This is a genomic window from Pseudomonas sp. SORT22 (genome assembly GCF_018417635.1).
Taxonomy (GTDB): Bacteria; Pseudomonadota; Gammaproteobacteria; order Pseudomonadales; family Pseudomonadaceae; genus Aquipseudomonas.
Genome location: NZ_CP071007.1, coordinates 5,025,745 through 5,081,076, shown reverse-complemented (window position 1 = coordinate 5,081,076; position 55,332 = coordinate 5,025,745). Strand labels below are relative to the sequence as shown.

The window sequence follows — 55,332 nt, the reverse complement described above, 5'->3', positions numbered from 1 at the left end:
TACAGCTACCTGACCCTCAACGAGCGCATCGCGCGGCTGGCCAATGTGCTCACCGAAGCGGGGGTCAAGGCGGGTGACACCGTGGCGGTGATGGACTGGGACAGCCATCGCTACCTCGAATGCATGTTCGCCATTCCGATGATTGGCGCGGTGGTGCACACCATCAACGTGCGCCTGTCGCCGGAGCAGATCCTTTACACCATGAACCACGCCGATGACCGCTTCGTGCTGGTCAACAGCGACTTTGTCGGCCTCTACCAGGCCATCGCCGGGCAACTGACCACGGTGGAGAAAACCCTGCTGCTGACCGATGGCGAGCAGAAAACCGCCGACCTACCGAACCTGGTCGGCGAGTACGAGCAATTGCTGGCGGCGGCCAGCCCGGTCTATGACTTCCCTGATTTCGACGAGAACTCGGTTGCCACCACGTTCTACACCACCGGTACCACCGGTAACCCCAAGGGGGTGTATTTCACCCACCGGCAACTGGTGCTGCACACTCTGGCGGCCGCGACGGTCACCGGCAGTATCGACAGCGTGCGCCTGCTCGGCAGCAATGATGTGTACATGCCCATCACGCCGATGTTCCATGTCCATGCCTGGGGCATTCCCTACGTGGCGACCATGCTCGGCATCAAGCAGGTCTACCCCGGGCGCTACGAGCCGGAGATGCTTTGCGAACTGTGGCGCAACGAGAAGGTGACCTTCTCGCATTGCGTACCGACCATCTTGCAGATGCTGCTCAATGCCAAGGGTGCCCAGCAACAGGACTTCGGCGGCTGGAAAATCATCATTGGCGGCAGTGCCCTGAACCGCGCCCTGTACGAGGCGGCCAAGGCCCACGGAATTCAGCTGACCGCCGCTTACGGTATGTCCGAGACCTGCCCGCTGGTGTCCTGCGCTCACCTCAACGACGAGCTGCTGGCTGGCAGCGAAGACGAATGCATCACCTACCGGATCAAGGCCGGGGTGCCGGTGCCGTTGGTGGAAACTGCGATTGTCGATGGCAACGGCAACTTCCTGGCGGCCGATGGCGAGACCCAGGGCGAACTGGTGCTGCGCGCGCCGTGGCTGACCATGGGGTACTTCCGCGAGCCCGAGAAGGGCGCCGAACTCTGGCAGGGCGGCTGGCTGCACACCGGTGACGTCGCCACCCTCGACAGCATGGGCGTGATCGATATCCGTGACCGCATCAAGGACGTGATCAAGACCGGCGGCGAGTGGATCTCGTCACTGGAGCTCGAAGACCTGATCAGCCGCCACCCGGCGATCCGCGAAGTGGCGGTGGTCGGTGTCGCCGACCCGCAGTGGGGCGAGCGGCCGTTTGCCCTGCTGGTGATCCACGAAGGCCAGAGCATCGACGCCAAGGTCCTCAAGGAACACCTCAAGCCATTCGTGGAGCTGGGGCACATCAACAAGTGGGCGATCCCCAGCCAGATCGCCCTTGTTACTGAAATTCCCAAGACCAGTGTCGGCAAGCTCGACAAGAAGCGCATTCGCCTGGACATCAGCCAGTGGCAAGCCAGTAACAGCACCTTCCTCTCGACCCTGTAATGCCGGGCGGGTCGCGCCTGAAGCGGCGCGACCCGCACGCCAGACGCATGGGCGCCTTGTCAAATGACGAAATTAAGCCATTCTTCCCCCAGCCAGCGTAGTGGCCGGTCATGCAGACCCTGCCTGAGGGGTTGGGATGCAAATCACACTTTAGAGGGATCAAGCAGTTCAACCTGCTGGCTATAGTCGGTTCAGGGGATTTTCAGGAACGGGGGATCGCACATGCATGTGCCCAGCCACTCGTTCGAGCAAAAAGGTGCGCTCACACCGCTCGAGCGATGCGTTTCTGCAAAGGACTCACTGCCATAAAAATAAAGTACATGGAGTAGCGTCGATGACATCAGCAAATCTGTTCTGGCGCCGGGCGAAACTGCCCCTGGCCGTCAGCCTCGCTTCTACGCTCGCCGGTCCTGCATTCGGCGTCAGTTTCAACATCGGTGAAATCGAAGGCTCGTTCGACTCGTCGCTGTCGGTGGGGGCGAGCTGGTCGACAGCCAGCCCGAACAAGAACCTGATCGGCGTCAACAACGGCGGCAAGGGGTTGTCGCAGACCTCCGATGACGGCCACCTGAACTTCAAGCGCGGTGAGACCTTCTCGAAAATCTTCAAGGGTATCCACGACCTGGAACTCAAGTACGGCGATACCGGAGTATTCGTCCGTGGCAAGTACTGGTACGACTTCGAACTCAAGGATGAGCATCGCGAGTTCAAGGACATCAGCGACACCAACCGCAAAGAGGGCGCCAAGTCGTCCGGCGGGCAGATCCTCGACGCCTTCGTCTACCACAACTACTCGATCGCCGATCAGCCGGGCTCGGTGCGCCTGGGCAAGCAGGTGGTCAGCTGGGGTGAAAGTACCTTCATCGGTAACGGTATCAACTCGATCAACCCGATCGACGTGGCGGCCTTCCGCCGTCCGGGTGCCGAAATCAAGGAAGGCCTGATTCCGGTCAACATGTTCTATGTGTCCCAGAGCCTGACCGACAACCTCTCGGGCGAAGCCTTCTACCAGCTCGAATGGGACCAGACCGTCGTCGACAACTGCGGCACCTTCTTCTCCCAGCCGGACATCATTGCCGACGGCTGTACCGATAACCTGCGCGTACTCAACAGTGCCAACGCGTTGCCAGCGGCCGCCCGCGGCTTCCTCGCAAGCCAGGGTGTGGACGTCAATGGCGAAGGTGTGCGGGTCGCCCGTGGCCCTGACCGCGATGCGCGAGACAGCGGCCAGTTCGGCGTGGCCTTGCGTTACATGTACGACCCGCTGGGCACCGAGTTCGGCGCCTACTTCATGAACTACCACAGCCGTGCGCCGATCTTCAGCGCCCACGGTGCCGATCCGCGGGTCTACGCCGGCCTGGCCGGGCTGCCTGCAGCCTTGCGTCCGTTGGCACCGCTGATCGTCGCCGGCAACTCCAGCTACTTTGTCGAGTACCCGGAAGACATCCGCCTGTACGGCCTGAGCTTCTCCACCACCCTGCCTACCGGCACGGCGTGGAGCGGTGAAATCAGCTACCGGCCAAACGCCCCGGTGCAGCTCAACACCACCGATATCCTGTATGCCGGCGTGCGTCCGATTGGCGGCACCCTGGCCAACGCCTCGCTGCTCAACGGGGTGCCGGGCCAGGACCTGAACGGCTACCGGCGCAAGGAAATCACCCAGTTCCAGACCACCCTGACGCACTTCTTCGACCAGGTCATGGGCGCCAGCCGCCTGACCGTGGTGGGTGAAGTCGGCGTGACCCATGTCGGCGGCCTGGAAAGCGCCCACGATGTGCGTTACGGCCGCGACCCGGTCTACGGCCCAGGCCCGCTGCCGGCAACCCCAGGGGCAGGCAATCTCGATACCTGCTCGGCGATCATCAACACCGGCACCATCAACGGCGCAGGCCCTGGCGCTTCGGACGCCAACCGCAGCCGCAACTGCGAGAACGACGGTTACACCACCAGTACTTCCTGGGGCTACCGCGCGCGCGCCATCTGGGACTACCCGGATGTATTCGCCGGGGTCAACCTCAAGCCGAGCGTGGCCTGGTCCCATGACGTGTCTGGCTACTCGCCAGGCCCTGGCAGCAACTTCGAGGAAGGGCGCAAGGCGATCAGCCTGGGCCTGGATGCCGAGTACCAGAACACCTACACCACCAGCCTGTCGTACACCAACTTCTTCGACGGCAAGTACACCACCGTGGATGACCGCGATTTCATCGCCCTCAGCTTCGGCGTGAACTTCTAAGAATTCGGATTCAGGACGACCATGAAGATGAAAACAACCAAGACTCTGCTGCAAGCCGGTGTACTGGGCCTGTCCCTGTTGGCGACCAGTGTCATGGCGGCGGTTTCCGCCGACGAGGCGGCCAAGCTGGGCGCCAGCCTGACGCCGATGGGTGCTGAAAAGGCCGGTAACGCCGACGGCTCGATCACGGCCTGGAAGCCGCTTGCCAAAAGTGCCGGTAGCGTCGATAGCAAGGGTTTCCTTGCCGACCCTTATGGCAGCGAACAACCGAAGTTCACCATCACCGCGCAGAACGTCGACCAGTACAAGGACAAACTGTCCCCTGGCCAGGTCGCCATGTTCAAGCGCTATCCGGACACCTTCAAGATGCCGGTGTACCCGACCCACCGGGGCGCTACCGTACCGGACGCGGTGTTCGCGGCGATCAAGAAGAACGCCACCAGCACCAACCTGGTTGGCGGCGGCAACGGTCTGGAAAACTTCGACACCGCCGTGCCGTTCCCGATTCCGAAAAGCGGCGTCGAGGTGATCTGGAACCACATCACCCGCTACCGTGGCGGCAGCGTGACTCGCCTGGTGACCCAGGCCACGCCGCAGCAGAACGGCTCGTTCAGCCTGGTGTACTTCCAGGACCAGTTCGTCTTCCGCGACCGGATGAAAGATTACGATCCGGCCAACCCGGGCAACGTGCTGTTCTACTTCAAGCAGAAGGTGACGGCGCCAGCGCGCCTGGCCGGTACCGTACTGCTGGTGCACGAGACCCTCGACCAGGTCAAGGAGCCGCGCAAGGCGTGGGTCTACAACGCCGGCCAGCGCCGGGTACGGGCAGCGCCACAAGTGTCCTACGACGGCCCGGGTACCGCCGCCGACGGCCTGCGCACCTCCGACAACCTGGACATGTACAACGGCGCGCCGGACCGTTACGACTGGAAGCTGGAAGGCAAGAAAGAGCTGTTCATTGCCTCCAACAGCTACAAGCTTGACGATCCCAAGCTCAAGTACGCCGACATCATCAAGGCCGGGCACATCAACCAGGACCTCGCCCGATACGAACTGCGCCGGGTATGGCATGTGGTCGCAACCCTGAAACCGGGCCAGCGCCACATCTACGCCAAGCGTGACTTCTACATCGACGAAGACACCTGGCAAGCGGCGGTGATCGACCAGTACGACGGTCGCAACCAGCTGTGGCGCGTGTCCGAAGCCCACTCCCAGGACTACTACAACGTCCAGGTGCCGTGGTACACCCTGGAAGCCATCTACGACCTGCAGTCCGGTCGCTACCTGGCCCTGGGCATGAAGAACGAGGAAAAGCGAGCCTACGACTTCGGGTTCACTGCCTCCAAGGCTGACTTCCAGCCTGCAGCGCTTCGCCAGGAAGGTGTGCGCTAAGTTTCAAACCTCCGTGTGATCTCCCAGAACGCCCCGGCTTGCCGGGGCGTTTCTGTTTGCGCATGCGTGTCGGCTGAGCCTTGTCGTTTTTTGTTGTAGTCTTTTTTCCGCAAAGCGCGGCAATTGTCTTCAAATGTGCTGTTTAACCCGCTAGTCTGCGCTGATCCGTACTGCCGACGATTCCCTAACTAAAAACGAGCCGGCCATGACTGATCTGTCCCGTACGCAAGGGTTCGCCAGCCAGGCCATGAGCGTCCTGGAGGGCCGTTTCTTTCGCCCGCCGCTGCCCGAAGGCCATGTGCCGCGGGCGCGCTTGTGTCAGCGTTTGCAGGCGGGGCTCGGCGGGCGCTTGCTGCTGGTCAATGCACCGGCGGGTTTCGGTAAAAGTTCGTTGGCGGTGGAGTTCTGCCAGGGCCTGCCCAACCACTGGAGCAGCCTCTGGCTGGGTTTGAGCCGGCGCGACAACGACCCCGGGCGCTTCCTCGAGCGCCTGCTCGAAGGCTTGCAGCAATACTGCCCGGCCCTCGGCGGCCAGGCCCTGGGCCTGCTGAAGATGCGCCAGCGGCACCAGCCGTTTGCCTTCGAAGAATGGCTCGACGGCCTGCTCGATGAACTGGCCCGTCACCTGCAGCCACACAACCCCTTGCTACTGGTGCTGGACGACTACCACCTGGCCCAGGGGCCGGTGCTTGACCGCTGCCTGCAGTTTTTCCTCAATCACCTTCCGCCCGGCCTGGTGTTGCTGGTCACCAGCCGCCAGCGGCCGGACTGGCACCTGGCGCGCCTGCGTCTGTCGCGCCAGTTGCTTGAGCTCAACGAGCAGGACCTGCGCCTGACCACCGATGAGTCCCTCGCCGTGCTGGGCCAGCAACCGACGGTGTTGCGCGGCCAGGCGCTGGACAACCTGATCCAGCGCAGCGATGGCTGGGTCGCCGGCTTGCGTTTCTGGCTGCTGGCGGCCAACGAGGCCGGTGCCGACAGCGCCTTGCCCCAGGCCCTGCACGGTGGCGAGGGGCTGATTCGCGACTACCTGCTCGAAGAAGTCATCGAGATGCTGCCCGCCGAAGTGCAAGGCTTTCTCTACGACACCGCCTGCCAGGAGCGCTTTTGCGCCGAGCTTTGCGATGCCCTGCGCGAAAGCCATGACAGCGCCGAGATTCTCCGTTACCTGCAGGCTCACCAGGTGTTCCTGGTGCCGCTGGACGAACATGGGCGGTGGTTTCGCTATCACCATTTGTTCTCCGACCTGCTGCGCACCCGCCAGGCCAGCCTGCCGCTGTCGAGCCTGCATTTGCGCGCCTGTCGCTGGTTCCATGGCCAGGGCCTGCTCGATGAAGCCGTTGAGCAGGCCTTGCGCGCCGGCCACCTGGACGTGGCCGCCAACCTGGTGCAGAACCTCTCCGAAGAGCAACTGCTGGCCGAGCAGAACGTCGGCATGCTGCTGCGCTGGAAGATGGACCTGCCCGACAGCCTGCTGATCAGCACACCGCGGCTGATCGTGCTGTACAGCTGGGCCCTGGGCCTGGCCGGGCAGCTGGATGCCGCCGAAGAACTGGCCAGCCACCTGAGCCGCTTCTTGCCGGCGCCTTCGGCCACCGCACAGAAATCCATGCTCGCTCAGTGGCTGGCGCTCAGCGGGGTGATCGCCCGTGGTCGCGGCGACCGCCAGCGTACCCTCGAATATTGCTCCGAAGCGCTGCACAGCTTGCCGTTCAAGCGTTACGGGCAGCGCCTGGTGTGCCTCTCGACGTTGTCCAACCTGGCCATCGCCGATGCCGATTTCTGGCGTGCCCGTGGCTGGAATCGCGAAGCACTGGAGCTGGCCCAGCGGGTCGGCAACCCGTTGTTCGAAGCCCTGGCCCATTACGACCGGGCACGGGTGCTGCACGCCCGTGGCGAGGTGTTGCGCGCCCTCGATGAAGTGCGCCAGGGCCTGCAGCGCCTGCAGGGTTTGTCGGCGCAACGGTTGTACGCGGCGCGGGCACGCCTGACCCTGTACGAAGGCTACCTGCTGGCGGCCCGGCTGCAACCGGAGGCCGGCCGCAGTCGCCTGCGGGCCGGGTTGATCGAGGCGCGCGCCTGTCGCGATATCAGCGTACTGATCGGCCACTGCGTGATCGCTTCGCTCGATGGCCGTGAAGGGCGCTTTGCCGAAGCCTTTGCCGAGCTCGCCGAAGCCGAACGGCTGATGCACATCTGGGACGTGCCGCCGATTTTCTATCTGGCGATGATCACCCTGGTCAAATGCGAGCTGTGGCTGGCCCAGGGGCGCACCGACCTGGCCGAGTCCTGGCTGCTGCGCCTGGGCCAGACCTACGGGGGCGAGCAGGCGGCGGCCGCCCCGGAGTTCCACCCGTTGCTGCCGCTGCATATCGAATTGCAGCAGGCCTTGCTCGAACGCACCCAGGGCCGCCTGGAACAGGCCGCAAGGCGCTTGCAGGCACTGGTGGAGCGCGGCCAGGCCAGTGGCGGGCAGATGCTTTGCGTTACTGCGCTGTGCCAGTGGACGTTGCTGCTGCTGGCCAACAACAACGAAGCCCAGGCGCGCGGCCTGCTGGCGCTGGCGCTCGATTCCGCGCGCGGCGGCGTCCTGCAGCCGTTCCAGCGGCTGTTGCAGGATCACCCGCAATGGCTGCGCGAGCAGTTGCTGCTGCAACCCCAGGGGCCTGCGCAAAGCAGCTTGCTGGCGCTGTTGCCCGCGCTTGAATCGACTGAAGCGGGCGGTAGCGGCGAGGCCTTGAGCGCCCGGGAAATGGCTGTGCTCGAACTGATCGCCCAGGGCTGCTCGAACCAGGAAATCAGCGAGCGCCTGTTCATCTCCCTGCACACGGTGAAAACCCACGCCAGCCATATCAACAGCAAGCTCGGCGTCGAGCGACGCACCCAGGCGGTGGCCCGGGCCAAGGCATTAGGCATGCTGCACTAGTTTTGACTCGGCGGTGAACATCCTCGATGATGGCGCAATGCCATTATTTGTTCCGTTGCTGGTACTTGCGTCCAGCAAATATGCGCTCTGTACGCCTCAAGCTATCGCCCTGTGTGGCCGATACTCTGCGAGTGCGGCCCGATTAAGCGCCGCAGCGAATCTACCCGCGAAGCCGAGCCTGTCCGTGAAGGTGTCTCTGCGTCTATTTTTTTATTTGCCATGACAGGTTTCGTGGATGCAGGTCTACAGCCAAAAAAGCTTTCTGATCGTCGATGATTTCTCCGATTTTCGCAGTTCGGCCCGCTCGATGCTGCGCGAGCTTGGCGTGCGTGATGTCGATACCGCCGACAGCGGCGAACAGGCGCTGCGCATGTGTGCGCAAAAACGCTATGACTTCATTCTTCAGGATTTCCACCTGGGTGATGGCAAGAAGAATGGCCAGCAGGTGCTCGAAGACCTGATCCTCGACAAGCTGATCAGCCATGAGTGCGTGTTCCTCATGGTCACCGCCGAAAGCAGCCAGGCGATTGTCCTCAGTGCCCTGGAGCATGAGCCCGACGCTTACCTGACCAAGCCGTTCAACCGCATCGGCCTGGCCCAGCGCCTGGAAAAACTGGTGCAGCGCAAGACCCTGCTCAAGCCGATCCTCCAGGCCCTGGACCGCGGCCGCCCGGCCGAGGTGCTGGCGGCCTGCGCCGAGCTGTGCAAGAAGGACCCGCGCTTCGCCCCGCTGTGCCTGCGCTACCGCGCCGATGCTCTGCGCGACCTGAACCGCTTCGATGAGCTGGAAAAATTCCTCACCACCATCATCGCCAGCCGGGCCACGCCCTGGGCCTATGCCGCCCTTGGCGGCCTGCTGTACAAGCGCAACCAGCTGGCCCAGGCCCAGGGTGTGTACGAGCAGGCGCTCAAGGCCTTCCCGATGATGCCCGGCCTGTACGACGGCCTGGCCGAAGTGCTGGTGGCCCAGGGCGAAAGCAAGCGTGCCCAGGGTGTGCTGGAAGAGGCCGTGCGCCTCTCGCCCCTGGCCGTGCGCCGGCAGATGATGCTGGGCAAGCTGGCCCTGAGCAACGATGACTACGACACTTCGTCCAAGGCCTATCGGCATGCGGTCAACCAGGGCCAGAGCTCGCGCTACAAAGACCCGGAAAGCAACCTCGGGCTGGTCCAGGCATTGATGAACAAGAACGCCGGCAACGGCCTGGATGCGCGCACCCGGGTCGAGATCAACACGGTGCTCAGCGAAGTGGCCAAGGAGAACGTCGAAGACCAGGGCCTGCAGGTGCGTGCGCGGCTGATGAAAGCCGCCAGCCTGCAGCAGGCCGGCGACGCCGAAACGGCTGCCAAGCTGACCGAGCAGGCCATGGCCCGGCTGGAGAAGATGGATCAGTTTTTCTCGGTCGAGGCGGCGCTGGTGGTGGCTACGCAATTGCAGAAACTCGGCCAGGAATCTGCCGGTACCGCGATTCTCAAGGGCTGCGTGGAAACCTACGGTGACGACCCTAAAGTCATGCAGAGCGTGGCGCAACTGACCGATGACCCGAGCGTGCTCGGCGCGGTGACCGAAGCGGTCGACCTCAACCGCCAGGGCGTGCGCAGCTACCAGGCCGGCCAGCTCAGCGAAGCCCTGGCGCAGTTCCGCCGGGCACTGACGCTGCAGCCTAAGAACATCAGTATCGCCCTCAACACCGCCCAGGCGCTGTTGCGCATCGGTGGCGAGACACCGCCACCGGCGATCATGGACGAATGCCGCGCGTGCCTGGGCAGCGTCACCGGCATCCCGAAAAGCGATAACCGTTATGATCGCTACCGCAAACTGCACATCCGGGCTTTCGGCGCATGAACCAGGACAATCAGGGGCTGGATTTCTCGACGGTGATCGCCTCCACCGTGCACGACATGAAAAACTCCCTCGCCGCCTTGACCCAGGCCCACAGCCAGTGGCTGGCGCGCCTGCCCGAGGCCCTGCGCAGCGGCAGCGAGCAGGGGGTGATGGAGCACGAGTTCAGCCACCTCAACGGCATGCTGGTGCAGTTGCTGGGGCTGTACAAACTGGGCGTCAACCAATTGCCCATGTGCCCCGACTACCACGAGCTCGACGACTTCATCGAAGCCCAGCTGGCGGCCCAGCAGAACCTGCTGCAGCATCGCGACATCCTCGCCAGCTGGCGCATCGAAACCGCCAGCCCGCTGGGCTTTTTCGACCGTGAACTGGTCGGCTCGGTGGTCGCCAACATCCTCAACAACGCCATTCGCTACGCTGGCCATACCTTGCTGATCAGCGTCAATGACGAGGGCGAGCAACTGGTACTGAGCATCAACGATGACGGCCCGGGCTTCCCGGCGCGCATGCTCGAGCGCCAGCAGGAATATGTGCAGGGTATCGATGGCCAGAGCGGCAGTACCGGCCTGGGTTTGTACTTTGCCGCACGGATTGCCGGCCTGCATGAGCGCAACGGGGTCAAAGGGCGGATCGAGATTGCCAACGGCGGGGTCCTGGGCGGCGGACTGTTCAGGCTTTACCTGCCTTGATCAACAGTGCCTGGGCAAACCTGAGGCAATGAGCTGCGACCGCCATTTGGCGGTCACAGCCCTGATGCTCACATACCAAGCAGATCAGGAAGCACCAGCGAGATCCAGGGCACATAGGTGACCAGAATCAGGAAGCCGACCAATAACGTCAGCCAAGGCATTGCCGCGCGCACGGTTGCCGTCAGCGGCATTCCGGTTACCGCCGAGGTGACGAACAGGTTCAGGCCGACCGGCGGGGTGATCAAGCCGATCTCCAGATTGACCACCATGATGATGCCCAGGTGAATCGGGTCGATGCCCAGTTTCATAGCGATCGGGAACAGGATCGGGGCCAGGATCAGGATGATCGCCGATGGCTCCATGAAGGCACCGGCCACCAGCAGCACGATGTTCACCACCAGCAAGAACGTCACCGGCGTCAGCCCGGCTTCGATTACCCAGGTGGTGATTTGTTGCGGTAGCTGTTCGGTGGTCAGGACGTGGGCGAAGAGCATCGCGTTGGCAATGATGAACATCAGCATGATGCTCAGTTTTGCCGACTCCAGCAGCACCTTGGGCGCTTCCTTGAACGACATGTCACGGTACACGAACAAGGCGATGAAGGCCGAGTACACCGCAGCGACCGCCGCCGCCTCAGTCGGGGTGAACATACCGCTGTAGATGCCGCCGAGGATGATCACCATCAGCAACAGACCCCAGACGGCCTTGCGGGCGGCACTGAGCCATTCCCTGAAAGTGGCACGGGGCAGGGCTGGCAGGTTCTTTTTCACCGCCACGATGTAGATGGCGATCATCAGGATCAAGCCCAGCATCAAGCCTGGTACTACGCCGGCCATGAACAGTTTGCCTACCGAGGTTTCGGTGGCGGCGGCATACACCACCATCACGATCGACGGTGGGATGAGGATACCCAGGGTGCCGGCGTTGCAGATGATGCCGGCGCCGAAGGCTTGTGGATAACCGGACCGAACCATCCCGGCAATCGCAATCGAGCCGACTGCAGCCACGGTTGCCGGGCTAGAACCTGACAGTGCGGCGAACAGTACGCAGGCCAATACGGCGGCAATCGCCAGACCTCCGCGAATGTGTCCGACACAGGTATTGGCAAAGTCAATCAGGCGCCGAGCCACGCCACCGGTGGTCATGAACGCCCCGGCCAGGAGAAAGAACGGAATTGCCAGCAAGGTGTAGTGTTCCGAGGTCTCGAACAACTTGATCGCCAGCGAGCGAACCGAGTCCTGGCTGAACAGCATGATAGTCAGCGAGCCGGAGAGCCCCAGGGAAATGGCAATGGGGACGCCGATGAACATCAGGGCGAAGAGGGTGACGAAGAGAAAGAGGATGGTCATCGCTTGTCGTCCTCATGCTCGGCCAGTTTCAGCGCATCCGCCGCTTCGTCGGCCAACCCCAAACCGGTCTGGCGGTGCTGGAGTATTCGTACCAGGATTTCGGTGAAACGGATGAACACCAGGGCAAAGCCCACCGGTACGATCAGGCCAACTTGCCACTGCATGATGCCGAAGTGACCCAGGTCCTCGGCGCCAATACCGGCATTGAACAGGGTTTGAATCCACTCGAAACTGGCGATGCTCAGCAAGCCGGCATAACCGAGGCAGCACAGACAGGCAAGCATGCCGAGTAGCCGTTGAACCGGCTTGCTGGCCAGTTTTACCAAGGCGTCGACACCAATGTGCCCGGCCACGCGAACGCCATAGGACAGGCCGAAAAAAATCAGCCAGCCGAACAGCGCCTTGGTCAGGGCATTGCTCCAGGTCATCGACTGGGCGGCGTCCATCACATGGTCGCCTATGCCGTTGAACAGGTCGGCCGCACCGGGCCAGCGCTCGGCAAGGCTGTAGAACAGGGTGTAGAGGTTGTTGAGGATGACGTAGACGAAGGTCACCAAGGTCATGGCGGCCAGGAGGAAGACGATAAAGCCCTCCTCGAAATGCTCCCAGATACGCCGTAAGGCATTCATGCGTATTCTCCGATGTGTAGCGGACACAGCTGCCGCCGTGGCGGCGGCAACTGTCTGCGGGCTTACTGCGCCTGGTTGGCCGCCTCGGCTGCCTGGATCAGCTCGGCACCGATTTCACCTTCGAATTTTTTCCACACCGGCTTCATCGCCGTTCGCCATTGCTCGCGTTGCTCAGGCGTGAGCGTAATGATCTCGGTGGTCTTGGCCGCAATGATGCGTTCCTTGTCGCCCTGGTTGAGCGCCTCGGCTTCTTTGTTCACGTGCTGGGTGACTTCGCTGATGATTTTCTCAAGCTCTGGCTTCACATCGGCTGGCAGGCCGTTCCAGAACTTGGTGTTGGTGATCAGCATGTAGTCGAGCACGCCATGATTGGACTCGGTGATGTACTTTTGCACTTCGTGCATTTTCTGGCTGTAGATGTTCGAGTAGGGGTTTTCCGCACCATTGACCACACCGGTCTGCAAGCCCTGGTAGACCTCGGCAAAACTCATTTTGCGCGGGTTGGCACGCACCGCCTTGAACTGTTCTTCCAGCACTGCCGAAGCCTGCACGCGGAATTTCAGACCGCGGGCATCTGCGGGAACGTGCAAGGCCTTGTTGGCCGACAATTGCTTCATACCGTTGTGCCAATAAGCCAGGCCGGTGATGTTCTTGTCCTCCATGGACTTGAGCAGGCCCTGGCCGGCGGGGCTCATCTGAAAGCGGTCCACGGCGTGGATGTCGTTGAACAGGAAGGGCAGGTCAAACAGTTGAACCTTCTTGGTGTACTGCTCGAATTTGGCCAGCGACGGCGCAATGATCTGTACATCGCCCAGCAGCAGTGCCTCCATTTCCTTGCCATCACCGAACAGCGACGAGTTGGGGTAGACATCGACCTTGACCTTGCCTGGCAGGCGCTCTTCCACCAGCTTCTTGAACATGATTGCGCCCTGGCCCTTGGGCGTTGAGTCGGCAACAACATGGGAAAACTTGATGGTAATCGGGTCAGCGGCCTGGGCCCAGCCAGCGGCCGAAAGGGTCAGCGCACAAACCAGTACCTTGAGTGAGGGAGTGAACATCCTGATTCTTCCTTTTTTTGTTGTAATGCTGCACTTTGCGCTGACGCGCGCAGGCAGGTTGACCCCGGCAAGTCTAGGTGGCTATTCAGAGATTGCTTTGTGCAAGATCAATGTCTGGTGAACTGCAAGGCACCTGTGCGTCTGCCAGGTCGATGGCCGGGGCTGGCCAACAGGCAGAAATGAGGTTAAGAAGTGGCATCGCTTCAGTGCCCCCACTATTTTCCGGTAACCCCATGCACGTTGCTCAACCCCAGCTAATCCGCGAAACCTTCCCCGTCGGCCCGCTGCAGTGCAATTGCACGATCATCGGCGACCCGATCAGCAAAAAGGCCATCGTCGTCGACCCGGGCGGCAACCCTGAGCAGATCCTCGCCCGCCTTGATGCCCATGGCCTCAAGGTGGTGAGCATCATCCATACCCACGCGCACCTGGATCACTTCCTCGCCTCCGGGCAGTTGAAGGAGATGACCGGCGCCACCTTGCACCTGCACAAGGACGACCAGTTCCTCTGGGACAACCTGGAAATGCAGTGCCAGATGTTCGGCGTGCCCTACACCCCGGTTCCGCCGCCGGACCGCTGGCTGGCCGACGACGAAGAGCTGGCCTGCGGCTGTGGCGTGGCCTTGCACACGCCGGGGCACACACCGGGCTCGATGAGCTTCTGGTTCGCCGAGGCCAAGCTGTTGATTGCAGGCGATACGCTTTTTCGTCGTGGGATTGGTCGCACCGATTTGTGGGGTGGCGATCAGGCGACTATCGTTCGTTCCATCAAGCAGCGCCTGTACAGCCTGGATGAAGAGGCTACGGTGGTCACCGGCCATGGCCCGGACACCCGCCTGGGGGATGAGATGCGCCAGAACCCGTTTGTGCGCGCCTGAGATTCCAGGGAATTTTTCTGCTTTGCTGCAATCCAAGGCTGGCATAGATCCGAATCAGATCCGCTGCACTTTCGAATTACAGTAGGAGCTTGTCCATGTTCACCATGCGTCGTTTGATTATCGTCGCTACCGCTGCCGCGTTGATGTCCGGGTGCGCCAGCCCCAACCCGTATGACAGCCAGGGTCAGGCGCAGCAGGGTTCCACAGGGATGAGCAAAACCGCCAAGTATGGCGGCCTGGGTGCGCTGGCCGGTGCCATCGCGGGCGCCGCCATCGACCATAACAACCGCGGCAAGGGTGCGCTGATCGGCGCTGCCGCCGTCGGTGCTGCCGCAGCAGGTTATGGCTACTACGCCGACAAACAGGAAGCCGAATTGCGTGCAAGCATGGCCAACACCGGTGTCGAGGTGCAGCGCCAGGGCGACCAGATCAAACTGATCATGCCGGGTAACATCACCTTTGCCACCGACTCGGCCAACATCGCGCCGAGCTTCTACTCGCCGCTGAACAACCTGGCAAACTCCTTCAAGCAGTTCAACCAGAACACCATTGAAGTGGTCGGCTACACCGACAGCACCGGCAGCCGCCAGCACAACATGGACCTGTCCCAGCGTCGTGCACAATCGGTGGTTACCTACCTGACTTCCCAGGGCGTCGATGGCAGCCGCGTCAGCGCCCGCGGCCTGGGCCCGGACCAGCCGATCGCCAGCAACGCCGACGCCAACGGCCGCGCGCAGAACCGTCGGGTAGAGGTCAACCTCAAGCCGATTCCCGGGCAGCAGTACCAGTAAGTCGCAAGATGTGAAGAAGGGGAGCCTGGCTCCCCTTTTTTGTGCCTGCGAATTTCTCAGCTTGGGCTTTTGGTGGTGACTTTCAGCACATCGGTAAACACGATGACCACAGACTGGCCGACCTCGAGATTCTTCATGCGCTCCTGAAGTTCAGGGTCTTCGACTTTCACGACCCTTTGCGGGCCTTCAGGCGGCATCAGCGTGACTTCGTGGGTTTTCAGGTCGATCTTGGTGATCTTCGAGGTGACCTTGATCTGCCGGAATGCCTCACCACCCGGGTTGGGGTTGTCCTTGGTGGCACGGATGACGCCAGCGTCCTTGCTGATGCCCGGGGCCTTGCTAAGGTCGGTTTCCAGCACGGTAGCAACCGAGCGGTTGACGGTGATGTTGACCAGGTCGCCGACCTTGAGGTTATGCAGGTCCTTGGCCTGTTCGCTCAGCTGGATCGGCACCTCGGAGTTCTTAGGGCCAGCCACTGTAACGATGCGCTTGGTCTGGTCGATGGCAAGGACTTTGGTATCCACCATATCTTGTGTAGCGACAGCGTCGATCAGGATGTCTTCTGCCTGCACCGTGAAACTGGCTGCAGACAGAAGCGAAACGACAGCAACAGCATGGGCGAAGCGGCGCAGCGGTTTCATAGGCTTACGTTCCTTGTGATTGCTAGTGAAATCATCGTAGGAAGTGAGCATAGATGCTGTCTGGCAAATTACCCGTCGGCGTTTTGTCGCAGCCGTTCCAGCAAGGCGTCCTTGTCGCTCCACAGCTGGTTGATCCATTGCTGGAAAGCCAGGCGGTAGGTTTCATCCTGGTCGTAGTTCCTGCCCAGGAACTCGGCCGGAATCGCCAGCTCCTCGAAGTGCACGACAATGTGCCTGACCCGCCCGCACAACAAGTCCCAGAACCCTGGCGCACCGTTCGGATAATGAATGGTGACATTGACGATCGACTGCAATTGCTCGCCCATGGCATCAAGCACAAAGGCAATGCCGCCGGCCTTGGGCTTGAGCAGGTGCTTGAACGGTGACTGCTGCTGGCGATGCTTGGCTGCGGTGAAGCGCGTGCCTTCGGCGAAGTTGAAGATCGCCGTCGGCTTGCCGCGGAATTTGGCGCAGGTGCGGCGAGTGGTTTCCAGGTCCTTGCCGGCCTTTTCCGGGTGCTTGGCCAGGTACGCCTTGGAATAGCGCTTCATGAACGGGAAGCCCAGCGCCCACCAGGCCAGGCCAATCACCGGTACCCAGATCAGCACCTGCTTGAGGAAGAACTTCAGCGGGCGGATACGCCGATTGAGCACGTATTGCAGCACCAGGATATCGACCCAGCTCTGGTGGTTACTGGTGACCAGGTAGCTGTGCTGGTAGTCCAGCCCGGCCAGGCCCTCGACCTGCCAGCGGGCCTTGCCCAGCAGGTTGATCCAGGCATTGTTGTTGCTGATCCAGGCCTCGTGAATGTGGCGCATCAGTTCATCGGTGAGGCGCTGCGCCGCGGCGAACGGCAGCAACAGCTTGAACAGGCTGACGATGAACAGCGGGGTGCAGCAGACGATGGTGTTGAGCCCCAGCAGCAGCGAGGCGATAACCCCGCGCAGTGGCGCGGGTAGCAATCCGAGCATGTTCAACTATCCAGTGAGCGGTTGGCCTGAATGGCGGTCAGGGCGATGGTGTAGACGATGTCGTCGACCTGGGCGCCGCGCGGCAGGTCGTTGACCGGCTTGCGCAGGCCTTGCAGCATCGGCCCCAGGCTGACGCAATCGGCACTGCGCTGGACGGCCTTGTGGGTGGTGTTGCCGGTGTTCAGGTCGGGGAACACGAATACCGTGGCGCGGCCAGCCACCTGGCTGTTGGGCGCCAGTTGCCGGGCGATCTCCAGGTTGGCGGCGGCATCGTATTGCAACGGGCCGTCGATCAGCAGGCCGCGCTGGGTTTCCTGGGCCAGCAGGGTGGCTTCGCGGACCTTCTCGACCTCTTCGCCAGTGGCCGAATCACCGCTGGAGTAGCTGATCATCGCCACCCGCGGGGCAATGCCGAAGGCTGCGGCGGAATCGGCGCTCTGCAGGGCGATTTCCGCCAGTTCATTGGCCGTCGGGTGCGGGTTCATCACGCAGTCGCCGTACACCAGCACCTGCTCGGGAAAAAGCATGAAGAACACCGATGACACCAGGCTGCAGCCGGGGGCGGTCTTGATCAGTTGCAGGGCCGGGCGGATGGTGTTGGCGGTGGAGTGCACCAGGCCCGAGACCAGGCCGTCGACCTCGTCCAGGGCGAGCATCATGGTGCCGATCACCACCGGGTCTTCCAGTTGTTGCTCGGCCATCGGTGCATTGAGGCTTTTGCTCTTGCGCAGGCTGACCATTGGCTCGACGTAGCGCTCGCGGATCAGGTCCGGGTCAAGAATCTCCAGGCCCTCGGGCAAGGTGATGCCCTGGGCGCGGGCCACGGCCTGGACGTCGTCGGGCTTGGCCAGTAACACGCAGCGGGCGATGCCGCGAGCCTGGCAGATGGCGGCGGCCTGCACGGTCATCGGTTCTGCGCCTTCGGGCAGGACGATGCGTTTGTTGGCCTGCTGGGCGCGCTGGATCAACTGGTAGCGAAACACCGCTGGTGACAGGCGCAGTTCGCGCGGGGTGCCGCAGCGCTGGTGCAGCCAGTCGGCGTCCAGGTAGCTGGCGACGAAATCGGTGATCAGCTCGGCGCGCTCACGGTCATCCACCGGGATTTCCTTGTTCAGGCCATTGAGCTGGTTGGCGGTGTCGTAGGAGCCGGTGCTCACCGAAAGGATCGGCAAGCCGGCCAGCAGCGCGCCCTGGCACAGTTCGAGGATGCGCGGGTCGGGCTTGCTGTCGCTGGTCAGCAGCAGGCCGGCCAGCGGTACGCCGTTGATCGCCGCCAGGCTCACGGCGAGGATGATGTCGTCGCGATCACCCGGGGTCACCACCAGGGTGCCGGGCTTGAGCAGCGGCACGGTGTTGGCCACGGTCCGGGCACAGATGATGATCTTGTTCATGCGCCGGGTTTCGTAGTCACCGGCGTTGAGCACCTGGGCACCGAGCAGCTCGGCGACGTCGCGGGTGCGCGGGTCGTTGAGGCCGGCCTGGAACGGGATGCAGCCGAGCAGGCGGAAGTCGCCGCCACGCAGCAGCGGCGAATGCTCGGTCAGGCGCGCGGCGAAGGCGTTCATGTCTTCGTCGGTGCGCACCTTGTTGAGGATCACCCCAAGCACTTTCGGGTCGCGCGGGCCGCCGAACAACTGGGCCTGCAGCTCGACGCGCCCGGACAGCTCGGTGAGCACTTCGTTTTCCGGCGCCGAGACCAGGATCACCTCGGCATCCAGGCTCTTGGCCAGGTGCAGGTTGACCCGCGCGGCGTAGCTGGCGTGGCGGGTCGGGACCATGCCTTCGACCACTACCACGTCCTTGCCGACGCAGGCCTGCTGGTACAGGGTGATGATCTCCTCGAGCAGTTCATCCAGCTGGCCATCGCCGAGCATGCGCTCGACATGGGCCAGGCTCAGCGGCTGGGGCGGCTTCAGGCCATGGGTGCGGGCAACCAGTTCGGTGGAGCGTTCCGGGCCGGTATCGCCCGGGTGCGGCTGGGCGATCGGCTTGAAGAAGCCGACCTTGAGGCCGGCGCGCTCCAGGGTGCGCACCAGGCCCAGGCTGATCGAAGTCAGGCCGACCCCAAAGTCGGTCGGCGCGATAAAAAATGTCTGCATGCGAGCTTCTCGAAATGAGCTGTGCAAAGAATCAATTGCCAAGGGTAGCGCTATCGGCCCCCTGAGCGCACCAGCCACAGGCAAATGCCTGGCCGATGCGTTGCTGGCGTTGCTCGGGGTCGAGCACCCAGCTGCGTGATTGCCAGGGCGGTTGATGGCGCAGGTGCTGGGTGTGTCCGCACGACAGCTCGACCACCCAGTGGCCGTCCTCGTCCTGATGGAAACCCAGCACCTGGCTGAAGTATCCGGCAACCCGTTTGTCCGGGTTGCGTTCGCTTTCAGGCGATGCCTTGGTTACACTTGTTCGTTCTACATTCTTATGCAAAAGGTCTCGCCCCATGCTGATCGCCGCCAACAAGGCTGTCTCCATCGACTATACCCTCACCAACGACGCTGGTGAGGTCATCGACAGCTCCGCCGGCGGCGCTCCGCTGGTCTACCTGCATGGCGCAGGCAACATCATCCCGGGCCTGGAAAAAGCCCTGGAAGGCAAAACCACCGGTGACGAGCTGGACGTTGCCGTCGAGCCGGAAGACGCCTACGGCGAATACCTGGCCGAGCTGGTCAGCACCCTGAACCGCAGCATGTTCGAAGGTGTCGACGAGCTGGAAGTGGGCATGCAGTTCCACGCTTCGGCGCCGGATGGCCAGATGCAGATCGTCACCATTCGCGACCTGGACGGCGAGGACGTCACCGTTGATGGCAACCACCCACTGGCTGGCCAGCGCCTGAACTTCAAGGTCAAGGTCGTCGATGTTCGTGATGCCAGCGAAGAAGAAATCGCTCATCGCCACATCCATGGCGAAGGTGGCCATCACCACTGATTTTCTGCGCTAAGCTCAGAGAGTCGCGAAGGCGCCCGGGCAAGTCCGTCGCACTCCAGCAGGGGAAGACGGCTTGGCAGGGCGCCTTTTTAATGGGCTGGTTTTATTGATTGCAGCCCGCAGCGACAACCGGGATCTGGAAAGGGGAGTACGTCATGAGTGCATTTCACGACCTGAAGTTGCAGGCACTGGATGGCCAGGAGTTGCCTCTGGCGCCGTTCAAGGGCCAGGTGGTGCTGGTGGTCAATGTCGCCTCCAAGTGTGGCCTGACCCCGCAGTACGCGGCACTGGAAAACCTCTATCAGCAGTACAAGGGCAAAGGCTTCAGCGTACTGGGCCTGCCGTGCAACCAGTTTGCCGGGCAGGAGCCGGGCACTGAAGAAGAAATCCAGAAGTTCTGCAGCCTGAATTACGGCGTGACCTTTCCGTTGGGCAGCAAGCTGGAGGTCAATGGTCATGACCGCCATCAGTTGTACCGTTTGCTGGCCGGTGAAGGTGCCGAGTTCCCTGGCGATATCACCTGGAATTTCGAGAAGTTTCTGGTTGGCAAGGACGGCCGGGTATTGGCGCGCTTCTCGCCGCGTACCGCGCCGGATGATCCGGTGGTGGTGCAGGCGATCGAGAAGGCCTTGGCCTGATCGGTTGATCGCGGGGCTAGCCCCGCGATGCTGTTTAATCACCCAGATCAATAGTACTGGGCCACCCGAACGGCTCACCCTATCCTCAGGCGCATTCCCTCTTCCCAGGAGCGCCGCATGTCCGCCACCGCACTGTTCAAACCCTTCCAATTGGGCGCCCTCGAGCTGCCAAGCCGCGTGGTCATGGCACCGATGACCCGCACCTTCTGCCCCGGCGGCGTGCCCCACGCACAAGTGGTCGAGTACTACCGCCGCCGCTCCGCTGCCGGCGTTGGGCTGATCATCACCGAAGGCACCACCGTCGGTCACCAGGCTGCCAACGGCTACCCGAATGTGCCGCGTTTTTACGGCGACGACGCCCTGGCTGGCTGGAAGAATGTCGTCGATGCCGTGCACGCCGAAGGCGGGCGCATCGTGCCGCAGCTCTGGCACGTGGGCAGCGTGCGCCGCCTGGGCACCGAGCCGGACGCCAGCGTGCCGGGTTATGGCCCGAGCGAGAAGCTCAAGGATGGCCAGGTTGTGGTGCACGGCATGAGCAAGGCCGATATCCGCGAAGTGATCGAGGCGTTTGCCCAGGCCGCTCGCGATGCCCAGGCCATCGGCATGGATGGCGTCGAGATCCACGGTGCCCACGGCTACCTGATCGACCAGTTCTTCTGGGAGGCCAGCAACCAGCGCACGGATGAGTACGGCGGCGACCTGGCTGGCCGTTCGCGTTTTGCCATCGAACTGATCCAGGCGGTGCGTGCGGCGGTGGGCCCGGAATTCCCGATCATTTTCCGCTTTTCGCAGTGGAAGCAGCAGGACTACAGCGCCCGCCTGGTACAGAGCGCCGAGGCCCTCGGCGCCTTCCTGCAGCCATTGGTAGACGCCGGTGTGGATATCTTCCACTGCTCGACCCGGCGCTTCTGGGAGCCGGAGTTCGAAGGTTCGGACCTCAACCTGGCCGGCTGGACCCGCCAGCTCACCGGCAAGCCGACCATCACCGTCGGCAGCGTTGGCCTGGATGGCGAGTTCCTGCAGTTCATGGTGGCGACCGACAAGGTGGCGCAACCGGCCAGCCTTGAGAACCTGCTCAAGCGCCTGAACAACGATGAGTTCGACCTGGTGGCGGTGGGCCGGGCGCTGCTGGTCGACCCGGAGTGGGCCGCCAAGGTGCGCGATGGCCGCGAGCAAGACATCCTGCCGTTCAGCCGTGAGGCGTTGACGACCCTGGTTTGATCGCAAGCGTCGCCGGGCCTGGGCGCGCAATGCTGCCCTGGTCCTGGCGACAGGCTGCCTGCAGGTGCGCTTCGAACTGTTCGACAATCGCCGGCCAGCCTTGGCGGCTGGCGTGCTGGCGGGCATTGAGGCGCACCCGGCGCAGAGTTTCCGGCTCTTCCAGCAACCAGCAGGCGGCATCGATAAAGGCTGCTGCATCCCCCGGCATGGCCAGCGCACCGCTATGCCCGTGGCGAATGTGCTGGGCTGCCGCGGCTTGATCGTAGGCAACCACACCCAGGCCTGAGGCCAAGGCTTCTAGCACGACGTTGCCGAAGGTTTCGGTCAGGCTGGGAAACACAAAAATATCCCCTGATGCATAGTGTTCAGCCAGGCTTTCGCCGCGCTGGGCGCCGCAGAATATTGCGCCCGGCAGGCGTTGTTCGAGCACGCTGCGTTGCGGCCCGTCACCGACCACGATCAATTTGATGCGCCGTTGCGGATACTGCTGTTGCAGGGCGTCCAGGCAAGGTTGCAGCAAACCTAGGTTCTTCTCGGCGGCCAGGCGTCCGACATGCAACAGGGCAATATCATCGGCGCCCACCCCCCATTGCTCACGCAGCGCCTGGCTGCGCCGCGCCGGGTTGAACAACTGGCTATCGACTCCCCGGGCCATCAGGCTGAGGTTGTCGAAGCCTCGCCGTTCCAGCTCCAGGCGCTGGCTTGGGCTGGGCACCAGGGTGCTGTGGGTGTGTCGATGGAACCAGCGCAAGTAGTGGGTCAGCAGGCGCGCCAGCAGGCCCAGGCCGTATTCGCTGGAGTACTGCTGGAAATTGGTGTGAAAACCGCTGACCACGGCGATCCCCAGGCGCCGCGCCGCGCGCAGGGCGCTCAGGCCCAGCGGGCCTTCGGTGGCAATGTACAGTACGTCCGGGCGCTGCCGGCGCCAGCGGCGCAGCAGCTTGTGCATCGACACCTGGCCCCATTGCAAACCCGGGTACCCCGGCAACGGCCAGCCGCGGCACAGCAGCAGGTTGTCGTCGCTGGCCGAGGGCAGTTCGGCCGCTTGCCGCGGGCGCACCAACTCGACCCGATGGCCGCGCGATCGCAAGCCATCGCTGAGGCGGCCAAGGGTGTTGGCCACGCCGTTGATCTCGGGTGGGAAGGTTTCGCTGATCAGGGTGACATGCAGGGGCGGTGTGCTCATGAAGCCAGTTTCGACCGTGCCGATTGCCGCTCTATGACCGCAAAATGACAGATCGATGACGCCTGATTACTGGCGATTACAGGTGCGCAAATATTTCCCAGCAAGTGACTCAAGATTGCAGGTCCGCCAGCCGATGCAGAAGCATTCGAATGACTGATTTCGCTCCGGGAGAGCGTCATGTTCAACAGCAAACTCAAGCAAGAAATCCTCCGGCTGCGCGAAGAACTGCAATCAGTGGAGCAAGTAAAGTGCAGCCTCGACAGTGAGATGCTGGTGCTGCAGCTCGATCCGCAGGGGCGCATCGAATCGGTCAACAGCAATTTCGAAAAAGAGATGCTCTACAGCAGCCATCAACTGATTGGCCGCAACATCGAGGAAATCGTCCCGGCGCACGTCAAGCAACTCGACTTTTACCAGCGCATGAAGCACGCCATTGCCCGTAGCGAGCATCTCAATGGTGCTTTCCGCCTGCTGCGGGGCAATGGCGAAGAGGCCTGGCTGCGCTCGATCCTGCAGCCGGTGAAAAACAGCGAAGGGCGCATCAAGTATTTCACCCTGCACTCCAGCGACCTGACCCGCACCATCGAAACCTCCCGCGAGCACGAGAGCCTGATCAAGGCGCTGATGCGCTCCACGGCGGTGATCGAGTTCAACCTCAACGGTGAGGTGCTGGCCGCCAACGAGCGCTTCCTGCAGACCATGGGCTACAAGCTCGACCAGGTGGTGGGCAAGCATCACCGTCTGTTCTGCGAGCCGGAAGAGTACAACTCGGTGGGCTATCACGCGTTCTGGGACAAGCTGCGCCGTGGTGAATTCGTCGCCGAACGCTTCAAGCGCATTGATGCCCATGGCCGCGTGGTGTGGCTGGAGGCGTCTTACAACCCGATCATCGATGCCCACGACGTGCTCTACAAAGTGGTCAAGTTCGCCACCGTGATCACCGATCAGGTCAACCAGGAAACGGCCGTGGCCCAGGCCGCCGACATTGCCTACACCACCTCGCTGGAAACCGACGCCTGTGCGCGCAAGGCCACCGAAGTGGTGACCCAGACCGTTGACGTCATGCGCGGCCTGGAAACTTACATGCAGGAGGCTGCCGAAGGCATCGAGGCGCTGGACAAGCAGTCGCAGGTGATCGGCTCGATCATCAAGACCATCAGCGACATTGCCGGGCAGACCAACCTGCTGGCCCTCAACGCCGCCATCGAGGCCGCACGTGCCGGTGAGCAGGGCCGCGGCTTTGCCGTGGTCGCCGACGAGGTCCGGCAACTGGCCTCGCGCACCAGCACCGCCACCGAGGAAATCGCCCGGGTGGTGCAGCAGAACGAACAACTGGCCAAGGCGGCGGTGGACATCATCGACAGCAGCAAGCGCCAGGCCGAGCAGGGCCTGTCACTGGCCGGGCAGACCGGCACGGTGATCGTCGAGATTCAGGACGGTGCACAGAAGGTGGTCAACGCGGTAGGGCAGTTTTCCAACCAGCTGTCGAGCTGATGGTAGTGCCGCGTAGCCGGGCGGCTACGCGGCGCTGCTTCAGGTACGCTCGCGGACCCAGAACAGCGTGGCGCCAGCCACTGCTGCCGGCATCATCAGGATGTTGAGAAACGGCACCAGCAGCACCAGGTACACCGAGCCACCAAAACCCAGGCTCTGCCAGCGCTTTTCGCGCAGCCAGGCGAGCATGTCCTGCCAGCTCATCTTGTGGTTGTCGGCCGGGTAGTCGATGTACTGGATGGCCATCATCCAGATCCCGAACAGCAGCCACAGCGGCGCGGCGATGATGTTCACCACCGGGATCAGCGAGAGGATGAACAGACCGATCGCCCGTGGCAGGAAGTAGCCCAGCTTGCGCGCTTCGCGGCCCAGGGTACGGGGCACCATGGCGGTGAGTTCGGCCCAGCTGAAGGCCGGAAAGTCATCGGTACCGCGCACCACCACTTCGACCTTTTCCGCCAGGAAACCATTGAACGGCGCGGCAATGATGTTGGCCAGCATGGTGAAGGTGAAGAACACCATCAGCCCCACCAGCACCACGAACAGCGGCCACAGCACGTAGTTGAGAAAGCTCAGCCAGCTCGGCAGGCTGGGCATCAGCGAGTCGACCCAGAGGCTGAACTGGTGGCCGGCCAGGTAGATCAGGCCAACGAACAGCAGCAGGTTGACTGCCAGCGGCAGCAACACGAACAGGCGCAGGCTCGGGCTCAGGACCAGTTTCAGCCCTTCACGCAGGTACTGTGGGCCAGAGAGGACAGGGGCTTGCATATAAGGGAAGGCTCCGGGTAAAGGCAAACGCGCTGACCTTACCGAGTTTGCGCGACGGGCGAAAGCGCGGCGCAGAGCGAGAAACGGGCTGTAACAAAACCTCGGCAGCATCTTCGGCCAGGGCTCATAGATAAACCGCGCGCGCCTTTGCTGATGAATAGAGCCGGCCTATAAGGTGGATTGTCTAAGGATATTTCCTTAATCTCTGCCACCTCGCTAAAGTGCGCACATCTTTTCAACGCCTTCGAATTCTGACTTTCAAGGAGTTTCCATGAGCATTCTGGTCAACAAGCAAGCCCCTGATTTCGACGCGGCGGCAGTGTTGGGCGACGGTTCGATCGTCGACAGCTTCAAGCTTTCTTCCCTGCGCGGCAAGTACGTCGTGCTGTTCTTCTGGCCGCTGGACTTCACCTTTGTCTGCCCGTCGGAAATCATTGCTCACAACAACCGCATGGACAAGTTCCGCGAGCTGGGTGTGGAAGTGGTCGGTGTTTCCATCGACTCGCAGTTCACCCACCACGCCTGGCGCAGCACGCCGGTGGAGAAGGGCGGTATCGGCGCGGTCGAGTTCACCATGGTCGCCGACGTCAAGCACGAGATCACCCGTGCCTACGGTATCGAGCACGATGACGGCGTGGCCCTGCGTGCCTCGTTCCTGATCGACCAGCAAGGCGTTGTCCAGCACCAGGTGGTCAACAACCTGCCGCTGGGCCGTGAAGTCGACGAGATGATCCGCCTGGTCGAAGCCCTGCAGTTCACCGAACAGCACGGTGAGGTCTGCCCGGCCGGCTGGCGCAAGGGCCAGAAAGGCATGAAGGCCGACGCCAAGGGCGTTGCCGACTACCTGGCCGAAAACGCTGCCAGCCTGTAAGGCTGTGGCTTAACGCTTTTCAGGACCTGCGACCCAAAGCCTTCCCCAAGTGCTTCGCAGGTTCTTTTTTATTCCAGCCGGCGATCCCGGCAAAACGATGCTGGCCAGCAAGTGCCAGCTCGACAGGAGTGTGACATGTCTGAAGTACGCCATTCGCGAGTGATCATCCTCGGTTCCGGCCCTGCCGGTTACAGCGCCGCCGTCTATGCCGCGCGCGCCAACCTCAAGCCGCTGCTGATCACCGGCATGCAGGCCGGCGGCCAGCTGACCACCACCACCGAAGTCGACAACTGGCCGGGCGACGCCCACGGCCTGACCGGCCCGGCGCTGATGCAACGCATGCAGGAACACGCCGAGCGTTTCGAAACCGAAGTGGTGTTCGACCACATCAACGCCGTTGACCTGGCCAGCAAGCCGTACACCCTCAAGGGCGACAGCGCCACCTACACCTGCGACGCACTGATCATCGCCACCGGCGCCAGCGCTCGCTACCTGGGCCTGCCATCGGAAGAAGCGTTCATGGGCAAAGGCGTTTCCGCCTGCGCGACCTGCGACGGTTTCTTCTACCGCAACAAGCCGGTCGCCGTGGTCGGTGGTGGCAACACCGCCGTCGAGGAAGCCCTGTACCTGGCCAACATCGCCAGCAAGGTCACCCTGGTTCACCGCCGCGAGACCTTCCGTGCCGAGAAGATCCTCATCGACAAGCTCAACGCCCGCGTGGCCGAAGGCAAGATCGAGCTGAAACTCAATGCCACCCTGGACGAAGTGCTGGGCGACGACATGGGCGTCACCGGTGCGCGCCTGAAGAACAACGACGGCAGCTTCGACGAAATCAAGGTCGACGGCGTGTTCATCGCCATTGGTCACACCCCGAACACCTCGCTGTTCGAAGGCCAATTGACCTTGAAAGACGGCTACCTGGTAGTCAACGGTGGCCGTGACGGCAACGCCACCGCGACCAACGTTGAAGGTGTGTTCGCTGCCGGTGACGTGGCTGACCACGTGTACCGCCAGGCCATCACCTCGGCCGGTGCCGGCTGCATGGCCGCGCTGGATGTCGAGCGTTACCTGGATGGGCTGCAGAACGCAGCGCTCTGACAGGTTTGATGGTGAACAAAAAAACCGGCCTGATGGCCGGTTTTTTTGTCTCTGCATTCTGCCTCAGAGGCTCAGGCGCATGGACAGGTCCACCGCCTTCACATCCTTGGTCATCGCTCCGATGGAGATGTAGTCGACACCCGTTTCAGCGATCACCCGCAAGGTGCTTTCCGTCACCCCGCCGCTGGCTTCCAGCTTGGCCTTGCCGGCATTCAGGCGCACCGCTTCGCGCATGTCGTCCAGGCTCAGTTCATCGAGCATGATGATGTCGGCGCCCGCTTCCAGCGCTTCTTTGAGCTCATCCAGGCTTTCGACCTCGATTTCTACCGGCTTGCCCGGGGCAATGCGGTGCGCGGCGCTGATCGCCTGGGCGATGCCACCGCTGGCGGCGATGTGGTTTTCCTTGATCAGGAAGGCGTCGTAGAGGCCGATGCGGTGGTTATGGCAGCCGCCGCAGGTGACCGCGTACTTTTGCGCCAGGCGCAGGCCGGGCAGGGTCTTGCGGGTGTCGAGCAGTTTGACCTGGGTGTCGGCGACCTTGTCGGCGAGGAACTGCGCGTGGCTGGCGACGCCTGAGAGCATCTGCAGGAAGTTAAGCGCCGAGCGCTCGCCACTGAGCAAGGATCGGGCCGGGCCTTCGAGGTGGAACAGTACCTGGTTGGCGCTGGCGCGCTCGCCATCAGCGACCTGCCAGTGCACCGCAACCCGTGGGTCGAGTTGGCGGAACACCGCGTCGACCCAGGCCGTGCCGGCAATCACGCAGTCATCGCGGGTAATGATGGTGGCCTTGGCCAGGCGCTCGGCCGGGATCAACTGGGCGGTGATGTCGCCACTGCCGATGTCTTCAAGCAACGCACGGCGCACGTTGGCTTCGATTTCGGCGGTCAGGTCGGCGAGGCGTAAATTCGGCATGGCGGGCTCCACAAGCTAAGTGCTGGCGATTATAGGGCAGGGCAGCCCGCGCTTGCAGCAAACACTGTAGTGGCGGCCAAAGCTTGACCTTTGGTCAGGCCAACTGAGCTTTTTGTCCGGGCACCGGTCTATCAGCAGCGGCATGTGCGCACTGGCGAGCAGGAGGTTTTTACTCGATAATGCGCCTTGTATTTGGCGTCATAGCTTTGACGACCGCTAAAAAGCTCAAAATCGAACCTGCAAGGAGACCAGGATGCACAACGACGGGAAGGTGGTGCCGATCAAGGCCATCACCGATCAGGCGCACACAGCGCCCCTCGCTCGTCTGCCGGTGGTGCTTCTGCAGGTACGTGACAAGGCCGCGCTGCAACTGCGCCAGGGCCTGCAGGCGTTGTTCGACAACGCCGACGACACCCTGTTCGAGATGGCCGACAAGGCCGCGAGCAACGTTGAACAGAACATCCTTTTCGAAGCCATGCGCGACCTGCGCCTCAAGCGCAAGAACATCGAGCGCGGTTACCTCGACCATTTCTATGAAGCGTTCGTGCAGATCGGCCAGCCCGAGGCCCTGCCGGCCCTGCACAGCCATGGCTACGACCGCCTGGCGCTGGTGGCCAATGACGAGCTGGAACGTACCGTGGCCCTGGATGCCATGGTCGCGCGGGTGCTGGCCCGCGACGGTATCGCCCTCAACCAGTTGACCTTGCGCTTCAGCGCCCTGGTCGGCCAGGCCCTGGACGATCCGCGCAACCCGCTGGGCCCGGCGATGCTGTGCGATTATTTTTTGCGCGCCGGGCGCAGCCTGGGCGTGGGCATCAAGGTCAAGCTGATCATCCTCAAATTGTTTGAGCGCTATGTGCTGCACGATGCCGACCAGTTGTACGGCGAGGCCAACCAGTTGCTGATTGCCACCGGCGTGTTGCCCGAACTCAAGGCCGTGCCGCGACGCCGCGCCCAGGACCGCCCGCCGGCTGAGCGCGAGGCTGCGGCCAGCACAACCGACCAGCAATCGCCCAGTGATCCGCTGGATGCCAACGGCCAGGCGGTATTTGCCTCGTTGCAGGCGCTGCTGTCGCCGGTGCGCGGGCGAGTTGCCCCGCGCCTGGAGGCCTGTGAGCAGGTCCAGGCGATCAGCACCCGTGACCTGTTGCGCCTGCTTTCGCACCTGCAGCATTACGTGCCGCCGACAGCGCAGACCGATGACTTCGACCTGCACCAGCAGCTTGAACAGTTGCTGACCCGGGTCAGCGTAAAGAGCGGCACCTACCGCAAGATCGAGGTGGTCGACGAAGATGTCATCAACCTGATCGCCATGCTCTTCGAGTTCATCCTCGCCGATCGCAACCTGCCGCGTTCACTGCGCGCCCTGATCGGCCGCATGCAAATCCCGATGCTCAAGGTCGCGGTCCTCGACAAGAGTTTTTTCAGCCGCAGCAGCCATCCGGCCCGGCGCCTGCTCAACGAAATCGCCACGGCGGCCATGGGCTGGGGCGCCAGCGATGATTGCCAGCGCGACAGCCTGTACCTGCGGGTAGAAAAAATCGTCCAGCGCCTGCTCAGCGACTTTGTCGACGACCCGGCGATATTTTCCGAACTGCTCGCCGAATTTCTCGCCTTCAGCAGTGATGAGCGACGTCGCAATGAGCTGCTCGAACAACGCACCCGCGACGCTGAAGAAGGCCGCGCACGTACCGCCTTGGCCCGTCAGCGGGTGCAGCAGGAGCTCAACCGGCGCCTGCTCGGCCGCTCGCTGCCGCGGGTGGTTGTGCGCTTGCTTGAAGAGGCCTGGAGCCAGGTGCTGTTGCTGGCCTGCCTCAAGCATGGCGACACCTCCAGCCAGTGGCTCGAAGCCCTGGAGACCATGGATGAGCTGATCTGGAGCGTGCAACCGCACACTGAAGACGTAGCGCGCCTGCGCCTGCTGGAGCTGGTGCCGGGCCTGCTCAAGGCCTTGCGCGATGGCCTGGCCAGCGCCGCGTTCGATCCGTTTGCCACCAGCGAATTCTTTGCCCAGCTTGAAATTCTCCATGTGCAAATGTTCGATACGCCGGTGGTCGGTGGGCGGGTGGTGCCCAACGACGTCAGCGAGCGGGTGCTGGTGCTTGATGAAATCGTCCTGCGCGCGCCTGAGGCCGGCGAGCCGCAAGCAGCCCAGGTACGCCTGGCCGATGACGACCCGGCATTGCTGCAGGTCGAGCGCCTGCGCATCGGTGCCTGGGTCGAGCTGCTCGATGAAGACGAGGTGCAGCGCTGCAAGCTGATTGCCCAGATCGACAGCACCGACCGTTTCATCTTCGTCAACCGTACCGGCCTCAAGGTCCGCGAATGGTCGCGCATGGCCCTGGCCGTGGCCTTGCGCCGCGGGCATGTGCGCCAGCTGGACGACACCCTGCTGTTCGACCGGGCCCTGGACTCTGTGCTCAGCCAGTTACGCCAGGCGCAGGCACGCTAGTTTCCTGCGCGTTTTAACGATGCATCCCGCGTCACCACGGGGCATACTGAGCCAGTGCCCCCGTGTCTCAGGATTTTCTATGCAACTGGACCGCGCTACTGGCTGGTTCGCCGGCGTTTGCCACTGTCCCTCGCCCAACTGCAATGCCCGCGCCGAGGGCGAAGTCATCTCCCTGCTGGTTATCCACAACATCAGCCTGCCGCCAGCACAGTTCGGTACCGGCAAGGTCCAGGAATTTTTCCAGAACCGCCTGGATGCCAGCGAACACCCGTATTTCGAAGGTATCCAGCACCTGCGCGTGTCGGCGCACTTTCTCATCGAACGTGACGGCAAGGTCACTCAGTTTGTCTCTTGTCTGGACCGCGCCTGGCATGCCGGAGTGTCCTGTTTCGACGGGCGTGAGGCATGCAACGACTTTTCCATCGGTATCGAGCTTGAAGGCACTGATGAATTGCCTTTCACCGATGCCCAGTATCAGGCGCTACAAACATTGACCCGGCAGATCCAGGCTGCCTGGCCAGCCATTGGCACTGAACGGATTCAGGGCCACAGCGACATTGCCCCGGGACGCAAGACCGACCCTGGTGATGCATTTGACTGGCCGCGCTACCGCGCCGGCCTCAAGGACAAGGAGGAACACCCATGAGTTTTCTGGTGCTGTTGCTGGTGCTGTGGTTCGAGAAGTTCTCGGCCCTGCGCCAGCGCCTGCAACGCGACGGTTTTTTCGTCACCGAGCTTGCGCGCCTGGAGCGTGACGGCAGACGCCACCCCTGGTGGGTGTTGGGCATCCTGGTGTTGCTGCCGGTGGGCCTGCTGGCCTTGCTGCTGCACGTGCTGGAGCCGGTGGCCTACGGTTTGCTGGCCTTGCCGGTGCACTTGCTGGTGCTGATCTACAGCCTCGGTCGTGGCGACATCAAGGCCGCGCAAGGACCGTTTCGCGATGCCTGGCGCCGTGGTGACGAGCAAGCGGCGGTGCATGTCGCCGAGCGCGACCTGGGCCTGACCGCCGACGATGCCCAGGCATTGCTGGAGCGGGTGCAGGGCAACCTGTTGTGGCAGGCCTACCAGAGCTTTTTCGCGGTGATTTTCTGGTACTTCCTGCTCGGCCCGGCGGCTGCCCTGGCCTATCGACTATTGGCGCTGACCGCCGAACATGGGCGCACCCCTGCGTTGCGCGAGCATGCCTTGCAACTGCGCCACGCCTTTGACTGGGCGCCGGTCCGGGTGTTGGGCGTGAGTTTTGCCCTGGTTGGCAACTTCGTCGCGGTCAGCCGGGTGATGCTGCACGAACTGCTCAACTGGCACATCAGTGCCGCCGGCTTGATCAGCACAGTTGGCCGTGTAGCCGGTGATTTGCCGGCCAGCACGTCGGCAGGCCCCGATGGTCTGCTCGGGCTGGATAACCTGTGGGAGTTGCTGCTGCGCTCGGCAGTGCTCTGGTACGCCTGTTTCGCCCTGTGGACCGTGCTTGGCTAAGAGTCGTGACGGAGCGGCCGTTGGTCGCTCCGCAGCCGGTTAACCTTAAGTTACAAACCCCCGATCCGATATGCGCTATACAGGTGCTGCTGAATACACTCAGTGGCCTTGTGCCACTGTGCGCAGAACAATAAGAATCGGAGGGCGCCACCTGTGAACAGCCTGTTGTATCCGGCCATCGCGTTGATGAACCGACTGAGCTTCGGGATGAAGTTCAGCCTGATCAGTATTCTGTTTTTCCTGCCCATGCTGGTGACCAACTATTACCTGGTCCGCGATTCCTATGCGCAGTTCCACGCCACCCGCACCGAGCTGCAGAGCCTGGAGTTGCTGGCCAGCAGCCTGGCCCTGCGCGGCGAGGTGGAAGCCCTCGGCAACCTGGTGCAGATCAATGCCGTGCTCGGCCAATCGGGCAAGGCCGCGGATCTCGAGACGCAGATAGCCGGCGTCGAGCAACAGGTGCAGCGGCGCCTGTCCGCCTTGGCGGCAATGAGCGGCGATGAAGCACAGGTCAAGGCTTTTGATGACAAGCGCAGCGAGATGCTCGAGACCCTCAAGGCGGCCCAGGGCGAGTCTTCGCTGTCCAGCAAGGTGGCGTTTTTCGACAAGCTGCTGGGCCAGGCCCAGGTGCTCAGCAAAGTGGTTGCCAGCCAGGCCGGGCTCAGCCAGGACAGTGACTCGGCGATTCGCCAGCTCAGTGAACTGATGACCACGGTCACTGCGCAGGTGACCCAGACCCTCGGCGAGGGACGGGCGATCGGCTCGTATTCGCTGGGCCAGGGCTTTGTCAATTCGGCGTCCAGCGCACGCTTCGATGACCTGCTGCAGAAACTGGAAAAACTCGGCGCCGACTACGCTATCCGCCTGGATGAAGCGCTGGCTATCGAGCCCGGCGCGCAAGCGCGGCTGGGCAGCCTGGCCAGCAGCAGCCAGGCGTCGCTCAAGCAGGCCAGTGAACTGATCGAGGAGCAGGTCGTGGTCGCCGACACCCTCGACGCGCCCTGGCCGGGGTTCTACAAGCAGTTCAGCGGTTTGATCGAGCAGACCTACACGCTCAACAGCGCCGTCGGCGAGTTCCTCGGCCACCAGCTCGAGCAACGCCTGGCGGAACACCGCTCGCACATGATCCTGCAGGTCTGCGCGCTGGCCGCGGTGTTCCTGCTGATTGTCTACCTCTACAGCGGCTTCTACGCCTCGACCCGCAACACCCTCAAAAGCCTCGGCGCGGTGATGGACAAGGTCGCTGCCGGTGACATGACGGTGAACTTCCAGGCCAGCAGCCGCGATGAGCTGGGCGAGTTGGGCCAGTTATTCAACGGCACCGTGCGGCGCATTCATGACCTGATCGAACAGGTCGGCCACACCGTCGCCGAGGTCGAGCGCCAGGCCGAGCAGGTGCACGCGGTGTCGGCGCGCAGCAACCAGGCGGTCAGCGGCCAGCGTGGGCAGATCGAACAGGTGGCCACGGCCATGAACCAGATGTCGGCCACCGCCCAGGAGGTAGCGCGCAGCGCCGCGGCGGCAGTCAGCAGCGCCCACGGCGTCAACCGCGAAACCGTCAGCGGCCGCGGCCTGGTGCAAACTCAGCAGGGCAATATCGCCCGCCTGGCCGGCGAAATCGACCAGTCGGTGGCGGTGATCAACCAGCTGGCCAGCGACAGCAAGGCCATCAGCCGGGTGCTGGAGGTGATCAAGAGCATCGCCGAGCAGACCAACCTGCTGGCCCTCAACGCTGCTATCGAAGCGGCCCGGGCGGGTGAGCAGGGCCGTGGCTTTGCCGTGGTCGCCGATGAAGTGCGGACCCTGGCCAAGCGCACCCAGCACTCCACCGAGGAGATCGAGCAGATGATCTCGCGCCTGCAAGGCGGGGTAGGGGCTGCCGTCAAGGCCATGGACAGCAGCCATCAGATGGCCTCGGGCACCGTCGGCGAGTCGCAACAGGTGCAGCAGGCGCTGGAGAACATCCTTGGCGCCATCGGCAGTATCGTCGACCAGAACCAGCAGATCGCCGCCGCAGTGGAGCAGCAGACGGCGGTGGCCCATGACATCGACCAGAACATCGTCGAGATCAACCGGGCGGCGGAAAACACCACCCAGGGCGCGCACCAGACCGAGGACGCCAGCCGCCAGCTGTCGACCCAGGTGCTGGAACTCAAGCGTCTGATCGGTGCGTTCCGGGTCTGAGATCAGCGGTTGCTGAAGTTTTCCGCGCTGTGACAAAGTAGCGCCCTGCAGGATTCCAGGGAGCCGGATGTGTCGGCAACGCTGCGGGTGTAGTCTCACCCTCACAGCAAACGGAACCTCGAGTCCACGCGATTCGGCTCCCTCAGCAAATTCACTGACGAGGTACAGACATTGGCCATCATCCATCCCAAAGTCCGCGGTTTTATCTGCACCACTACGCACCCGACCGGTTGCGAGCTGAACGTACGTGATCAGATCGAAGCCACCCGCAAGCTGGGCGTGCGCGAGGATGGTCCGAAAAAAGTACTGGTGATCGGTGCATCCAGCGGCTACGGCCTGGCAGCGCGCATCACCGCAGCGTTCGGTTTCAAGGCCGACACCCTGGGCGTGTTCTTCGAAAAACCGGGTACTGAAACCAAGGCCGGCACCGCGGGCTGGTACAACGCTGCCGCCTTCGACAAGTTCGCCAAGGCCGAAGGCCTGTACAGCAAGTCGATCAATGGCGATGCCTTCTCTGACGAAGCGCGGGCCAAGGTCATCGAGCTGATCAAGAACGAAATGGGCGGCCAGGTCGACCTGGTGATCTACTCGCTGGCCTCGCCAGTGCGCAAACTGCCTGCCTCGGCCGGTGAGCGCGCAGGCGAGCTGGTTCGCTCGGCGCTCAAGCCAATCGGCCAGCCGTACAAGTCGACCGCCATCGACACCAACAAGGACACCATCATTGAGGCGTCCATCGAGCCGGCTAGCGAACAGGAAATTGCCGACACCGTCACCGTCATGGGCGGCCAGGACTGGGAGCTGTGGATCGACGCCCTGAACGCCGCCGGTGTTCTGGCGCCGCAAGCGCGCACCGTGGCCTTCAGCTACATCGGCACCGAGATCACCTGGCCGATCTACTGGCACGGTGCCCTGGGCAAGGCCAAGCAGGACCTGGACGAAACTGCCCTGCGCCTGAGCAAAAAGGTCGGTGGCAGCGCCAACGTGGCGGTGCTCAAGTCGGTGGTTACCCAGGCCAGCTCGGCCATTCCGGTAATGCCGCTGTACCTGTCGATGGTCTTCAAGATCATGCAGGAAAAGGGCGTTCACGAAGGGACCCAGGATCAACTGGATCGCATGTTCCGTGACCGTATGTACCGTGCGGACGGTGCCCCGGCGCAGCTGGACGAGAAAGGCCGCCTGCGCCTGGACGACTGGGAACTGCGTGACGACGTACAGGATGCCTGCAAGGCCCTGTGGCCGCAGGTGACCACCGAGAACCTGTTCGAAATGACCGACTACGCCGGTTACAAGAAGCAGTTCCTCAACCTGTTCGGTTTCGAGCGTCAGGATGTTGACTACGACGCCGATGTGGCGACCGACGTACGGTTCGACTGCGTCGAGCTGTAATTAGGCGTTGCTAACTCTTTGTTGTCGCACCTGTTTTTCCTCGGGTGCGGCAACAGTTTCAAACTCGAAACACAATTTGAAACAAGTATGTCAGTGGCCTTTTGCTACCCCCTCCTCGGCACTGATCTATACCACTCATTCAAATGCCCTTTAAACCGTCAAGGTTTCGACAGGAGGCACCATGAGTGGACTGCAAAAACTAAAAGAGCGGATCAGGCAAAAGGGTCTGCAAAAGGTCCTCAAAACCCTGTGTGAGCGCTACATCTTCTTCCATTGGGAGTTGCTGTGGATGGAGCGCGACCTGATCAGCCCGGTACCGCCGCACAATCTGCGTGAGCATCCTGCGGTGCGCCTGGTGCAAATCACCACGGACAACGCCGATGCCTTCGCCCGCTATTTTGGCGACCGCGTGCAGACCATGCGCGAACTGGCCGCCGAAGGTCACACCGGGCACATGTACCTGGACGAGCAGGGCGACGCCGTGGCGTTTATTTTTGCCAGCATGCGCGACTATCACGACCGTCATTACTACGGCTGCACCTTCCCGGTGAAGCCCGGCGAGTTCTTTGAGTTCGGCGGCGAGATGACCCGTGCCTTCTTTGGCACCCGGCTGTCGGTGGATGCCCAGGTCAATTTGTGGGAAGCCATGCGGGAAAAGGGCTGCCACAAGGTGGTGGACGTCTGCGAAACCCACAACATTCCGGCGCTCAAGCTGCATCTGCGCATGGGCTATCACGAGCAGGGGCGGGTGATGCACGTGTATGGCCTGTTCGGACGCTGGCGCCTGTTCCGTGAAACCCGCTACGATGGCTCGCGACTAAGCGGTTTGCGCAAGGTCCCTGCACCGCGGGTAGCGGCTTCGGCATGACAGAGGTCGATGAGCAGTCTCGAAGCATTCCCGGCTTTGCCCGTTGCCAGCAACTGCGGCGAGGCCTTTCGTGAGATCACCGCCGATGGCTATGCCCTCGGCGGTTTCTGTTGGCGCCAGCAGGTGCCGGACGCCACGCGCCCGCTGGTGATCATCAATGCCGCCACGTCAGTGCGCTGCAGCTACTACGCCCGTTTTGCCCAGTACCTGTTCGGCCATGGCCTGGATGTCATCACCTATGACTATCGTGGCATCGGTGAGTCGCGTCCGGCGTCCATGCGCCATTTCCAGGCGTCCTGGAGCGACTGGGGCGTGCTGGATTTCGAAGCCATCCTGCAACGTGCCCAGCGCGAGTTCCGCGGCCAGCCCATCGATGTGGTCGGCCACAGTTTTGGCGGTTGCGCGGCGGGGCTGGCGCCTTCGGCGGGGCAATTGCGCCGGCTGGTCACAGTGGGCGCGCAGTTTGCCTACTGGCGCGACTATGCCGCCGACAGCCGCTGGCAACTGTTCGGCAAATGGCACGTGCTGATGCCGTTGCTGACCCGCGTGTTCGGTTACTTTCCCGGCAAGCGCCTGGGCTGGCTGGAGGACACCCCGGCCGGGGTGGTGCGCGACTGGAGTACGCGCACGGCGGCGTATGAGCAGCGCCCCAGTGGCCGGGCGCTGGGTGAATTGCCCTTCGCCCGGGTCAGGGCGCAAACCCTGGCCATCAGCCTGAGTGACGACCCGTTTGGCACGGTGGCGGCGATCGAGCGCTTACTGGCGTACTTCGAGGCCAGTGAGCGCAGCCATCTGCGCATCGCCCCGGGGGATATCGATGAAAGCCGGATCGGTCATTTCGCCTTTTTCCACAGCCGCTTCCAGGACCGGCTGTGGCCAATTGCCCTGCACTGGTTGCAGCACGGGCAACTGGCCGAAGGCACGCCAGGGCGCTTGATCAGCCCAGGCGCTTGAGCGGCTGGGCGGCGAACTTGACGCCCGCCAGGCCATGCTCGATCAACGCGCGAATGTTGCTGTGGTCGCTGCCTTGCGGGGTGGCCAGCACCGAGCGGTAGTGCTCGCCGAACGCCAGCAGGGCTTCGTCATCGCTCAGGCCCTCAAGCAGGGCCAGGCCCAGGGTCTTGCACGAACCTTCGTTTTGCCCGGCTGCGTTGTCGACGCCGCCGTTGTTGAAGGCTTGTGGCTGGTAGCTGTAGTTGGCGGCGATGAAGGCCAGGGTGTCGGCGAAGGCATGTTCGCCGGATTTCAGGCTGGCGCGCAGGGTACTCAGGTCAGTCATTGGGTTTTCCTTTGGCGAACGCCGCTTGTTGTTCGGCGCTGGCTTCTTGCTGGTAAAGGGATTTCCATTCGGCGTAAGGCATGCCGTAAACCACTTCGCGGGCCTCATCCATGCTCAGCTCGATCTGCTTTTCGTCGGCGGCGGCCTTGTACCATTTGGACAGGCAGTTGCGGCAGAAGCCGGCGAGGTTCATCAGGTCGATGTTCTGCACGTCCTTGCGGCTGTCCAGATGGGCAACCAGGCGGCGGAAGGCGGCGGCTTCAAGTTCGAGTTTCTGTTGATCGTTCATGGACGTTCTCGTGACAGCGGTAGTTCAGTCTACCGCGATGCGGTTTTTCAGGTGGCGGCCACCGTTGATGACCAGGTTGCTGCCGGTGCTGTACTGGCTGTCGAGCAGAAAACGCACGGCATCGATCAGCGGCTGGGCGCCGGGCTCGAATTCCAGCAGGGCCTTTCTCAGGGTCTGCTGGCGGTAGGCCTCGTCGCTGTTTTCCTTGAGGATCAGCAAGCCCGGGAGGATCGCGTTGACGCGAATGCTCGGCGCGTACTTGGCAGCGAACGACAGCACCATGTTCTGCAGCGCGGCCTTGGTGGCGGCATAGCCGATATGGCTGCCGCTGCCGCGCGAGGAGGTCTCGTCGCAGATATGGATGATGTCGGCTTTGTCGACTTTGGCCAGTTGCGCGCCGAGGGCCAGGTTCAGGTGGTAGGGCGCCTCGACGTGCAGCTTGAACATGGTGTTGAGGTTGGCCAGGTCATCGTCGAGCCACAACGAGGCGTTGTGCACGATCGCCCGCAAGCCGTCGTAATTGCTTTGCAGGTGCTCGATCAGGGCCAGGCGGTCGGCTTCCTGGCACAGGTCGGCCTGGAACTGGATGATGTTCGGGTGCGCGGCCTCGGGGCTTTTGCTGCGGCTGGCGCTGACCACGGTATGGCCGGCCTGCGCCAGGTTCAGGGCCAGCGCCAGCCCGACTCGCTGGCTGGCTCCGGTGACAAGAATTGGGCTGTTCATGGTGGGGGCGGTCAACTTTTACTGGTTCGCTTGGATAACCCCCAGCATACCCGAACTAAGCGGGATTGCGCGCGCCCTGCGGCCCCGGGCGGGCGGGGCTGGCGTTCAGCCAGTTGGCCAGCAGGCGGGTCGACAATGGAATAAAGAAATACACCATCAACGGCGTCAGCCCCAGGGTACTGAGAAGGATGCGCGGCACCAGCTCCAGCGCGCCCAGCCAGTGGCCGAAGATCAGGTTGAACAGCAGTGACACCGGAAAGAACGCCAGCCAGATCGCCACCGCCTGCTTCCAGCGCGGCGGGCGCTGCACCGGGTTATTGCCGAACCAGCCTTCCAGGCCGCTGACCCGCTGTTCCGATGGCTCGGCGAACAGGCCATTGCCACGGGCCAGCCAGGCCTTGCGCGAGGCCGAATGCTCCCAGGCATGCATGGTCTGCTCGTTGGCAAAGCGGAAGATAATCTGGAATTCGTCGCCTTGCGGCGGCGGCGCGAGCACGCCCGAGCCCAGGTAGCCGGGAAAGTCGGTGGCCAGCTGTTCGCCTTCGTGCAGCCAGGCCATCAGGTCCTGGTAGCGACCATCGGCGACGCGGCGGGTAACCATCAGGGTTACGGGTGGGGTAGACATGGTATATCTCCTGGCAACTGGGCGTGGCGGGTAGGCCTGCCCCTTGAACGCCGCCCGGGGTGCTGGGCGGTATTCGCTTCTGTGCAAGAATCGATGCAAGAATCGGGCGCGGATTATTCCTTAAATAAGCTGACTCGTCAGTGCTGGTACTCGCCCACCTGTTAGAAATGCCAATGGTGGTGCTGGTGATTGGCGGAGTAGAATGACAATTGGCCCATAAACCCGCGGTTTCCCGGCAATGATCGAACCAGACCAGCCTTCATTGAATTCCCGTGAGTTTGACCACGAAGAACTGTTCCCGATCCGCGAAGTATCCCGCCTGACCGGTATCAATCCGGTCACCCTGCGTGCCTGGGAGCGCCGTTATGGGCTGATTCAGCCCACGCGCACCGAAAGTGGGCACCGTTTGTACTCGCAAGCGGACATCGACGAGGTACGTAGCATCCTCGGCTGGATCGAGCGCGGGGTTGCCGTCAGCAAGGTCGGGCGCATTTTGGCCAAAAGCCAGAATCTGAAGAGCGAAAGCCAGTCACCGCGTAGCGACGAATCCCAGGCCGATTTCAACCAATGGCAAACCCAGCTGCGCCAGGCCGTGAGGGCTTTCGACGAGCGCCGCCTGGAGCGGGTATACGGCCAGGTGTTCAGTAGTTATCCACAGCTGGTGGTGTTCCAGGACATCCTTATGCCGGTCTGGCAGGAGCTGCGCAGTACCCACGAAGCTTTCGGCCAGGCCAGTGAATGGCTGTTTCTCGACAGCTTCCTGCGCGGGCGGGTGTTGCAACGTTTGCAGCTGGCGCGTGAGCAGCAGGAAGTGCGCGTGCTGCTGGCGGCGATCCCCGGCCAGTGCCGGGAACTTGAGTTGCTAGTGGCGGCGCTGTTGCTCGGCACCAGCGAAATCGCCATCAGCGTGCTCGGCCTCGGTCAGCCGCTGGAAGAGCTTGGCCTGGTCTGCGAGCGCATGACCCCGCATGCTCTGGTGCTGTTTTCCAATCATCCGCCGGCCAGTGATTTACCTAAGCGCCTGGCGCGCCTGGCGCTGGCACTGGAGTGTCCGTTGTTGCTGGCGGGAGAGGCGGCGGACCTGGCTCAGGACAGCCTGATCGGCTCGCAAGTCGCGTGTTTGGGCAGCGAAGGACGCTTGATGCGCCGGCGGCTGCAGCAGTACCTGGCCGGTCACCTGGATTCTTGAGGGTGCAGCTCCGGATGGGCGCGGCGGTGTGCCTGGAGAATGTATTCGCGTAGCCGCTCGATTTCAGCCGGCAAGCTCTGGCCCAGGTTATAGGCGGCCAGGCGTTCGCCGGTGCGCCGCTGCAGGGTGCCGTGCAAGGCAATCGGGGCATCGCCGTCGGGGCTGAACCAGAGGTCGAAGTGTTTTGGTGGTTCGGGCAGCTCGCGCACTTCCAGCAACACACCCTTGAACGAGATTTCCCGCACCCACAAGCCGGTACTCAGGCCCAGCTCGTCTTCCAGTGCCACCGGTTGCTCCAGGGTCAGGCGCCAGGGGCGAACCACGGCGCCTTCTTCATAGATGTTCGGTGCACCCAGTTGCAGGTGCAGGGCATGGAACTCGTCTTCAACCAACTGCATCGGAAAGGTCATCTGCTGGTTATTGAACTGGGCCTGCAGGGTTACCTGCTCGTCGGCGATCAGTCGGGTCAGCAGGTTTTTGATTGCGCTGCCGCCATTGACCATCAGGCGCGACGCCGGTTCAGCCGGGATGGGCTGGGCCGCGTGCTGCATGGAGCGGATGAAGTCCAGCTCATCCTGGGTCAGAAGGGCATCTGCTTGCATGGTCGAACTCGAAGTGACAATCGTGAATGCGTTTCTTCACCGTCATGGACAACCAAACGGCGTGTTTGTTAAGACCGTTGGTCGGCTTCCAGCGCCGCGATGCGCGCGCGGGCGTCGGCCAGTTGGCGCTCAAGCTCGACTACCCTCTGTTCGGCTTCGACCTGGCGGCTGACATCCTTCTGGATGCCGATGAAATACTTGCGCTTGTCAGCCTCATTGAGCACCGGGGTAATCGACAGTTCATTCCAGAACGCGCTGCCGTCCTTGCGGTAGTTGCGCAAGATTTCCCGGCTTGGCAGGCCATCCTTGATCGCCTGGCGGATCAATACCCGGGCGCCCTGGTCGCGATCGTCGTTCTGCAGGAAGCGGCAGTCGCGATAGAGGATGTCGTTGGCGTCATAGCCGGTCAGGCGCTCGAAGGCCGGGTTGACGTAGATCAGGATGGTGTCGTCGTCGCCTTCCTGTTCGGCCACCACGATCCCGTCGTTAGAGGCGTCAATCATGCGCTGCAGCAGTGTGGCATTGATCATCTTGTTAGGTCCGCAAGGGCTGTAGATCGGGCATGCTGGCTGATTCTAGTGGATTGGCCGTCGCTGTACAGCGGCAGATTAAGGCCTTTTGCCAGTGCCTGATGCTAGTATCCTACGTTTTTACTCAGTTTCGGAAACCTCTATGAAAGTCGTGATCCTTTCCGGTTCGGTCTATGGCACCGCCGAAGAAGTCGCTCGGCATGCCGAGAAGTTGCTCAAACAAGCGGGTTTCGAGGCCTGGCACGCCCACCGGGCTACCCTGCAGGACATCCAGGGCTTTGCCCCGCAGGCATTTTTGGCCGTGACCTCGACCACCGGCATGGGCGAGCTGCCGGACAACCTCATGCCGCTGTTCAGTACCATTCGCGATGCGCTGCCGGCCGAGTGGCGCGGCTTCAAGGGCGCGGTGATCGGCCTGGGCGATTCCAGCTATGGCGATACCTTCTGCGGTGGCGGCGAGCAACTGCGCGAGCTGTTCGCCGAGATGGGCCTGGTAGAGGTTCAGCCGATGCTGCGCCTGGATGCCAGCGAAACCGTTACCCCGGAAACCGACGCCGAGCCGTGGCTTGCCGAGCTGGCCAACAAGCTGCGCGGCTGATCATTACGACTGTGGCTGCTCGCGCAGCAGCTGCAGCCAGGCCTGGGCGGCGCGCGACAGGTAGGCGCCCTGGCGCCAGATGAAGGCGATGTCCCAGCGCAGGTCGGTCGGCGCGCTCAGTGCCAGGCGCACTACCCCCGGTCGTTCCAGGCCGCGGGCCACCACACTGGGCAACAGCACCACCCCCTGGCCGGCCGCCACCAGCGCGGCGAGAAAGTCGGCCTGGCCGCTACGGCCACCCTCCCTGGGGGTGAAGCCCAACTGCTGGCAAGCGCCGAGCAATCGGTCATTGAGCACGAAGCTGCGCTGATAAAGCAGGAACGGCGTGTCGGCCAGTTGCGCCAGGCTGACCTGGCCGGCAGCGGCTAAAGGGTGCTCGGTGGGCAGCAGCGCATCGAGGGGCTCGTTGCAAAATGGCTGGAAGGCAAAGGCCGGGTCGCTGGGGGTGAGGCTGCCGCCCAGTTCCAGTTCCCCGCTCAGTACGGCCTGCTCGACGCTGCGACTGCCGCCTTCGAACAGTTGAATGCTGATGTTCGGGTAGCGCCGCCGGTATTCGGCGAACAACCGTGCGAACAGCGCATCACTGCCCAGCAGTGGCAAGCCCAGGCGCAGTTCGCCGCGGGCCAGCTGGCTCAGGTCATCGAGCTCGCTGAGCAGTTCCTGGCGCAGGCGCAGCATGGCCTCGCCGCGTTCAAGCACGATCTTGCCGGCAGCGGTCAGGTGCAACTGCGAGCCCTGGCGCTCCAGCAGCGGCACGCCCAGGTCCTGCTCCAGTTGCGCAACCTGCTTGCTCACCGCCGACTGGCTGATGTGCAGGGTTTGCCCGGCCTGGGTAAAGCCGCCACGGTGCACCACTTCAAGAAAACTGCGTAGCTGTTTGAATTCCATAGCCTGAATTCCAATCTGGAATAGCTAGCAGTCTAACAATTCGCTTTTGGCGTGGTGAGCAGGCTTTTAAAATACAGGCCTGAGAGGACCCCCGCGATGAAACCCCCTGCGTTAAACCGATTTGTCCGCCTGCTCGCCGAGCTTGCGGTGTTGCTTGCTCTTTATAAGGTCGGTGGCCTGCTGGCCGCCTGGTTGGCCTGGCCGATTCCCGGCGGGGTCATGGGCCTTGCGCTGTTGCTGCTGCTGTTTGCTTTGGGTGTGCTCAAGCCGGCCATGTTGCAGCTCGGTGCCGGGTTGTTGATGGCCGAGATGCTGCTGTTCTTTATTCCGGCGCTGATGAGCCTGCTTGATTACGGCAGCCTGCTGCGCGATGAGGGCTGGCGGATTTTGCTGGTGATCGGCGTGAGTACCCTGTTGGTGATGGTGGTGACGGCGGTGACGGTGGAGTGGATCTGCCGCTGGAGGTTGCGCCATGACGCTTGAGCCGATGCCGCTGTTCTGGCTGGCCCTGACCCTGCTGGCCTATCTTGGCAGCCGCTGGTTGTACCGGCGCACCGGGCGTTACCTGCTGTCACCGTTGATCCTGGTGCCGGCCGTGCTGCTGGCGATCGCCGTGCCGCTGCACACCGCCTATGCCGAGTACGCGCGCAACACTCACTGGCTGATGTCGGTGCTGGGCCCGGTCACGGTGGCCTTTGCCGTACCGATCTGGCAACAGCGCGCCTTGCTCGCCCGCCACTGGCCGGCCCTGACCCTCGGCATGCTGGTCGGCAGTGCGGCCTCGATTGGCAGTTCCTGGGGCCTGGCGCAGCTGTTGGCACTGGACAGCTCGGTGAGCCTGTCGCTGGTGCCGCGCTCGATCACCACGCCCTTTGCCATGCCGCTGGCCAAAGACCTGGGCGGCGTGCCGGAGCTGACCGCGGTGTTCGTGATGTTCACCGGAGTGCTCGGGGCGATGTTTGGTGGCGTGCTGCTCAAGTACCTGCCGCTGCGCACGCCGTTGGCCCGTGGCGCGCTGTTCGGCGTCGGCGCCCATGGAGCGGGCGTCAGCCGCGCACATGAAGTGGGCGGTGAAGAGGGTTCGGTGGCCGGCCTGGTGATGGTTCTCACCGGCCTGCTCAATCTGTTTGCCGCGCCGTTGCTGACCTTGCTGCTGTGATTCACCTCGCTATTTTGCGCCCTGACTCCCAAGGTCAATAAGCTGGCTGCCAACGCAACTCTCGGCCAGGGCCTGCCTGACTAGACTGACGATCAATAGAGCACACGTATGTGCCGAGGTGATTGCAATGATCGCAGCCGATGCCTTGCCCAACACGACTACCTGTAACTTACCGGGACCACTGTGATGCCTTTGGCCGAGATTCCATTGTGCGTCTGGCGGACCCGGGGCCTGAATTTCTCGTTCCGTGGCCAGACCATTCGTTACTGGAGCGCAGGGCAGGGCGAACCGCTACTGCTCATTCATGGCTTTCCCACCGCCAGTTGGGACTGGCACTACCTGTGGGCGCCGTTGGCCCAGCGTTTCCGGGTGATTGCCTGTGACATGCTCGGCTTTGGCGATTCGGCCAAACCGCTGCATCATGACTACAGCCTGCTGGAACAGGCCGACCTGCAACAGGCGCTGCTGGCGCATCTGCAGGTCGAGCAGCCGGTGCATGTGCTCGGCCATGACTATGGCGGCAGCGTCGCTCAGGAGTTGCTCGCCCGCCACCATGAGGGCCGGGTGCAGATCGCCAGTTGCGTGTTCCTCAATGGCGGCCTGTTCCCCGAGCGTCATCGGCCGCTGATGATCCAGAAACTGCTGCTCAGCCGCCTGGGCTGGCTGGTCGGGCGCTCGTTCGGGCGTGATGACCTGGTGCGCCACGTTACCCAGATCTACGGCCCCTGCACCCATCCCAGCGAGAGTGCGCTGGACGATTACTGGAGCCTGATTGCTTCCAACCGTGGCACGCGCATCCTGCACAAGCTCATTGCCTACCTGCCCGAGCGGGTCGCCCACCGCGAGCGCTGGGTTGGCGCGATGCAGGCCGAAGGGGTGCCGCTGCGGCTGATCAACGGCGCGGTCGATCCGGTGTCCGGAGCGCATATGCTCGAGCGTTATCAGGAGCTGGTGCCCAATGCCGATACGGTGATGCTCCAGGGCATCGGTCATTACCCCCATACCGAAGCACCGGTACAGGTGCTGCGCCATTACCTGGCGTTTCGTGAACAACCCTTGGTGAGTGTGCCGCAGAAAGTCGCCTGGTCCTGAGCGACCCGGCGTGCGCAATCATCGCCTGGCCTTATCGCCTGCCATTCAGCGCCTGCCCGCTTGATTGTGTGCCAGCCGCGGCTGGTCGACACTCGGGCATCCCTCCCTTGTTCTGCTGGAGAACTGAGCATGACGATTCGCTTGGACGATAAAGTGGTGATTGTCACCGGCGCTGGCGGTGGCCTGGGTCGCGCCCATGCCCTGCTGTTTGCCCGCCATGGCGCGCGAGTGGTGGTCAACGATCTGGGCGGCTCGACCCACGGCGAAGGCGCCAGCGCCTCGGCTGCCGACCGGGTGGTGGCGCAGATTTGTGAAGCGGGCGGCATGGCCGTGGCCAACCATGACTCGGTCACCGATGGCCAGCGCATTGTCGAACAGGCCCTGGACAGCTTCGGCCGCGTCGATATCGTCATCAACAATGCCGGTATCCTGCGCGACAAGACCTTCCACAAAATGGACGACAGCGATTGGGAGCAGGTCTACCAGGTACACCTCGAAGGGGCCTACAAAGTCACCCGCGCCGCCTGGCCGCACTTGCGCGAGCAGAACTGGGGGCGGGTGATCTTCACCGCCTCGACCTCGGGCATCTATGGCAACTTCGGCCAGGCCAACTATGGCGCGGCCAAGCTCGGCCTGTATGGCCTGACCCGCACCCTGGCCATCGAAGGGCGCAAGCATGGCGTCCTGGTCAACGCCATCGCCCCCACGGGTGGCACGCGCATGACCGAAGGGCTGATTCCGCCACAGGTGTTCGAACAACTCAAGCCCGAGCTGGTCAGCCCGCTGGTGGTGTACCTGGGCAGTGACGCCTGCCAGGACAGCGGCGGCTTGTATGAAGTTGGCGGCGGCTGGGTCGGCAAGGTGCGCTGGGAGCGTAGCCTGGGTGTTGGCTTCGACCCGCGCGAGGGCTTTTCGCCTGAAGACATCGCTGCCAACTGGCAGCAGATCGGCAGCTTTGACAACGCCGTACATCCCAAGGACAGCCTCGAAGCCCTGCAACAGATGATGGCCAACCTGCAGAAGTATCCACAGGGCTGAACCTTGCCCAAGGTTGTGGTCGCCGGCTGAAGTTGCCTATGCTGGACGGCCACCTTGGTTGCAGGAGCACAGAGGATGTACGAATCCAGAACGGACGCTGTCATCTCTACCCGACAGTTCGGCTATCGCCTGATGTGGCACGGGATCGCGGCCTGCCTGTTGCTGATCGGCTCGATCCTGTTTGGCGTGGTTGGCCATCTGTACTTCGAGCCGCAAGTGCCCTGGCACGATGCCGTGTTCAACGCCACCTTGCTGCTGGGCGGGGTAGGGCCGGTGATCCTCCCCGAGTCTATTGGCGGCAAGCTGTTTTTTGCAGGTTACGGCCTGTATGTCGGCCTGGTGTTCGTCGCCAGCATCGGTCTGATCCTGGCGCCCATCGCTCACCGATTGTTGCACCGATTCCACTTTGATGACGCCGACGACGACTGAGTTGCAGGCATAAAAAAGGCCGCTGCAGTGCAGCGGCCAAGTAAGACGCAGATCAAGGAGCTTCAAAATCAACGTCGATGAACCTGGAGAAGACGCCATCAGGCGGGGTGTGCACGCCGGTTGATGGAATGGGCTGACGCTTTGATTTGGCGTCTGCACCGTCTTGGTGTAACCAGAATAGGCGCCTGTCAGAATCGGAAAAATAGGTATTTCTGACATTCACTGTTACAACTCAGGTAACAGTCAGCCCCCAAGACAGTAACCCGCTGTTTCACGAAAGTCAGTAAGCGAGTGTAAGCAACTGTGCACACTGTCCTTTTATTCTTATATGGAAATGGGCTGTTGCTTTAGTTAGCTGTAGGGCAATTCATTGGGTTTGAAAAAACGGGAGCCTGGGCACTTTCCAGAGATAGCAACCGGGACGGGTTTCGCTGAAATTTCCCTGAAGGTGGGCAAGTCAATTAGTCGCGTTATGACTATCAACCACCAACGGACATCAGCATATGGAATCGACCCGTTCGCTTGACACACCCGCGTTGAGCTACGACGACAGTACTCTGGAGACACTGCTGCTGGAAATGACCAGTAGCACTTTTGAAATCCAGCGCCAGCTTGAGTCGGTGGCAACGCTGCAGGATGCGGCGCTGATCAGTTTCTGGGAGAGGGCACGCAAGCCGGGTACAAAGCCGTTGAGCCTGTTTGTGCACCTGTCGAAATTGTTTTTTTTCGATCTGCGCTACTTTGCTTTGCGCCATCCCTGGCAGCAGCCGGAAATGGCAGCGCTGGAGGAGCAGATTTTCGATCCCGATGAGCACGTTCGCATTCTGACCCTCGATATTCAGGGACAGACGGCGATGTTGCCGTTGGCGTTTGTCATCAGCGAGTCGTTCGACCCGTCATCCACCAGCAAACTCTGGTTTTACAGCCTGCAGGAGGGGTTGCAAGCGCAGGGGGATGCGCGGCGATTCATCGACAGAATGACGCTGCGCCTGTGCGCACCGGCTGCCAAGGATCCCTTGGTGCAGCCGTTGCCGCACGGAGTAAAACAACTACTTGCGCAAGGCCACACGCCGCTATTGAGCCTGGTATCGCTGAGCGATAGTCCGTTTCGACAACAGGTAGACGATGTCCGCCAAGCCCTGCGCGGGGTTCCTGCCCACGATCTGCTGCAACAACGTCTCGCAACCCGGCTCAGGCAGCACCGCCACGCACAATTGCCTGAATGGTTGCGTGTTCTTGAGGGTGAACAACGTACCGCCTTCGAATTGCGCGAAGGCGCTGTTGCTTTGTGCCAGCAACGGGTCGATGAACACCTGCAAGGTAGGGCCAGCGTTGAGGACTATGCCGCTGCGCAGATCGCCGCTTACCTGTTGCAGGCCTTGGGTGTCGAGACAGATGCCGGGCAACTGCGCGTTCGAGTCAGGCATGCACTGGGCGTCGAGGGTGAAACGATACAGGGTGAGCGCGAGATGTCGCTGGTGCAGTGGGTGTTGTGCGGTGGTTACTCCGGCAGTGAGTTTCAGGCCCACGTCATCGATGACACGTTGGCGGCGCGCCTGACACCGGATGTCATTCAACGAATGATTGATGAACTTGAGGTGCGCCAGAGTTATCCGCAAGCGCTGCAGTCTTCCTACCTTGAAGGCTCTGGCCCTCAACTGATGAGCGATGTGGTCAATGCACGGTTGGCCTTGAGCGCCCTGGCCGCGCGCTACCAAGGGTTCGACCGGGAGGCTTGCGACGCTCTGGAAGCTGCTCGCAACCATACCGGCGCCCTGGCTGCGCTTGGGATCGACGCGGGTGCGGTGATCCTTGAGCCCTTGCAGTTGGCGTTCAAGGATATGCTCTACCTGAGTTTTGGCTCGCAGGACGATCATCGTTTCCTGCTCTATGCCCCTGGCGCGCCGGAAGCGGATCTGCGGGTGTTCAGCAATGTGGGGCAGCTCAGCCTGGAAATTGCCCGTTGGGCTCTGACCGACCAGGGGCAAACCTATCTGCTTGGCCAAGTGCCGGTCAACGCCAGGATGAGCTTCAGTCGGTTTCTCAAGCAGACGCAAAAATTGCCGGGCACCTGGTCCCGACAAACAGTGGCACTGGAGCGCTGGCCCGATGCGAGTTGGCCGAGGGTGTTGTCGCAAGTTGCTTTCAGGAAGGTCTCGGCGTTACTTGACCAACAGCAATTGGCCACGCCTCAGTGGTTCATCGATGCATCCCGAGTTCAACGCCAGCAACTGAGCCATGTTGATGCTCAACTAGGTGCGATCCAGGACGCCTACCAACAGCTCAACACTATCGAGCCCTTTGCCAAATACGCCCATCGCCAGGTGCAGGACTGGATCAAGAAGCTTCTACCTGCGTCTGATATAGACCCTGATACCGTACTGGTGGAGCTTGAGGACGGTGGCATAAAGACGCTCACCCGCACGGTCATTGAAGGTTACGACAGCAGTTTCAACTTCGCCGACTTTGCCAGAATCACCTCCACCATCGGCCAGGACCTGTCGCGACTCGATCGTCCCTCTGTCGATGGCTACATTCGATCTGCCAGGCTGGGTGAGCGCTACATCCAGATGATTCGCCGGCGCCTGCTCGACCCCGTTGAGCCACAGTACAAGCGCCGTCGCCTGCTTCACCGCGAGTTGCTGCGTTTGCAGATCCGCCGCGCCTGGCTGAGTGAAAGCATGGCGGGGCGCCTGACGTCCGAGCAGAGCGGGTGGCTGGGCATTGCTGTCGACAAGCTGGTTGATCTGGAGCCTGCGGTCGTTGGCGGTGAGCGGACCTCTGGCAAGAACGGTCTGTTCCAGCTGGCCCTGAGGGGCCGAAGGGTCGAGGGTGTGTACCTGTTCAGGAACGTATCGCAAAGCGTTGTCGAAGATCTTGTCTACACCCCCGATGCGCCGGATGACCTGATCTTCCGTACGCCGCAAGCGTTGGCGCTTCAATGGGAAGCGCTGCAGGACTATTTCTACCGGCGCGTGAGCATCGATGATCAGCCGGCTATCGGCAGCTTGATCGAAAGCGTTGAACGTGCCGCTGATGGTCAGGCAATGGTCCTCAAGGCGATCAGCGACTATAAGCGCGTGACCGATCTTGCCCATGAATTCGACGTGATGGTCGAGCGGATCATTGCCGATGTGGACGCCGACACCACCAGTGTGGCCGAACGAATCTGGGGCATCCTCTTCGAGGTCGCCATCGGCGTTGCGGCGATTCTTTCGATTCCCTTTCCACCGGCCACCCTGGCGCTGAACGTGGTGCTGACCCTGCGCTCGTTCGTGCAAGGTGCGCTGGCCTACGAGGATGGCGATCGGGCTTCAGCCTTGAAGTGGTTTGTTGTCACGGCTGTGGGGGTCGTGTCGATCTCCGGCTTGGCAGGGCGCTTCGCCAAAGCGCTATCGAAGCTGTCCAAGGGCCCCGGCTCGCCGACCACCGAGCTACTGAAAAAGCTGGTCGCCGACTTTGGCCAGGCGGGTTCGGAAACAGTCTCCAGCGTCGGTGAGGCGTTGGACGATGAACTCACCTTGTTCCTCAAGTACCTGGAGCGAACGGTTCCTGCCTGACGAGATGGGCTCAGGCCTCATACCCCATGCGCCAACTGATGGTCCTGGCGGTGGCCAGCAGTTGTTGCGCAGCGGGGCCCTGTTCATCCGCGTGGAAAATCGAGGTCGGGCCGACCACGGTCAGTACTGCGGCAATCTTGCCCACGGCGTTGAACACAGGAGCGGAAAGCGCATCGACTCCGGGCATCAGCAGGCCATGCACATGATGCAGGCCGCGTTGGCGGATGGTCGCAAACAATGCCTGGTATTCGTCGGCACTGTGACCTGATGCGGCCAGCTCTTGCTCGCGCAGCTCGATGGTTTCACGTTCTGGCAGGTAAGCGCCGAACACCAGGCCAGTGGAGGACGTCAGCAAGGGCAGCACCGAACCGATCTGGGTGACCACGGTAACCGCGCGCACCGCCGGCTCGATGTTGACCACGGTGGCGCCCTGGTTGCCCCACACGGCGATGAAGCAGCTTTCGTTGAGCTCGTCGCGCAGTTGCGACAGCGGCAGCGCCGCCTCTTTCAATACATCCATCCCGCCAAGCGCGGCCAGGCCCACGCGCAGGGCTTCGCGACCGAGGCCGTAATGGTTGGTGGCCGGGTTCTGCTCGGCAAAGCCGCTGGCGATCAAGGCCTGCAGGTAGCGGTGGACCTTGCTCGCCGGCATGTCGACGTGCTCGGCCAGGCGCGACAGCGAGGTGGACGGCGATAACTGGGCCAGAGCCTTGAGGATGTCGGTGCCGACCTCGGCCGAGCGGACCTTCTGTTTGCCGGAGCTGTCGGCGGGGGAGCTGGCTTTGGCCATGGGGGAGTCGATCCGGGGAGTTAGATGGGCGTCTTTATAGCTTGACGGTCTTCACCAATCAAATTACGTTATGCGTAATGTAATTACGATAAAAATAACGCAGAAGCGCTGCCATTCCTTCAAGGCCCGCAGCCAACTGCCATTGACCGGCCTGCACTGGGCCCGGAGGCTCGATGAACCTCGATAACACCCCCGTCCTTGGCTACCAGAGCGGTTTCGGCAACGAATTCGCCAGCGAAGCCTTGCCTGGCGCGCTGCCGGTCGGGCAGAACTCGCCGCAAAAAGCCCCGTATGGCCTGTATGCCGAACTGTTTTCCGGCACTGCCTTCACCATGGCCCGCAACGAACAGCGCCGCACCTGGCTGTACCGCATTCGCCCTTCGGCCCTGCACCCGCGCTTCGAGCGCCTGCAGCGTCAACTGGCCGGTGGCCCGCTGGGCCCGGTGACGCCCAACCGCCTGCGCTGGAGCCCGCAACCGATGCCGAGCGAGGCCACCGACTTCATCGACGGCTGGGTGGCCATGGCGGCCAACTCGGCAGGCGAGAAACCGGCCGGCATCAGCATCTATACCTACTGCGCCAATCGCTCCATGGAGCGGGTGTTCTTCAACGCTGATGGCGAACTGCTGCTGGTGCCTGAGCAAGGTCGCCTGCGCATCGTCACCGAGCTGGGCGTGCTGGAAGTCGAGCCGCTGGAGATCGCCGTGTTGCCCCGTGGCCTGAAGTTTCGCGTCGAACTGCTCGACGGCAAGGCCCGTGGCTATCTGGCCGAGAACCACGGTGCGCCGCTGCGCATCCCGGACCTGGGGCCGATTGGCAGCAATGGCCTGGCCAACCCGCGCGATTTCCTCGCGCCGGTGGCCCATTACGAAGAAACCGACGCCCCGGTGCAGCTGGTGCAGAAGTTCCTCGGCGAACTGTGGGGCTGCCAGCTCAATCATTCGCCCCTGGACGTAGTCGCCTGGCACGGCAACAACGTGCCGTACAAATATGACCTGCGCCGCTTCAACACCATCGGCACGGTCAGCTTCGACCACCCGGACCCTTCGATCTTCACCGTGCTGACCTCGCCGACCAGCGTACCGGGCATGGCCAACCTCGACTTCGTGATCTTCCCGCCGCGCTGGATGGTGGCCGAGAACACCTTCCGTCCACCGTGGTTCCATCGCAACCTGATGAACGAGTTCATGGGCCTGATCAAGGGCGAGTACGACGCCAAGGCCGAAGGCTTCCTGCCCGGCGGTGCCTCGCTGCACAGCTGCATGAGCGCCCACGGCCCGGATGCCGAGACCTGCAGCAAGGCTATCGCCGTAGAGCTGGCACCGAACAAGATCGACAACACCATGGCCTTCATGTTCGAGACCAGCCAGGTGCTGCGCCCGAGCCGTCATGCGCTCGAATGCCCGCAATTGCAGGCCGACTACGATAGTTGCTGGGCCTCGTTGCCGAGCACCTTTACCCCGAATCGGAGATAACCCATGAATCAGTCCGCCCTTGCCCGCAGTTGGGTAGAACACGCCAACGGCCACGGCGACTTCCCGCTGCAGAACCTGCCGCTGGGCATCTTCAGCCGCAAGGACCAGGCGCCGCGCTGTGGCGTGGCCATCGGTGATGCCATCCTCGACCTCGAAGCAGTGCTGGCCGCCGGCCTGTTCGACGGCCAGGCCCGCGCCGCAGTCGAGGCCACCCGTGGTGGTGCGCTGAACGCTTTCTTCGCCCTTGGTCGTGGCGCCCGGGTGGCCCTGCGCGAGCGCCTGCTGCAACTGCTCGGCGAGCACAGCGAGCACCAGGCCGCGCTCAAACCGCTGTTGTATGCGGCCAGCGAGTGCCAGCTGCACCTGCCGGCGCGCATCGGCGACTACACCGACTTCTATGTCGGCATCGAGCACGCCAAGAACGTTGGCAAGCTGTTCCGCCCCGACAACCCGCTGCTGCCCAACTATAAATATGTGCCGATCGGTTACCACGGCCGCGCCTCGACCATCCGCCCCTCGGGCACCGACGTGCGCCGGCCAAAAGGCCAGACCCTGCCCGCTGGCCAGAGCGAACCAAGCTTCGGCCCGTGCGCGCGTCTGGACTACGAGCTGGAACTGGGTATCTGGATCGGCCAGGGCAACGACATGGGCGATTCGATTCCGGTGGCCGAAGCCGCCGAGCACATCGCCGGTTTCTGCCTGCTCAACGACTGGTCGGCGCGTGACATCCAGGCCTGGGAATACCAGCCGCTGGGGCCGTTCCTGTCCAAGAGCTTCATCTCCACCGTTTCGCCGTGGGTAGTCACTGCCGAAGCCCTGGAGCCGTTCCGCTGCGCCCAGCCGGCGCGCCCGGAAGGTGATCCGCAGCCGCTGTCGTACCTGCTGGACAAACGCGACCAGGCCAATGGCGCTTTTGATATCGAGCTGGAAGTGCTGCTGCTGACCGAGCGCATGCGCGAGCAGAACCTGCCAGCCCATCGCCTGACCCTGAGCAACACCTTGAGCATGTACTGGACCGTGGCGCAGATGGTTGCCCACCACAGCGTCAACGGTTGCCAGTTGCAGCCGGGCGACCTGTTCGGCTCCGGCACCCTGTCCGGTGCCCAGCCTGGCCAGTTCGGCAGCCTGCTGGAAATCACCCAGGGCGGCAAGGAACCGGTCGAACTGGCCTCGGGCGAGGTGCGCAAGTTCCTCGAGGACGGCGACGAAATCATCCTGCGTGCCCGTTGCAAGCGCGACGGCGTGGCCTCGATCGGCTTCGGCGAGTGCCGCGGCAAGATCCTGCCGGCGCACTGAGAGGGCAGGGCCATGGAACTCTTTGGTTACTACCGCTCGACCTCATCCTACCGGGTGCGCATTGCCCTGGCGCTCAAGCAGCTGGAGGTCCAGCAGGTGCCGGTCAACCTGCTCAAGGGCGAACAGCGCGAAGCACAGTTCCTGGCCCTCAACCCGCAAGGGCGAGTGCCGGCGCTGAAGATCGACTCCGGTGAGCTGCTGGTGCAGTCGCCGGCGATCATCGAGTACCTGGAAGAAGTTTATCCACAACCCGCGCTGTTGCCCCAGGACCCGCTGCGCCGGGCCCAGGTGCGTGGCGTGGCGGCGCTGATCGGCTGCGACATCCACCCCCTGCACAACGTCAGCGTGCTCAATCAGCTGCGCGGCCTGGGTCATGACGACGCCCAGGTCAACCAGTGGATCGGCCACTGGATCAGCCAGGGCCTTGCCGCGGTCGAGCAGTTGATCGGTGACCAGGGCTTCTGCTTTGGCGACGAGCCGGGGCTGGCCGACGTCTACCTTGTTCCGCAGTTGTACGCCGCCGAGCGCTTCAATATCGACCTCAGTGGCTTCCCGCGCATTCGCCGGGTCGCGGCCCTGGCCGAGGCGCATTCGGCGTTTGCCCAGGCTCATCCGTCGAGGCAGCCCGACGCACCATAAATCATGCTGCTCAGCCCGGAGCAGAATGTCAGTGCACCGATTGCGACGCTGGCGGCAGATGGCTCAGGCGTTCCGTCAGGCGCAAGCGCTGGATTGGATCGTCGCTGAGCAGCAAGGCGTGCTCCAGGTCGAAGCGTTCGGCCTGGGGGCACTCCAGGTGCTGATACAGGGTGGCGCGGGCCATGTAGTCGGCGGCAGTGCCAGGGCCTAGCTGCAACACCCGTTCAGCGTCCTTCAGGGCTTCGAGATGATCGTCGTGGCTGGCGTGCAGCTGGCGCAGGTTGCGTGACAGGCGCTGGAGCATCTGCAGCGGGCTGGCGGTCAGCAGGTGGTCGGCGCTCAAGGCCAGTTGCGGGCCGAACTGACGGCCAAGCAGCTCGCGGCAATCGGCCGGGTACAGGCGTCGGCCGCCACAGGGGTCGAGCAGATGGTCGGCACCGGGCACGCGCAAGAGAAAGTGCCCGGGGAAGTTCACTCCCTCAAGAGGGATCGACAGGCCGCGAGCCAGTTCCAGGCTCAGCAAGGCCAAGGCCAGGGGCTGGCCGCGGCGGCGTTGCATGACTTTGTCGAGTAGCGCCGCCTGGGGCCGCAGCGGGTGGTATTCGTCCTGCTGGAAGCCCAGGGCGTTGAGGCGGCGTAACAACGGCTGGGCCAGTTCGCTGAGCGGCAGCATCGGCAGCCCGGCGCTGACTTCCTGCTG

General features: G+C 62.6%; 51 protein-coding genes and 2 pseudogenes (2 of these 53 cut by a window edge). 34 read left to right on the top strand and 19 right to left on the bottom strand.

Annotation, left to right across the window (positions count from 1 at the left end; genetic code table 11):
• The 6 genes from JYG36_RS23315 to JYG36_RS23290 all read left to right on the top strand — a co-directional run.
• A protein-coding gene (locus tag JYG36_RS23315) for a fatty acid--CoA ligase (protein ID WP_045196039.1) crosses the window boundary here: on the top strand, window positions 1–1,554 show its 3' portion. The gene continues 129 nt to the left of window position 1, outside the view; only the last 1,554 of its 1,683 coding nucleotides appear in the window; its start codon lies beyond the left edge, outside the window; the stop codon is at window positions 1,552–1,554.
• A gap of 334 nt (window positions 1,555–1,888) precedes the next feature.
• Window positions 1,889–3,787, top strand: coding sequence for a DUF1302 domain-containing protein (locus JYG36_RS23310; protein WP_045196041.1), 1,899 nt, complete (start codon window positions 1,889–1,891; stop codon window positions 3,785–3,787).
• A gap of 27 nt (window positions 3,788–3,814) precedes the next feature.
• On the top strand, window positions 3,815–5,179 hold the full coding sequence (locus JYG36_RS23305; RefSeq protein ID WP_093388214.1) for a DUF1329 domain-containing protein: 1,365 nt from the start codon (window positions 3,815–3,817) through the stop codon (window positions 5,177–5,179).
• 205 nt (window positions 5,180–5,384) lie between these two features.
• Window positions 5,385–8,105, top strand: a complete 2,721-nt coding sequence (locus JYG36_RS23300; protein WP_213602428.1) for a winged helix-turn-helix domain-containing protein — start codon at window positions 5,385–5,387, stop codon at window positions 8,103–8,105.
• Window positions 8,106–8,340: 235 nt separating this feature from the next.
• On the top strand, window positions 8,341–9,948 hold the full coding sequence (locus JYG36_RS23295) for a tetratricopeptide repeat-containing response regulator (protein WP_093387961.1): 1,608 nt from the start codon (window positions 8,341–8,343) through the stop codon (window positions 9,946–9,948).
• Complete coding sequence (locus JYG36_RS23290; RefSeq protein ID WP_045196047.1) at window positions 9,945–10,637, top strand: sensor histidine kinase; 693 nt, start codon at window positions 9,945–9,947, stop codon at window positions 10,635–10,637. The genes JYG36_RS23295 and JYG36_RS23290 overlap by 4 nt, the downstream gene beginning before the upstream one ends.
• 68 nt (window positions 10,638–10,705) lie before the next feature.
• On the opposite strand, the gene dctM is transcribed toward JYG36_RS23290, so the two are convergent.
• The 3 genes from dctM to dctP form a co-directional block, all read right to left on the bottom strand.
• Window positions 10,706–11,986, bottom strand: a complete 1,281-nt coding sequence (dctM, locus tag JYG36_RS23285) for a C4-dicarboxylate TRAP transporter large permease protein DctM (protein ID WP_093387964.1) — start codon at window positions 11,984–11,986, stop codon at window positions 10,706–10,708.
• Window positions 11,983–12,615 carry a TRAP transporter small permease gene (locus tag JYG36_RS23280; RefSeq protein WP_093387966.1) on the bottom strand — a complete coding sequence of 211 codons (633 nt, stop codon included), beginning with the start codon at window positions 12,613–12,615 and terminating at the stop codon, window positions 11,983–11,985. Before JYG36_RS23280 ends, dctM begins: the two co-directional genes overlap by 4 nt.
• A 62-nt stretch (window positions 12,616–12,677) precedes the next feature.
• Entirely contained in the window at window positions 12,678–13,673 is a 996-nt protein-coding gene (dctP, locus tag JYG36_RS23275; RefSeq protein ID WP_213602426.1) for a C4-dicarboxylate TRAP substrate-binding protein DctP, read from the bottom strand.
• 233 nt (window positions 13,674–13,906) lie between these two features.
• Here dctP and JYG36_RS23270 point away from each other — a divergent pair, with 233 nt between their 5' ends.
• A complete protein-coding gene (locus JYG36_RS23270) occupies window positions 13,907–14,551 on the top strand; it encodes an MBL fold metallo-hydrolase (RefSeq protein WP_093387972.1) in 645 nt (214 codons plus the stop codon).
• Window positions 14,552–14,646: 95 nt separating this feature from the next.
• The gene (locus JYG36_RS23265) at window positions 14,647–15,342 is read left to right on the top strand and encodes a YiaD family glycine zipper/OmpA-like lipoprotein (RefSeq protein WP_045196051.1); all 696 of its coding nucleotides are present in this window, start codon (window positions 14,647–14,649) and stop codon (window positions 15,340–15,342) included.
• A 56-nt stretch (window positions 15,343–15,398) separates the two neighbouring features.
• Here the strand turns inward: JYG36_RS23265 and JYG36_RS23260 are convergent, their stop codons facing one another.
• The 4 genes from JYG36_RS23260 to JYG36_RS23245 form a co-directional block, all read right to left on the bottom strand.
• Window positions 15,399–15,983 carry a hypothetical protein gene (locus tag JYG36_RS23260; RefSeq protein WP_213602424.1) on the bottom strand — a complete coding sequence of 195 codons (585 nt, stop codon included), beginning with the start codon at window positions 15,981–15,983 and terminating at the stop codon, window positions 15,399–15,401.
• Window positions 15,984–16,051: 68 nt separating this feature from the next.
• Window positions 16,052–16,954, bottom strand: a complete 903-nt coding sequence (yihG, locus tag JYG36_RS23255) for a 1-acylglycerol-3-phosphate O-acyltransferase, YihG family (RefSeq protein ID WP_045196055.1) — start codon at window positions 16,952–16,954, stop codon at window positions 16,052–16,054.
• Between the two features lie 2 nt (window positions 16,955–16,956).
• A complete protein-coding gene (pta, locus tag JYG36_RS23250; RefSeq protein WP_045196057.1) occupies window positions 16,957–19,053 on the bottom strand; it encodes a phosphate acetyltransferase in 2,097 nt (698 codons plus the stop codon).
• Window positions 19,054–19,084: 31 nt separating this feature from the next.
• Window positions 19,085–19,423, bottom strand: coding sequence for a DUF3565 domain-containing protein (locus tag JYG36_RS23245; RefSeq protein ID WP_082075423.1), 339 nt, complete (start codon window positions 19,421–19,423; stop codon window positions 19,085–19,087).
• On the opposite strand from JYG36_RS23245, the gene JYG36_RS23240 reads away from it, so the two are divergent.
• From JYG36_RS23240 to JYG36_RS23230, 3 genes are all read left to right on the top strand, one after another.
• Window positions 19,392–19,877: an FKBP-type peptidyl-prolyl cis-trans isomerase gene (locus JYG36_RS23240; protein WP_213602422.1), complete on the top strand. Its 486-nt coding sequence runs from the start codon at window positions 19,392–19,394 to the stop codon at window positions 19,875–19,877. The two genes, JYG36_RS23245 and JYG36_RS23240, sit on opposite strands and share 32 nt — an antisense overlap.
• Window positions 19,878–20,032: 155 nt before the next feature.
• The gene (locus tag JYG36_RS23235) at window positions 20,033–20,515 is read left to right on the top strand and encodes a glutathione peroxidase (protein ID WP_213602420.1); all 483 of its coding nucleotides are present in this window, start codon (window positions 20,033–20,035) and stop codon (window positions 20,513–20,515) included.
• Between the two features lie 117 nt (window positions 20,516–20,632).
• Window positions 20,633–21,736, top strand: coding sequence for an NADH:flavin oxidoreductase (locus JYG36_RS23230; RefSeq protein ID WP_213602418.1), 1,104 nt, complete (start codon window positions 20,633–20,635; stop codon window positions 21,734–21,736).
• Here the strand turns inward: JYG36_RS23230 and JYG36_RS23225 are convergent.
• Complete coding sequence (locus tag JYG36_RS23225) at window positions 21,705–22,922, bottom strand: glycosyltransferase family 4 protein (RefSeq protein WP_213602416.1); 1,218 nt, start codon at window positions 22,920–22,922, stop codon at window positions 21,705–21,707. The two genes, JYG36_RS23230 and JYG36_RS23225, sit on opposite strands and share 32 nt — an antisense overlap.
• 177 nt (window positions 22,923–23,099) lie before the next feature.
• Between JYG36_RS23225 and JYG36_RS26890 the strand changes: the two are divergent.
• Window positions 23,100–23,825 (top strand): annotated as a pseudogene (locus JYG36_RS26890) (PAS domain-containing protein); the annotation flags it as partial.
• Between the two features lie 159 nt (window positions 23,826–23,984).
• The gene (locus tag JYG36_RS26885) at window positions 23,985–24,416 is read left to right on the top strand and encodes a methyl-accepting chemotaxis protein (protein ID WP_401289976.1); all 432 of its coding nucleotides are present in this window, start codon (window positions 23,985–23,987) and stop codon (window positions 24,414–24,416) included.
• A gap of 39 nt (window positions 24,417–24,455) precedes the next feature.
• Here JYG36_RS26885 and cysZ read toward each other — a convergent pair whose 3' ends face one another.
• Window positions 24,456–25,184 (bottom strand): sulfate transporter CysZ, encoded by a 729-nt coding sequence (cysZ, locus tag JYG36_RS23215; RefSeq protein ID WP_045196071.1) that lies wholly within the window; start codon window positions 25,182–25,184, stop codon window positions 24,456–24,458.
• A gap of 271 nt (window positions 25,185–25,455) precedes the next feature.
• Here cysZ and JYG36_RS23210 point away from each other — a divergent pair, with 271 nt between their 5' ends.
• Window positions 25,456–26,055, top strand: coding sequence for a peroxiredoxin (locus tag JYG36_RS23210; RefSeq protein WP_038993853.1), 600 nt, complete (start codon window positions 25,456–25,458; stop codon window positions 26,053–26,055).
• Between the two features lie 135 nt (window positions 26,056–26,190).
• Window positions 26,191–27,153, top strand: a complete 963-nt coding sequence (gene trxB / locus JYG36_RS23205) for a thioredoxin-disulfide reductase (RefSeq protein ID WP_045196073.1) — start codon at window positions 26,191–26,193, stop codon at window positions 27,151–27,153.
• Between the two features lie 63 nt (window positions 27,154–27,216).
• Here trxB and nadC read toward each other — a convergent pair whose 3' ends face one another.
• Window positions 27,217–28,065, bottom strand: a complete 849-nt coding sequence (gene nadC, locus JYG36_RS23200; protein WP_045196075.1) for a carboxylating nicotinate-nucleotide diphosphorylase — start codon at window positions 28,063–28,065, stop codon at window positions 27,217–27,219.
• A gap of 253 nt (window positions 28,066–28,318) precedes the next feature.
• Between nadC and JYG36_RS23195 the strand changes: the two genes are divergently transcribed.
• The 8 genes and pseudogenes from JYG36_RS23195 to JYG36_RS23165 all read left to right on the top strand — a co-directional run bounded on the left by JYG36_RS23195 (window position 28,319) and on the right by JYG36_RS23165 (window position 37,385).
• Window positions 28,319–30,517 (top strand): DUF1631 domain-containing protein, encoded by a 2,199-nt coding sequence (locus JYG36_RS23195; protein ID WP_213602414.1) that lies wholly within the window; start codon window positions 28,319–28,321, stop codon window positions 30,515–30,517.
• A gap of 79 nt (window positions 30,518–30,596) precedes the next feature.
• Window positions 30,597–31,163 (top strand): 1,6-anhydro-N-acetylmuramyl-L-alanine amidase AmpD, encoded by a 567-nt coding sequence (ampD, locus tag JYG36_RS23190; protein WP_093387983.1) that lies wholly within the window; start codon window positions 30,597–30,599, stop codon window positions 31,161–31,163.
• The gene (gene ampE / locus JYG36_RS23185) at window positions 31,160–31,993 is read left to right on the top strand and encodes a regulatory signaling modulator protein AmpE (protein WP_045196081.1); all 834 of its coding nucleotides are present in this window, start codon (window positions 31,160–31,162) and stop codon (window positions 31,991–31,993) included. Before ampD ends, ampE begins: the two co-directional genes overlap by 4 nt.
• A gap of 186 nt (window positions 31,994–32,179) precedes the next feature.
• Window positions 32,180–33,274, top strand: a pseudogene (locus JYG36_RS26880) (methyl-accepting chemotaxis protein); the annotation flags it as partial.
• On the top strand, window positions 33,248–34,177 hold the full coding sequence (locus JYG36_RS26875; protein WP_502937521.1) for a methyl-accepting chemotaxis protein: 930 nt from the start codon (window positions 33,248–33,250) through the stop codon (window positions 34,175–34,177). The pseudogene JYG36_RS26880 and the gene JYG36_RS26875, both read left to right, overlap by 27 nt.
• A 171-nt stretch (window positions 34,178–34,348) precedes the next feature.
• A complete protein-coding gene (fabV, locus tag JYG36_RS23175; protein ID WP_213602410.1) occupies window positions 34,349–35,563 on the top strand; it encodes an enoyl-ACP reductase FabV in 1,215 nt (404 codons plus the stop codon).
• 181 nt (window positions 35,564–35,744) lie between these two features.
• Entirely contained in the window at window positions 35,745–36,431 is a 687-nt protein-coding gene (locus tag JYG36_RS23170) for a GNAT family N-acetyltransferase (RefSeq protein ID WP_045196087.1), read from the top strand.
• 9 nt (window positions 36,432–36,440) lie between these two features.
• A complete protein-coding gene (locus JYG36_RS23165) occupies window positions 36,441–37,385 on the top strand; it encodes an alpha/beta hydrolase family protein (RefSeq protein WP_213602408.1) in 945 nt (314 codons plus the stop codon).
• On the opposite strand, the gene JYG36_RS23160 is transcribed toward JYG36_RS23165, so the two are convergent.
• From JYG36_RS23160 to JYG36_RS23145, 4 genes are read right to left on the bottom strand one after another with little or no spacing between them, the layout of a single operon-like run.
• On the bottom strand, window positions 37,369–37,710 hold the full coding sequence (locus JYG36_RS23160) for a HopJ type III effector protein (protein WP_045196090.1): 342 nt from the start codon (window positions 37,708–37,710) through the stop codon (window positions 37,369–37,371). The two genes, JYG36_RS23165 and JYG36_RS23160, sit on opposite strands and share 17 nt — an antisense overlap.
• Window positions 37,703–37,999: a DUF1244 domain-containing protein gene (locus JYG36_RS23155; RefSeq protein WP_045196092.1), complete on the bottom strand. Its 297-nt coding sequence runs from the start codon at window positions 37,997–37,999 to the stop codon at window positions 37,703–37,705. Before JYG36_RS23155 ends, JYG36_RS23160 begins: the two co-directional genes overlap by 8 nt.
• A gap of 24 nt (window positions 38,000–38,023) precedes the next feature.
• Window positions 38,024–38,722: a dihydromonapterin reductase gene (gene folM / locus JYG36_RS23150; protein ID WP_093387995.1), complete on the bottom strand. Its 699-nt coding sequence runs from the start codon at window positions 38,720–38,722 to the stop codon at window positions 38,024–38,026.
• Between the two features lie 55 nt (window positions 38,723–38,777).
• The gene (locus tag JYG36_RS23145; protein ID WP_045196096.1) at window positions 38,778–39,347 is read right to left on the bottom strand and encodes an antibiotic biosynthesis monooxygenase; all 570 of its coding nucleotides are present in this window, start codon (window positions 39,345–39,347) and stop codon (window positions 38,778–38,780) included.
• Between the two features lie 238 nt (window positions 39,348–39,585).
• Between JYG36_RS23145 and JYG36_RS23140 the strand changes: the two genes are divergently transcribed.
• The gene (locus tag JYG36_RS23140; RefSeq protein WP_176794344.1) at window positions 39,586–40,536 is read left to right on the top strand and encodes a MerR family transcriptional regulator; all 951 of its coding nucleotides are present in this window, start codon (window positions 39,586–39,588) and stop codon (window positions 40,534–40,536) included.
• On the opposite strand, the gene JYG36_RS23135 is transcribed toward JYG36_RS23140, so the two are convergent.
• Both JYG36_RS23135 and JYG36_RS23130 read right to left on the bottom strand, forming a co-directional pair.
• Window positions 40,521–41,138, bottom strand: coding sequence for a hypothetical protein (locus JYG36_RS23135; protein ID WP_213602406.1), 618 nt, complete (start codon window positions 41,136–41,138; stop codon window positions 40,521–40,523). The two genes, JYG36_RS23140 and JYG36_RS23135, sit on opposite strands and share 16 nt — an antisense overlap.
• A 68-nt stretch (window positions 41,139–41,206) precedes the next feature.
• Window positions 41,207–41,668 (bottom strand): PAS domain-containing protein, encoded by a 462-nt coding sequence (locus JYG36_RS23130; protein ID WP_045196101.1) that lies wholly within the window; start codon window positions 41,666–41,668, stop codon window positions 41,207–41,209.
• A gap of 142 nt (window positions 41,669–41,810) precedes the next feature.
• Between JYG36_RS23130 and JYG36_RS23125 the strand changes: the two genes are divergently transcribed.
• The gene (locus tag JYG36_RS23125; RefSeq protein WP_093388001.1) at window positions 41,811–42,266 is read left to right on the top strand and encodes a flavodoxin; all 456 of its coding nucleotides are present in this window, start codon (window positions 41,811–41,813) and stop codon (window positions 42,264–42,266) included.
• A gap of 3 nt (window positions 42,267–42,269) precedes the next feature.
• Here JYG36_RS23125 and JYG36_RS23120 read toward each other — a convergent pair whose 3' ends face one another.
• The gene (locus JYG36_RS23120; protein ID WP_093388004.1) at window positions 42,270–43,154 is read right to left on the bottom strand and encodes a LysR family transcriptional regulator; all 885 of its coding nucleotides are present in this window, start codon (window positions 43,152–43,154) and stop codon (window positions 42,270–42,272) included.
• A gap of 96 nt (window positions 43,155–43,250) precedes the next feature.
• Between JYG36_RS23120 and JYG36_RS23115 the strand changes: the two genes are divergently transcribed.
• The 6 genes from JYG36_RS23115 to JYG36_RS23090 all read left to right on the top strand — a co-directional run bounded on the left by JYG36_RS23115 (window position 43,251) and on the right by JYG36_RS23090 (window position 50,432).
• Window positions 43,251–43,637 (top strand): CidA/LrgA family protein, encoded by a 387-nt coding sequence (locus tag JYG36_RS23115; RefSeq protein WP_093388007.1) that lies wholly within the window; start codon window positions 43,251–43,253, stop codon window positions 43,635–43,637.
• Window positions 43,627–44,313, top strand: a complete 687-nt coding sequence (locus JYG36_RS23110; protein ID WP_093388009.1) for an LrgB family protein — start codon at window positions 43,627–43,629, stop codon at window positions 44,311–44,313. Before JYG36_RS23115 ends, JYG36_RS23110 begins: the two co-directional genes overlap by 11 nt.
• Before the next feature lie 186 nt (window positions 44,314–44,499).
• Window positions 44,500–45,405 carry an alpha/beta fold hydrolase gene (locus JYG36_RS23105; protein WP_093388012.1) on the top strand — a complete coding sequence of 302 codons (906 nt, stop codon included), beginning with the start codon at window positions 44,500–44,502 and terminating at the stop codon, window positions 45,403–45,405.
• Between the two features lie 129 nt (window positions 45,406–45,534).
• Window positions 45,535–46,443 (top strand): SDR family oxidoreductase, encoded by a 909-nt coding sequence (locus JYG36_RS23100; protein ID WP_371128689.1) that lies wholly within the window; start codon window positions 45,535–45,537, stop codon window positions 46,441–46,443.
• 75 nt (window positions 46,444–46,518) lie between these two features.
• The gene (locus JYG36_RS23095; RefSeq protein ID WP_045196112.1) at window positions 46,519–46,872 is read left to right on the top strand and encodes a hypothetical protein; all 354 of its coding nucleotides are present in this window, start codon (window positions 46,519–46,521) and stop codon (window positions 46,870–46,872) included.
• A 503-nt stretch (window positions 46,873–47,375) separates the two neighbouring features.
• Window positions 47,376–50,432, top strand: coding sequence for a hypothetical protein (locus JYG36_RS23090; protein ID WP_213602403.1), 3,057 nt, complete (start codon window positions 47,376–47,378; stop codon window positions 50,430–50,432).
• A gap of 10 nt (window positions 50,433–50,442) precedes the next feature.
• On the opposite strand, the gene JYG36_RS23085 is transcribed toward JYG36_RS23090, so the two are convergent.
• On the bottom strand, window positions 50,443–51,222 hold the full coding sequence (locus JYG36_RS23085) for an IclR family transcriptional regulator (RefSeq protein WP_045196116.1): 780 nt from the start codon (window positions 51,220–51,222) through the stop codon (window positions 50,443–50,445).
• A gap of 173 nt (window positions 51,223–51,395) precedes the next feature.
• Here JYG36_RS23085 and hmgA point away from each other — a divergent pair, with 173 nt between their 5' ends.
• The 3 genes from hmgA to maiA are packed head-to-tail and all read left to right on the top strand — an operon-like array spanning window position 51,396 to window position 54,632.
• Window positions 51,396–52,697 (top strand): homogentisate 1,2-dioxygenase, encoded by a 1,302-nt coding sequence (gene hmgA / locus JYG36_RS23080; RefSeq protein ID WP_045196118.1) that lies wholly within the window; start codon window positions 51,396–51,398, stop codon window positions 52,695–52,697.
• 3 nt (window positions 52,698–52,700) lie between these two features.
• On the top strand, window positions 52,701–53,993 hold the full coding sequence (gene fahA / locus JYG36_RS23075) for a fumarylacetoacetase (protein WP_213602401.1): 1,293 nt from the start codon (window positions 52,701–52,703) through the stop codon (window positions 53,991–53,993).
• A gap of 12 nt (window positions 53,994–54,005) precedes the next feature.
• Window positions 54,006–54,632 carry a maleylacetoacetate isomerase gene (gene maiA, locus JYG36_RS23070; protein ID WP_093388023.1) on the top strand — a complete coding sequence of 209 codons (627 nt, stop codon included), beginning with the start codon at window positions 54,006–54,008 and terminating at the stop codon, window positions 54,630–54,632.
• A gap of 28 nt (window positions 54,633–54,660) precedes the next feature.
• Here the strand turns inward: maiA and JYG36_RS23065 are convergent, their stop codons facing one another.
• On the bottom strand, window positions 54,661–55,332 hold the 3' portion of the coding sequence (locus JYG36_RS23065; RefSeq protein ID WP_213602399.1) for a SirB1 family protein. Its footprint extends 135 nt past the window's final position; 672 of the gene's 807 nt are visible here — the last part of the coding sequence; the start codon falls outside the window, past its right edge; its stop codon occupies window positions 54,661–54,663.

What these genes read in the sequence shown, in the direction of transcription:
- JYG36_RS23310 (WP_045196041.1), top strand. Translation starts at nt 1,889, where the DNA reads ATGACATCAGCAAATCTGTTCTGGCGCCGGGCGAAACTGCCCCTGGCC.
- JYG36_RS23305 (WP_093388214.1), top strand. Translation starts at nt 3,815, where the DNA reads ATGAAAACAACCAAGACTCTGCTGCAAGCCGGTGTACTGGGCCTGTCC.
- JYG36_RS23300 (WP_213602428.1), top strand. Translation starts at nt 5,385, where the DNA reads ATGACTGATCTGTCCCGTACGCAAGGGTTCGCCAGCCAGGCCATGAGC.
- JYG36_RS23295 (WP_093387961.1), top strand. Translation starts at nt 8,341, where the DNA reads ATGCAGGTCTACAGCCAAAAAAGCTTTCTGATCGTCGATGATTTCTCC.
- JYG36_RS23290 (WP_045196047.1), top strand. Translation starts at nt 9,945, where the DNA reads ATGAACCAGGACAATCAGGGGCTGGATTTCTCGACGGTGATCGCCTCC.
- dctM (WP_093387964.1), bottom strand. Translation starts at nt 11,986, where the DNA reads ATGACCATCCTCTTTCTCTTCGTCACCCTCTTCGCCCTGATGTTCATC.
- JYG36_RS23280 (WP_093387966.1), bottom strand. Translation starts at nt 12,615, where the DNA reads ATGAATGCCTTACGGCGTATCTGGGAGCATTTCGAGGAGGGCTTTATC.
- dctP (WP_213602426.1), bottom strand. Translation starts at nt 13,673, where the DNA reads ATGTTCACTCCCTCACTCAAGGTACTGGTTTGTGCGCTGACCCTTTCG.
- JYG36_RS23270 (WP_093387972.1), top strand. Translation starts at nt 13,907, where the DNA reads ATGCACGTTGCTCAACCCCAGCTAATCCGCGAAACCTTCCCCGTCGGC.
- JYG36_RS23265 (WP_045196051.1), top strand. Translation starts at nt 14,647, where the DNA reads ATGTTCACCATGCGTCGTTTGATTATCGTCGCTACCGCTGCCGCGTTG.
- JYG36_RS23260 (WP_213602424.1), bottom strand. Translation starts at nt 15,983, where the DNA reads ATGAAACCGCTGCGCCGCTTCGCCCATGCTGTTGCTGTCGTTTCGCTT.
- yihG (WP_045196055.1), bottom strand. Translation starts at nt 16,954, where the DNA reads ATGCTCGGATTGCTACCCGCGCCACTGCGCGGGGTTATCGCCTCGCTG.
- pta (WP_045196057.1), bottom strand. Translation starts at nt 19,053, where the DNA reads ATGCAGACATTTTTTATCGCGCCGACCGACTTTGGGGTCGGCCTGACT.
- JYG36_RS23240 (WP_213602422.1), top strand. Translation starts at nt 19,392, where the DNA reads ATGCTGATCGCCGCCAACAAGGCTGTCTCCATCGACTATACCCTCACC.
- JYG36_RS23245 (WP_082075423.1), bottom strand. Translation starts at nt 19,423, where the DNA reads ATGGAGACAGCCTTGTTGGCGGCGATCAGCATGGGGCGAGACCTTTTG.
- JYG36_RS23235 (WP_213602420.1), top strand. Translation starts at nt 20,033, where the DNA reads ATGAGTGCATTTCACGACCTGAAGTTGCAGGCACTGGATGGCCAGGAG.
- JYG36_RS23230 (WP_213602418.1), top strand. Translation starts at nt 20,633, where the DNA reads ATGTCCGCCACCGCACTGTTCAAACCCTTCCAATTGGGCGCCCTCGAG.
- JYG36_RS23225 (WP_213602416.1), bottom strand. Translation starts at nt 22,922, where the DNA reads ATGAGCACACCGCCCCTGCATGTCACCCTGATCAGCGAAACCTTCCCA.
- JYG36_RS26885 (WP_401289976.1), top strand. Translation starts at nt 23,985, where the DNA reads ATGCGCGGCCTGGAAACTTACATGCAGGAGGCTGCCGAAGGCATCGAG.
- cysZ (WP_045196071.1), bottom strand. Translation starts at nt 25,184, where the DNA reads ATGCAAGCCCCTGTCCTCTCTGGCCCACAGTACCTGCGTGAAGGGCTG.
- JYG36_RS23210 (WP_038993853.1), top strand. Translation starts at nt 25,456, where the DNA reads ATGAGCATTCTGGTCAACAAGCAAGCCCCTGATTTCGACGCGGCGGCA.
- trxB (WP_045196073.1), top strand. Translation starts at nt 26,191, where the DNA reads ATGTCTGAAGTACGCCATTCGCGAGTGATCATCCTCGGTTCCGGCCCT.
- nadC (WP_045196075.1), bottom strand. Translation starts at nt 28,065, where the DNA reads ATGCCGAATTTACGCCTCGCCGACCTGACCGCCGAAATCGAAGCCAAC.
- JYG36_RS23195 (WP_213602414.1), top strand. Translation starts at nt 28,319, where the DNA reads ATGCACAACGACGGGAAGGTGGTGCCGATCAAGGCCATCACCGATCAG.
- ampD (WP_093387983.1), top strand. Translation starts at nt 30,597, where the DNA reads ATGCAACTGGACCGCGCTACTGGCTGGTTCGCCGGCGTTTGCCACTGT.
- ampE (WP_045196081.1), top strand. Translation starts at nt 31,160, where the DNA reads ATGAGTTTTCTGGTGCTGTTGCTGGTGCTGTGGTTCGAGAAGTTCTCG.
- JYG36_RS26875 (WP_502937521.1), top strand. Translation starts at nt 33,248, where the DNA reads ATGACGGTGAACTTCCAGGCCAGCAGCCGCGATGAGCTGGGCGAGTTG.
- JYG36_RS23170 (WP_045196087.1), top strand. Translation starts at nt 35,745, where the DNA reads ATGAGTGGACTGCAAAAACTAAAAGAGCGGATCAGGCAAAAGGGTCTG.
- JYG36_RS23165 (WP_213602408.1), top strand. Translation starts at nt 36,441, where the DNA reads ATGAGCAGTCTCGAAGCATTCCCGGCTTTGCCCGTTGCCAGCAACTGC.
- JYG36_RS23160 (WP_045196090.1), bottom strand. Translation starts at nt 37,710, where the DNA reads ATGACTGACCTGAGTACCCTGCGCGCCAGCCTGAAATCCGGCGAACAT.
- JYG36_RS23155 (WP_045196092.1), bottom strand. Translation starts at nt 37,999, where the DNA reads ATGAACGATCAACAGAAACTCGAACTTGAAGCCGCCGCCTTCCGCCGC.
- folM (WP_093387995.1), bottom strand. Translation starts at nt 38,722, where the DNA reads ATGAACAGCCCAATTCTTGTCACCGGAGCCAGCCAGCGAGTCGGGCTG.
- JYG36_RS23145 (WP_045196096.1), bottom strand. Translation starts at nt 39,347, where the DNA reads ATGTCTACCCCACCCGTAACCCTGATGGTTACCCGCCGCGTCGCCGAT.
- JYG36_RS23140 (WP_176794344.1), top strand. Translation starts at nt 39,586, where the DNA reads ATGATCGAACCAGACCAGCCTTCATTGAATTCCCGTGAGTTTGACCAC.
- JYG36_RS23135 (WP_213602406.1), bottom strand. Translation starts at nt 41,138, where the DNA reads ATGCAAGCAGATGCCCTTCTGACCCAGGATGAGCTGGACTTCATCCGC.
- JYG36_RS23130 (WP_045196101.1), bottom strand. Translation starts at nt 41,668, where the DNA reads ATGATCAATGCCACACTGCTGCAGCGCATGATTGACGCCTCTAACGAC.
- JYG36_RS23125 (WP_093388001.1), top strand. Translation starts at nt 41,811, where the DNA reads ATGAAAGTCGTGATCCTTTCCGGTTCGGTCTATGGCACCGCCGAAGAA.
- JYG36_RS23120 (WP_093388004.1), bottom strand. Translation starts at nt 43,154, where the DNA reads ATGGAATTCAAACAGCTACGCAGTTTTCTTGAAGTGGTGCACCGTGGC.
- JYG36_RS23115 (WP_093388007.1), top strand. Translation starts at nt 43,251, where the DNA reads ATGAAACCCCCTGCGTTAAACCGATTTGTCCGCCTGCTCGCCGAGCTT.
- JYG36_RS23110 (WP_093388009.1), top strand. Translation starts at nt 43,627, where the DNA reads ATGACGCTTGAGCCGATGCCGCTGTTCTGGCTGGCCCTGACCCTGCTG.
- JYG36_RS23105 (WP_093388012.1), top strand. Translation starts at nt 44,500, where the DNA reads ATGCCTTTGGCCGAGATTCCATTGTGCGTCTGGCGGACCCGGGGCCTG.
- JYG36_RS23100 (WP_371128689.1), top strand. Translation starts at nt 45,535, where the DNA reads ATGACGATTCGCTTGGACGATAAAGTGGTGATTGTCACCGGCGCTGGC.
- JYG36_RS23095 (WP_045196112.1), top strand. Translation starts at nt 46,519, where the DNA reads ATGTACGAATCCAGAACGGACGCTGTCATCTCTACCCGACAGTTCGGC.
- JYG36_RS23090 (WP_213602403.1), top strand. Translation starts at nt 47,376, where the DNA reads ATGGAATCGACCCGTTCGCTTGACACACCCGCGTTGAGCTACGACGAC.
- JYG36_RS23085 (WP_045196116.1), bottom strand. Translation starts at nt 51,222, where the DNA reads ATGGCCAAAGCCAGCTCCCCCGCCGACAGCTCCGGCAAACAGAAGGTC.
- hmgA (WP_045196118.1), top strand. Translation starts at nt 51,396, where the DNA reads ATGAACCTCGATAACACCCCCGTCCTTGGCTACCAGAGCGGTTTCGGC.
- fahA (WP_213602401.1), top strand. Translation starts at nt 52,701, where the DNA reads ATGAATCAGTCCGCCCTTGCCCGCAGTTGGGTAGAACACGCCAACGGC.
- maiA (WP_093388023.1), top strand. Translation starts at nt 54,006, where the DNA reads ATGGAACTCTTTGGTTACTACCGCTCGACCTCATCCTACCGGGTGCGC.